The sequence below is a fragment of the Marinobacterium weihaiense genome (assembly GCF_019061305.1).
Classification (GTDB): domain Bacteria; phylum Pseudomonadota; class Gammaproteobacteria; order Pseudomonadales; family Balneatricaceae; genus Marinobacterium; species Marinobacterium weihaiense.
The window spans coordinates 1-57,671 of record NZ_JAHQZT010000003.1 but is presented as its reverse complement, the minus strand read 5'-3'; the positions used below and the strand labels follow the sequence as shown (position 1 = coordinate 57,671).

The following is a 57,671-nucleotide window of genomic DNA, read 5'->3' as shown; positions in this document are numbered from 1 at the left end:
CCAGTTCCTGGGCACGACACCGGCGCCCAAGCACCGGTGTCATCCTCTATTGGCTGTCAAGCCACCAACGACTGCCACAGCGAGGCCAGCAGCCATGCACCGGGCAGTGCGCCTATAATCCCCAGCACATTGGCGGCCATGTCGATCCAGCAAAACCCGCTGCCCCAGAAATGGTCCCAGATTTCTTTCAACAAACCGATCAGCAGCACCAGGGTGACGGCTGCTGCCAACGGCACCCAGGGCGCTGCCAGCAGCAACAATACAAAGCTGTACCCGAAATGCTGACGCTTGTCTTCTTCACGATAATGGCGCCAAAAGCGCCGGGACGCGCGCGTCCACAAAGGCACCATCATACGTCCGACCGTAACAGCTGCTGGTAAAGCTCCAGATAACGCGCCGACATGCGCCCTGTCGTAAAGTGCTCACAGAAACGTTGATAGGCCGCCTGCCCCATGGCGTCTCGTTTCTCGGCGTCATCCCAGAGTACCTGCATGGCACGGCCCAGAGCATGGGCGTCCGCAGGGGGGACCACCAGGCCGGTCACGCCATGCGCGTTGACATAACTGGTACCGGTGCCGATTTCACAGGTAATCAGCGGCAAGTGCATCATTTGCGCTTCCAACAGGCTGATGCCGAACGCTTCAGAGCGCAAATGCGACGGAAACACGAAAGCACCCGCCAGGGACAGTAGTGCCACCTTGTCCACCTCATCGACCACGCCCGCGAAGTGGATATGCTCGGCGCCGGCCGCCTGCGCCTTCAATTCGGCTGCCATCTGGCCATCCCCGGCGATGACCACTGGCAACCCTGTGTGCAGTGCCGCCTGCACCAGCCAGGTCAACCCCTTGTAATAACGCAAGGCCCCCAGGAACAAAAAGAACCCTTCGCCATACCGCTCCCGATAATGGGCCTGGCGGGGCAACGACAGTGCCGGATAATGCGACTCGCAAATCCCCAGTGGGATCACGGCAGGGGGATCAAGCTGCTGCAGTATCGGGCTGCTGTCCACATAGTTGGGAGACGTGGCGACGACACGGTCAACCCGGCGCAGAAAGCACTGCGCCAAGGGGCGATACAACCGTCCGAACAACTTCTGGCGTACAACGTCACTGTGGTAGGTCACCAGTGCCGGCGGCATACGACGCCCGATCCCGCCCAACAGGTACAACAGATCCTGTAGCGGAAAAGGAAAATGCAGGTGCAGCAGGTCGGCCCAGTCAAGCAACTGAAAGAACCGTTTCAGATAGGCAGGCCCCACCGGCATGGAGGCCAGCTGGAACCACATGGGACAGAAGAAAACTTCCGCGCCGCAGTCCCAACGCTCAATGCGAACGTGGTGCTCCCGCGTGAACACCAGTATTCGGTGCTGCACGCCCTGTGCGGCCGTACCTCGGGATAGGTTGGCAATAAAAACGCCGACCCCGCCGATATCTTCCGGCGGGGCTGACTTGTACAGATGCAATATGTTCAAAGGGACTAACCGGCAGCCTCAACGGCTGCATACTTGACTTCGTGCATGTCCAGCAGCGTATTGATCTGCTGCACGTCGTCCTCTGACAGATTGCCGCTCCAGCGCTTGAGAACCACGTAACTCAACAGGAAGCTGTACTGTGCTTCCAGCAGGTCGCGTTCGGCACTGTACTGCTCACGAGCCCGGTCCAGCACATCAACGGCGTTATTGATACCATAGGAGAAACTCTTCTCCGCCGCCTCGCGTGCCTTGGTGGCAGACTGCAGCGCCACCTTACCGGCCTGTACCTTGGCCAGAGCCGACTCGGCATTCATGTAGGCCGTGCGCACTTCCTTGAGCACCTGACGGCGCACGGTTTCCAGCTCCTGCCGCGCAATCAGCATGCTTTCATAAGCCGCATCCGAGCGCGCGCTGGTTGAGCCGCCCGAGAAAATCGGGATTTGAATCTGCAGCGCCGCCACATTCGATTCTGTTCGCGGTGACGGCGAGTTTTCGTTGCCGATGTTGCTCTTCTGGCTGGATAGCTGCATGCTGATTTTCGGCATGTGTCCGCCCTGGGCTTCCTTGCGTGCCGCGCGCTGTGCATCCACGGATGCCAGCTTGGACTGGATCAGCGGACTGTTCGCCAGCGCCAGGTCACGCCAGTGTTCAAAGCTTTCCAGTTCAAAGGCTTGCGCAAGCTTGGGCTGCGCCACCAGACGCTCCAGCTGCTCGTAGACCGGACGACCGATGACCTCCGCCAGGGCTTCGCGCGTTACCCAGATGTTGTTGCGTGCCTCGATCTCGTCCGAACGCAGGCGGTCCAGACGTGCTTCGACTTCCAGCTTGTCAGTAATGGGCGCCAGCTGCCGTTCAAACAGCGAACGTACCCGCTCAAGGTTGCGCTCAACAGAGCGCTTTTCGGCTTGAATCAGCTCCAGGCTATCCTGCGCCGCCAGTACGTCGAAGTAACGCTGCACCAGGTCGGCCGTCGCGCCCTGAATATCGTGCTCCCCCTGCTCGGCATACTGCTGGCTCAACGCCCGCGAGCGCTGGTAACTTTGCCACACCGGCGAATCGTACAGCACCTGGGACATGGAGACGGAGTAACGCTCGCCGCCATAGTAGGTTTCATAGGCACCGGAAATATAGTTGGTGCGGGTCAGTCGACTGTCGGCATTCACCTGAGGCAACAGCCGGCCCAGGGCTTCGCGCTCCTGATACTCGGCACGGCGCGCGGCCGCTTCAGCCGTCAGTATGCGGGGGTCCTGCTCCTGGGCCTGCTGATACAGCAACCATAGATCGGATGGCGCCGGCTCAACATCGGCCGCTTCGTCAGCTACAGCCGGCCCGGCCGCCAGCAGCGCCAGCGAGCAATAGCCGATCAGGCGGGTAATCCTGCGCATGTCATCAGTCCTCTATCAGTGAGCGGGCAAAGGCATTCGTGGCTGGCTGTACCAGATACTCCAGCAGGGTACGCTCACCGGTATTCACCAACACTTCAGCCGGCATACCGGGCACCAGTACCAGATCACCCAGGTCCTTGCGTCCGGTTTCGGTCAGTTCGACCCGCGCCAGGTAATACGGCGCGCCGGTTTCTTCGTTGGTCAGACGGTCAGCCGAAATATGCTCGACGCGACCTTCGATCACCGGCGTGGTGGCTGACTTGAAGGCGCTGAAACGTATGTCGGCCAGCTTGCCGGCGCTGACACGGTCAATATCAATCGGTGACACCTGCGCTTCCACCACCAGATCGGAGGCAGCCGGCACAATATCCAGAATCGGCGCGCCGGACTGTACCACCCCGCCCACGGTATGCACCTTCATGCCCAGCACCATGCCGGCTTCCGGCGCACGAATCACCGTGCGCTCCACCCGGTCGATCAACGCACGTTCACGCTCGCGCAGGTCAAACAGAGTGGACTGTACTTCGGACAGCTGGTTCACCACTTCGGTATGAAAATCCTTTTTAAGCTGCAGAGCACTCAAGCGGGTTTCACCTTGCTTCATCTTCGCCTGAGCGATGGACGAACGATGGTCCGCCATATCGCCTTCCAGCTCGGAAACGCGACGTTCGAAGTCACGCAGACGCTGCTTGTCGACGAAACCATCACTCAGCAGTTCGGTCAGCTCGGTGATCTCTTCCTCGTAGGACGTCATCAACTCGCCCTTACTGCGAATGACCGCTTCCAGACCACGAATCTGCTCGCCAATCTGAGTCATGCGCTGCTCCAGTACCTCGATCTCGCCCAGGTGAGAGTTCATGCGCGCCTCGAAGACCTGCTTCTCACTCTGCACGGACTCCGCCACGCGCTCGTCGGTCACATTGAAGCTGTCGGGAAAGCGGATCTGTTCAAGCTGATCACGCTCGGCCTTCAACCGCGATTCCAGCGCCTGTGCCGCGATCAGCTGGCCACGGACAATGCCCAGTTCAGCCTGTGCCTGGGTATCATCCAGCACCAGGAGCACATCACCGGTCTCGACTTGGTCACCATCGCGCACATGGATTTCTTCCACGATGCCGCCTTCAAGGTGCTGAATGGTCTTGCGATAGGTTTTGACCGTCACCACACCCGGCGCCAGCGCAGCGCTGTCCAGCGGCGCGACAGCGGCCCAGGTGCCGAACATGCCAAAGGTGACAAACAGGATCAGCAGCCCGATCAACCGGGGTTTCTTGTCCGATACATCCAGCTCGAACTGGCCTTCTCGAATGGCTTTCAGTGTTTCTGCACTCATTTTTCAACCTATCCTCAAGCCGGTTTCGCTGCAGGCGCAGCGCGGGATGCCTTGTTCAACTCTGCCAGCACCTGGTCACGCGGCCCGAACATGGCCAGTGCCCCATCTCGCATCACCATCAGCTTTTCCACCTGGGACAGGACACTGGCCCGGTGCGTGATAATGAACACCGTGGCGCCCGTTTCCTTCAAATTCTTCAACGCCACCGCCAGCGCCGCTTCGCCCTGATCATCCAGGTTGGAGTTGGGTTCATCCAGCACGATCAGCTTGGGCTTGCCGTAAATGGCACGTGCCAGACCGATCCGCTGACGCTGTCCGCCCGACAACGCACCGCCGGTCGCGCCAATCACCGTATCGTAGCCTTCCGGCAAACGCAGGATCATTTCGTGGACACCGGCCATCTGTGCGGCACGCACCACTTCCTGAGCATCGACCTCGCCAAAGCGCGCAATGTTCTCGCTGATGGTGCCTTCAAAGAGTTCAATATCCTGCGGCAGGTAGCCGATATGCGGCCCGAGTTCATCCCGCTTCCAGGTGAAGATATCGGCGCCATCCAGGCGCATTTTGCCCCCCAGTGTGGGCCAGATCCCCAAAATGGCGCGTGCCAGGGTCGACTTGCCGGCAGCACTGGGGCCGATCACGCCGACCATGTCGCCCGGATCGACCTGAAAGCTGACCCCCTTGACCACCGGCGTTTTCGTGCCCGGCGGCGCCACCATCACGTTCTCGGCGCTCAGTGCGCCCTTGGGCGCCGGCAGGGACATGCGGTCGGGCTCTTCACCCACCTGGGCCAGAATTTCATTCAAGCGCTGGTATTGTGAACGGGCACTGACAAACTGTTTCCAGACCCCGATCATTTGGTCGATGGGCGCCAGTGCGCGACCCAGCAGGATTGAACCGGCGATCATCAGACCCGGCGAGATCTCCTGCTGAATGGCCAGGTAGGCACCCAGGCCCAGTACCAGTGACTGCACGATCAAGCGCGTGGTCTTGGAGACGGAGGTCAGGATACCGGCACGGTCACTGGCAATGCCCTGTAGCGCCAACACCTTGCGATTCTTTTCCTGCCAGCGGTCACGGATGCGCCCCAGCATCCCCATGGACTCAACCACCTCGGCATTGCGCAGGTTCTTGTTGGTGAACTGGGTCGCACCCATGTTTTCCTTGTTGGCCTCGGCCAGCATCTTGCCGGTCACCTTCTCGTTGATGACCGCCAGCGTTGCCAGGATGATGACGCTGATAATCGCCACGATACCGAACCAGGGGTGGAACATGAACATGATACCGATGTAGATCGGCACCCAGGGCGCATCGAAGAAAGCGAACAAACCGTTACCGGTCAAGAATTGGCGCAAGCCCGTCAGATCATTCAGTGGCTGGGCGTTGGCCTGCATCCCGCCGGAATACAGCGCCTGCTTGAAGCTGGCATCATACAGGCGGCTGCCCAGCAGGGTGTCGATGCGAGTACTGGCACGCACCATGATGCGCGAGCGTACCCACTCCAAGGCCCCCATGGTCCCCATCATCAGCAGCATGACCAGCGTCAGCATCACCAGGGTGGGCACGCTGCCGCTGGTCACGACGCGGTCATAGACCTGCAACATGTAAAATGCCGGTACCAGCATCAACAAATTGATAAACATGCTGAACAGGCCAACACTGAAGAAGCTGGAACGGCAGGCATGCAACACCGCTTCCAGATCAGTGCGTTTCTTTTCCATGGGGCACTCCAAATTTCATAGGCAGGAAAGCGAACATTATAGGACCGTATATGGGGCTGGCCCCAACCGTTTTCAACGCTCAGACCCCGCTCGTACCAACGACCACATATTTGGCGCGCATACTAACACACCACCGACCTGCCCCAATACCCCAGCACATTATCCGACCAAGGTAGACTAAAACCCGGCCATAACCGATAATACAGGGTTGGCACATCCCTTGATTTCAGGAATATCATTTTATGTTCACACCGGTCATCATGGCTGGCGGCAGCGGCAGTCGTCTCTGGCCGCTGTCACGTCAAAGCTCACCCAAGCAATTTCTTGACCTGGACGGGTCGGGTTCCAGCTTATTGCAGCAGACGCTGACACGCCTCAATGGATTGGACCATGCAGCACCGGTGATTGTCAGTAACGACAGTTACCGTTTTCTGGTGGCTGAACAGTTGCGTCAGGCGGATGTTACATCGCTGGCGACAGTATTGGAGCCTTGCTCACGCAATACGGCACCGGCCATTGCGCTGGCGGCACTGTCCCTGCTGCAACAGGGCGGCGATACAGTCATGCTGGTACTGGCCTCCGACCACCAGTTCACGCGCCCGCACGAGCTACATCAGGCCATCATGCAGGGCCTGCCTCTGGCTGAACAGGGCAAACTGGTCACCTTCGGCATTACGCCCACACGTGCCGAGACCGGCTATGGCTACATCAAAACGGGCGCTTCTCTGAGCGACAGTGCCTTCCGTATCGCCGAGTTTGCCGAAAAACCGGACGCCGCAACCGCCCAGGCGTTTCTGGAAGGCGGCCAGCACCTGTGGAACAGCGGCATGTTCATGTTCCGCGCCTCGATTTACCTGCAGGAACTGGAGCAGCACGACCCGGAAATGCTCAATCACTGCAAGGCCGCCCTGGCATCCGGCACTCAGGACCCAGACTTCATCCGTCCGGATACCGAGCTGTTCAGCCTGTGCCCGGACAACTCCATCGACTATGCCGTGATGGAAAAAACCGATAACGCCTGCGTAGTGGCCATGGATGCCGGCTGGAGCGATATCGGCAGCTGGCAGTCACTCTGGGATGTCAGCGAACGCGACCAGGACAACAATGTCACCCTGGGCGATACCTACCTGCACGAAACACGCAACTCGCTGGTACAGGCGCACCATCGTCATGTCGCCACCATTGGCCTGGACAATCATATCGTGGTCGAAACCAAGGACGCCGTGCTGGTCGCCCAAAAGGACGACTCGCAAAAGGTCAAGGAAGTGGTGCAGTACCTCAAGGCGAACCAGCGCTCCGAGTACTCCAACCATAGCCACACCGTCCGCCCCTGGGGCGATTTTGATACCATTGACGAAGGCCATCGCTACCAGGTCAAGCGCATCACCGTACAACCAGGACAGCAGCTGTCGCTGCAGCTGCATTACCACCGCGCCGAACACTGGATTGTGGTGTCGGGCACCGCACTGGTGGTCTGTGGCGACGAGGAAAAAATCCTCACCGAAAACCAGTCCACCTATATTCCCGTGGGCGAAAAGCATCGTCTCAGCAACCCCGGCAAGGTGCCGCTGGAAGTAATCGAAGTCCAGTCCGGCAACTATCTGGGCGAGGACGACATTGTTCGTTTCACAGACGTTTACGGTCGCTGCCCGGGCAAGGCATGAAGGTCGTCGTCAACATCAGCGCCCTTACACCACCGCTTACCGGTATAGGGCGCTACACCTACCACATGCTTAAAGGACTGCTGAACCACCCGGGAGTGTCCGATATCCAAGGCATATCCCCAAGCGGCCTTCATGACAGAGCCACAATAGAGACGCGACTGCAACAGCTGGACAGTATTTCTTCATCAGCCCCGAGCAAAGGCTTACGTCAACTCTTTGCCAAAGTTCCAGGCGCACGGCTTGGATGGCGCCTGCTTGGCTATATTCAAGCACTCAGGTACCGACGCCAATTGACTGGCTGGGTCTACTGGGAGCCGGGATTCTCGCTGCTGCCGCTACAGTGCCCCAGCGTCGCCACACTCTACGACCTGTCCCACATGAGACACCCTGATTACCACCCCGGACACAGGGTGAAGCTTTTGAGCCGGACCATTCCCCACACACTGGCCCGTGCAAGCCGCATCCTGACCATATCGGAGTTTACCCGATCAGAGCTGCATGCATTGTTGAGCCCCAAGCAGCCTGTCGATATAGCTCACCCGGGTATTGATAGCGTTTTCTTTGATGTGACTCAGGCGGATATTGAACGCTGCCGGGGCCGGCACTGCTTGCCTGAACAGTTCATTCTGTCTTTGGGAACACTTGAACCCAGAAAGAACCTTACAGGCCTGATACAAGCCTTTCGCGACTTGCCCGAAACACTGCGCTCGCAATACCCACTGGTAATTGCTGGCGCAAAAGGCTGGCGTGACAGTTCAATCAATAGCGCCATTGCGGAGCTGACCGAACAAGGAGAGGCATTGGTACTGGGCTATGTAGATCAACACGATATCCCGGCACTGTATGCAGCCGCAAGCTTGACCGCATACGTCTCACATTACGAAGGGTTTGGCATGCCTGTTGCTGAATCAATGGCCGCTGGCACAGCCGTACTGACTTCGAACGTCACCTCCATGCCTGAAGTTGCAGCCGGTAACGCAATTACGGCAAACCCAGGCGATACGCGAGACATTACCGCAAAATTGAAAATGCTGCTGAGCACTCCTGAACTGCGAGAGCAACTCGCCGCTGCAGGCCGCATTCGCGCACGCGATTTCACCTGGGTACAGGCCACCGATACCTTGGCCGGTAGCCTGGGGGCATGCAAGTCCCATCATCGGTAAAGCTTGCGTCGCCAATCATCCAGAACATCCCGCAACGCATCACGCAGGCTTGTTGCTGGCCGCCATCCGGTGCGATCCGAGAGATAACTGTAACTGCCACAGACCCTGGCAATATCACTTTTTCGCATCCGCCCCGGATCCTGCTGCACGTTGATTTCAGCGACAGAAAGGCCGACTAACTCATCCAGCATGTCCGAAATTCTGACCGATCCTCCAGAGCAGATATTGACTGCCGCTCCATTATCGATAGCGGATTGCTGTTTAATCAGTGCGATGTATGCATCCACCACGTCAGACACATGCAGAAAATCACGCTCTGCCGTCAAGTCACCCACCTGCAGGGTTTGCTTGCCCCCCATTTCAATCTCTACAATTTGACGCGCAAAAGATGACACAACAAAGCCATCGGCTTGCCCGGCACCAATATGATTGAAGGGGCGCGCCCTGATTACCTTGACACTTGATGTGCAGGACAGCTGATAAGCCGCGAGATCAGCAGCCGCTTTACTGGCCGCATAAGGATTCAAAGGCAATAATGGCGTGCTTTCATCAACAGGATCAGGGGAATGAAAGCTCCCCCCGTACATATCGGCAGACCCGATTTGCAGTAACAACACCGGTTGTACAAGCCTGTCCAGTGCCTGAAAAAGATTACGCGCGCCGCCAAGATTGATATCCCAGGTTAGATCAGGCTGCTCAAAACTGAACGGCACATTAGACTGTGCGGCCAAATGCACCACTACTCCAGGTGCAACCTGCCGGATCAAGTTATCGACTGCGGCATGGTCACATATATCAAGCTCATGCCATACGCACCCGGCATTATCATCCGGGCGCGGCCGGGTTCGGGCCGTTGCGTGAATGCTTCTCTCAGGAAAGGCACGCTCCAGGGCGGCAAGCAAGTGGGCACCAACAAAGCCGGTACCACCTGTCACCAGTACAGGCATCTGCGTCATTCTGGTACCCATCATTTCTCAGTGTATTAGCGCTGCAGACGAGCCAAATCAGCCTGTAGCATCTCTTGGATCATCTCTTCGAGCGTCACTTCGGGCGTCCAGCCAAGCTTCTCTTCCGCCTTGGCCGGGTTACCCAACAGCACGTCGACCTCTGCCGGACGGAAAAACGACGGGTCAATGACCAAATGATCATCCATGTTAAGGTCCGCAGCTTCGAATGCAATTCGACACATGTCACGCACAGTGGTTGTCCGTCCGGTTGCAATGACGAAGTCATCTGCCTGATCCTGCTGCAGCATCAGCCACATCGCCTTGACATAATCACGCGCATGCCCCCAGTCGCGCTTGGCGTCAATATTGCCCAAACGCAACTCCTGTTCCAGGCCAAGCTTGATGCGTGCAACACCATCCGTAACTTTGCGGGTGACAAACTCCAAGCCACGCAAAGGCGATTCATGATTGAACAAAATTCCGCTGCATGCGTACATGTCAAAGCTTTCACGGTAATTGACCGTCATCCAGTGCGCATACAATTTGGCAGCCGCATAAGGCGAGCGCGGATAAAATGGCGTCGTCTCACTCTGCTTTGGCTCTTGAATCAGTCCATACATTTCAGACGTGGATGCCTGGTAAAAGCGCGCTTCCGGCTTGATCAAGCGAATGGCTTCCAACATGTTGGCCGCCCCCATCCCCGTCACCTGGCCGGTCAACAGCGGCTGATCCCAGGACGTTTTCACAAAAGACTGCGCGCCCAGGTTATATACTTCGTCCGGCTTTTTGTCCTGCATGATGCGAATCAGGCTGGACAGGTCCTGCAAATCACCATCAATCAACTCAACATCGCCTGCAATCCCCAGCCACTCAAGCCGCGACAGGTTGACATCCGAGGTGCTGCGGCGCGGCAGAAGGCCACACACATGGTACCCCTTGCCCAGCAGCAGCTGCGCTAGATAAGCGCCATCCTGACCTGTAATACCTGTAATCAAAGCCGTTTTAATGGTCATATCATATCCACTTAAATCAAACTCGCGTTACTTGATAACGCGTTTATAAAAGCCGTTTCCCGGGTCGGTTACATACCGCCCCAGGTGAACGTTCATCCTGCACGAGACCCCTGACTGCTCAGTCACGCACAACCTTATCAAACAGCATCTGGCTACTTTGCAGCCACGTCATGCCATAAAAGCCTGGCTCAACCTGCAACGCTTCGGGTATCCCTTCTGCCTCGAAGGTTTCTATCCAGCGCAGCAGGGACTTATGATCATCCAAACTGAAATACCCCACCTGTTCACCGCCGACTTCACGGTGAACGGGCGTATCGCTGGCCAACACTGGAAGCCCACGGTTCAGGCTTTCCAGAATCGGCAACCCGAACCCTTCAACGATAGACGGGAAGACCAACGCTTTGGCATTGTCATAGCTATACCCCACTTCCCGGTCATCCAGATCCGAGAAGTAATACAACCGCCGCCCCAGTTCAGGGTGGCATCGAATACGCTCCAGCAGCGCATCTACTTTCCAGCCGGGCCGACCGACAATGATCAGTCGTACATCTTGTGCCGAATCACGCCAAAGGTTTTCAAACGTATCCAGCAGGAATACATGATTCTTGCGTGGCTCCACCGTCGACACAATCAGATAGCAGCTTCCGCCATCAAAGGCCCGCTGTAGCTCTGGCCGCATATCAACAGTCGCTGTAACTGTACGTTCCGCAATATCCCCACCCAGCAGAAAGTAATCAAATTGCTTGTCCCGGAGGGCCTGCGTACCCAGCTCGCGATTCATAAAAGACTCGAGATCCCGCTGTACCGTCTGTGATATACCGATATAGCGGTCGACATATGCTACAGAGTCATGGAACCAGCCCTTGAACACCTTCGCCAAAAAATCATCACAGAACTGACTATGCGTGATTGGAATAAGATCATAAATGACGGCTGTCACAGACGCGCCCTGTGCCTTTGCAGCTTCAACACTGGGCCATATGTTGGAATACCAGGTTGAATCGAGCAGCAGCAGCACATCACCGCGCTGCACTCGATCAATATCCGAACTGGATGGCTGAGCAGCCGGCCTGCGGACAAGCCTGACAGCGGCACGAGCAGGCTTCAGCAGTAGCCAGTGCACGAACATGCCAAGCCCGAGCTGATTTTTTGGCGCATACAGAAAGTGCCGCACACCCTTGTGGTGTCCACACACGGCGGATACAAACTCGCGCCCTGCCTGGTACACACCACGCAAGTAATTGGACAACCTCACCTTAAAAGGTAAAGACTGGCCTGCCTGCGCCGCAGGGAGCTCAGCCTTGGGGTACAAATCTGATTCCTGCAAAAGGCTGAACTGGCCATTACTGATTTTGACCAGCTGTATATCCCACTCACCCGGGGCAAGCGTTTTGAAATTGGCAACGGTCTTTCGCACCACCCGCTGAATACCCGTATTCAATTCCGGGTGGTCTGCAAGATAACTGCAATCGATGAAAATCGTCTTCACGCCTGAGGCTGCTCCTTAAACGGCAAGATGCCAAACCCTGCTGCTAGATTTCTGAATTCTTGTGAATAAATAAAACCGTCCAGAACGGCTGCACGACTTGTTCCTGCATCAAGCTGCCCAAGCCACTGATTAAATCCTGCACTATCAGGCTCTCGGCCAAAAAAAGACCGATAGAGCGTGTTGAGGTAGTCAATATCGCTGACAGCCTTATTTGTGAACTCTGCGCTGAAAACAAAACCCACTGCCACATCAGCACCCGTTTTGACACCGGTATAAAGGCTATCGACCCAATCATTGAGGCCATGCGGGTCAGCACTCCGGTTTAGAACCGTGTCATAGAAACGTTCGACGAAATTAATGATATTACCCTGTGATTGGCTGAATTGATAACGCGCACCAGACAATTCGGAACTGGACGCATCATCATTGAAAGGATTAACCCAATTAAAGACGATCGCCTGATCATGCCCTGCTGTGTTACCGCCACTGATGATATTCAATTTCCCGTCACCATCAATATCCTTCACGGCCACGGCACCCTTGAAGGATTCAAAGACCAGCTCTCGGCTGCCCGCATCGCTCAATTGCCGCCCCTCTGCATCAACCGCTACAACCTGAGCGCCTTGAGCAATCAGCACTTCCAGCTTACCATCACCGGTCAGATCAGCGGCAACAGGAGCACTGAAGATAGGGTTCCCCTTGGTATTCAAGAAACTGCTGGTCTCAGTTCTGAACAGCTCTTCGCCCGCCGCATCCCAGCCGTGTAGCACACCGTCGAGAGTTGCTGCCACAATTTCCATGCGCCCATCATTATTCAGGTCAGCCACCAAAGGTGTCGCGAATGTACGTCCTTGCGTCTGCAGCAGCATCCGCTCACTTCCATCAGCATCCCAGACGCGAATATAGCTGCCGCGCTCATCATGGAAGAAATTGCCTGTACCATAGAGAATTTCTAGACGCCCATCGCCATCCAGATCAGCCGTAATTGGGCTACTCCAAAGCGCCTGCTCTTCATACTTACCACGCAGCTCGATATAATCCGGATTTCCAACCGGCTGATCAAACCCCGGGAAAACCTGCTCCGCATCAGCATTTAAAACATGAAAAATACCGCCGGTCTTAGTGCCCGCATTTGAATTTTCTGTTATGTCGGCAGAAACCAGGATTTCGAATCGATTATCACCATTCAAATCCGCCACATGAGGTGTTGACCAGATAGTATCGGCCAGGTGCGCCTCTGCTTTCGCAACGCCCGTAGCCCCTTCAAGAATCCAGGTACTTTGATCCCAGCTATTAACAATGACTTCTTTGCTGCCATCTCCATCAATATCGAAGACAACAGGTGCCCCATATACACCGTCGGGTCGCCCATCACCGGTGTTGCTGCTGCCACCGATCGTATCGCGGGACTGATGGAACCACAGAATATTTCCATCTGCCGTCAAGGCATATACCCCTCCCTTGTCACCCGGCTGGCCGACCACATCAGGCCCGGCCTCCCCAAAAGTGTCAGCGCCAACGCCGATGACAATCTCGCTACGCCCGTCACCTGTCAGGTCAGCAAATGCAGGGGCCGAGGATACCGACGTAGTATGATAGATCTTGCCCGTTTGAGGATCTGTATTTCCAATTGCCGGGAAACTGACACTCCACTTGATGGAACCGTCATCTTCCAGTACCACCAGACCCGCTGGACGCACTTCATTAAGTTCACTATCCAGCGCTTTGCTGGTCGCCACAAAGATTTCATCGCGACCATCCTTATCAATGTCATACAAGGTCACTGGAACATCACGAATTGGTCCGAAACCCAATTCGGTCGACCACCCACCAGATGAAAGTTCAACGTCCAGGAAGGCTGTTGCATAGGGCTTAGCCGTGGGGTAGAGCTCTACAAAAAAAGTTTCACTTGAAGAGGAGTGATAGCTGATGAACTCCTCTTTCGGTCCAAAGCTGGAGGCCACAACCTGCATGGCACCGTTATAGAGCACCATATTAACGTCATCACCCGAGTCAGGCGTCATCCGCAGGCTGAAATCCCCAGGGGGCACATCCAACCGATAGAACTCGTGCCCTCTGACACCCAACACCTGATTACCACTTTCCAGCATGCCGCTTGTACTGTATGCATGCGCTACAACGTCTGATTCCGGCTCGAACATTTCGGCTTCACTCTTCCTTGCTAATGACGGACACTCTCAGCCCGGGACATCATTCCCTGGAACCAGGAAAACACCAGCTGGAAACGCCTACTATGGTACCACTGGCACATGTTACAATTGAAACTTTTACTACGCACCAACCCCCTACCGGACGACTACTTGCATGAACCTAGCCCTGTTGCTGAAGTTTACCCGCCAGGACCTTATCGACCGACATGCTTCTTCAACGCTTGGGGCAGCCTGGACATTGATTTTACCGCTGGTAAACATCCTGATTTTCACCCTTATTTTTTCCAACATCATGGGTGCCAAGCTGCAGCTTGCGGGTATGGAACACCTGGAAAAATACAGTTACAGCATTTATTTGATCACAGGCCTTCTGATTTGGAACTGTTTTGCCGGTATTGTCGCACGCACCACGCAGGTGTTTCATGACAAAGCAAACCTGATCACCAAGGTACAGCTGACACTGTTTTCCCTGCCGTTGTACATCGTATTGAGTGAGACTGTTGTGTACGTGATCTCAATGATATTTTTTGCAGCGTTCCTGGCCCTGATCGGGTTTGAATGGAGCTGGTACTGGTTATTCCTGCCTGTTTTGCTCCTGCTGACACAGCTGATGGCATACGCAATCGGCATGACATGCGCCATTCTCAGCGTATTTTTGCGAGACATAAAAGAAGTCGTCGGAATTGCCATGCAGCTTGGCTTCTGGATGACCCCCATCGTCTACACGCTCTCCATTCTGCCTGCTCACTGGCACCTGATGTTCGAACTGAACCCCATGTATCACATCATCAGTGCGCTCAGGGATGCCCTGATCTACAGACACATGCCGGACCTGGTGCCGCTGGCCATCATCGCGCTTGCATCCGCAGCACTGATGCTATTTGCTCTTTACGCGGGCCGCCGCCTGGAAAAAGATATCCGAGACTTCATATGATCACGGTCACCAATCTCAGCAAATCCTTCAAACTGTATGGCCACCCTGCAGACCGCCTGAAAGAAATCATTTTTCGGCGCTGCTATCACCACACCCACCATGCCCTGCAGGATATTTCATTCTCTGTAGAGAGCGGTGAGACGTTGGGCATTCTGGGGCGCAATGGCGCGGGCAAATCAACCCTGCTAAAGATTCTCAACGGCGTTCTGATGCCGGATGCTGGTCATGTCAGCCTTTCAGGCCGCATTACCGGCTTGCTGGAATTGGGCACAGGATTCGATACCGCCCTTAGCGGTCGTCACAACATCTATACCAATGGTCTGCTGCTGGGTATGACAACAGCGGAAATACAGGCCCGTGAACAGCACATCATTGAATTTTCCGAACTGGGGACATTCATTGATGAACCGTTGCGCACCTATTCATCCGGCATGGTAATGCGCCTTGCATTCTCGATTGCCATTCACGCTGACCCTACTTGCTTTCTGATTGACGAAGCGCTCTCGGTCGGCGACGGCCACTTCCAGCAGAAGTGCATGAAGCGTATCCGTGAATTTCGCAGCAACGGCGGCTCAATCATCTTTGTATCTCATGATTTAAACGCCGTAAAAATGATTTGTGACCGTGCCATTGTTCTGGACAACGGCCATGTCGCCTACTCCGGACCACCGGAGGCAGCTGTCAACGCATACAACAAAATCATGGCCAGAATGGAAGAAGACCCGGTCATGCGCAGCGAGAGCACTGTCAAGGCAGACTACGGTACGGGCGAAGTGCGCATCGAATCGGCTCGCATTATGGGTCACGGTTCCGATAGCCACATTATATCCACCGGGGAAACGGCACGACTGGAGGTACTGATCAAAGCCCGAGAGTCTGTAGAAAAACTGTCAGCCGGATTCATGATCCGAGACCGTTTTGGCCAGGATATTTTCGGCACCAATACCCATTTGCTGGGCCAGTCACACAGTATTACAGCAGGTGAGACGCACACCCTAGTCTTCGACTTCCCCATGCACCTCAGTGCCGGCAAATACACCCTGACACTGGCGCTGCATCAGGATGTCGACCATCTTGAGCACTGTTATCATTGGTGCGACAGCTACCTCAGCTTTGAGGTGGCCGGCTCACAGGTGCCACTTTTCTCTGGCGTCACTTACCTGCCTGTAAACCTGAGCCTCAACCCTTGAACGCGGACACCGGGTCAAACTCATGAGTCAACCAAATCACAGCCTTGAGCACCTGCTGGAGGCAATCCGGCGGGAGTCAAGCAGCCAGACGGCAGAACTGCTGCTGGACCCCCTTTCCACCCTGCCGGAAAAACCGTTACCAAGCACGCCCATAACAGCGATCACAACCGGCGGCCTGCCGGTTCTGTTGGCCATTCAGGATGAAGGCTTGTTCATCGAGAGCGCCTATCAGCAACTTTTGGCGCGTCCGGCAGACAGCGAAGGCAAAGCACACCACTTGCAGCTGCTGCAGCAAGGAGTACCACGCTCCCGACTGCTGTTTGATTTGCAGTTTTCAGCAGAGGCTGTGGCAAAAGGCAAGATGCTGCCCGGGCTGGAACGGTTTACTCGCCTGTATACCCACCGCTGGCTCAAACGGTTTCCACGCCTGCAAACACGTCTATGCCGTACATTGGAGCGTCACATGCGCGCCAGCGCGCCAACCTTGGCAGCGAGCGAAGCTAACCGTGCCTTGCAGCAACAGCTTTCGGATACCCGAGCCCTGATACAGTACCTGCACGATAGCGAACAGAGTGCTCGCGACATGATAAGACCGGTAACAGGAAAGCTGCATATGCTGGAGCTGGAAATGGAACGGCTGCGCCTGCGGTCCACCAACGCCGACATCACACAGCCCACCAGCCTGGCTCAAGCTGACGAAAGTGATGCTGAAGCCTTTTACCTGGCATTCGAAAACGCATGTCGAGGCTCGGAAGATGCCATACGCGAGCAGTTCAACACCTGGCTGGACCACCTGCCACCATCCAATAATAACGGCAGCCTGCGCATACTTGATATCGGCTGTGGCCGCGGCGAATGGCTGCAATTGTTGAGCCAGCATGGCTATCAACCATATGGCGTCGACACCAACGCCATCATGATCCAGCACTGTCGTCAAAAGGGTCTGGACGTGAAGGCGACCGATGCCCTGCAGTGGCTGAAACAACAGCCGGATAACAGCTTATGTGCCGTCACGGCATTCCACGTGGTTGAACACATTCCGTTTGAACTGCTGTTGCAGTGGACCCGGGAAGCCTATCGTGCCCTGCAGCCCGGAGGAGTACTGATTTACGAGACGCCGAACCCAGAAAACATTCTGGTTGCCAGCCACACGTTCTATCACGACCCCACGCACCGTAATCCGTTGACACCAACATTGCTGGAATTTCTGGCCGGTTACTGCGGCTTCGATAACGCTGAATTGGTGCGCCTGCACCCATATCCCGAAGAGGCTCGCCTGCCAGGTGATGACCCGTTGACGGCACGGTTTAATGGGCACTTCTGTGGCCCTCAAGATATTGGGCTCGTGGCCACCAAGGCCAGGGAGGTGACATGCGTCTGATTGTTACGGCCAGCCAGACGCCTTTCATGAGCGGCGGCGCCACGTATCACGTCAACGGCGTTGTTGAAGCCTTGCGGCAGGCAGGGCATGAAGTGGAACTGGTTCGCTTTCCGTTCCATTTTGCACCCGAGAGTCGCATCGAGCATTTGATGCATTTCTGTGACGCTCTAGACTTCAATCATTTCAACGGTATCAAAATAGATCGCGTTATCAGCCTGCAATTCCCCGGTTATGGCGTGCTGCATGATGACCACCGTGTATGGGTCATGCACCAGCACCGATCCGTCTACGAACTGTATGATGCCCAGCAGGCATCGCCTGATCTTGCAGCACTGCGAGACAAGGTTATTGCGTATGACAACAAGCACCTAAGCAAGGCCGAGAAACTGTTTGCCAACTCGACCAATGTTGCCGGCCGCCTAAAGCGATTCAACCAACTGGATGCCGAAACGCTTTATCACCCGCCCTATGCTGCTGACCGGTTTTACAGTGCACCCGCCTGGGACTATGTGCTGTTCCCAAGCCGCCTGGAAACACTTAAGCGCCAATCACTGCTGATCGAGGCCGCACAGCATTTGCAAACCCCGGTCAAAATACTGCTGGTTGGCACCGGCGGCCAGCAGGCGAACTGCGAGTCTCAGATTGAACAACTGGGACTTGAGGATCGCGTTGCACTGATGGGGCATGTCAGCGAGGCTGAAAAGCTAACACTCTACGCTCGAGCACTTGGCGTCTTCTTTGGCCCGTATGACGAGGATTATGGATACGTCACACTGGAGGCCATGCTGGCCGGCAAGCCGGTTATCAGCTGTACAGATTCCGGCGGTCCTCTCGAATTTATTCGCGATGGTGAGACCGGCATGGTGTGTGACCCGGACCCTCTCAGTCTGGCGTCAGCAATAGATGATCTATATCGCAACCGAAAAACGGCCGAGCGCATGGGGATCAATGGTCGCCAGGCGTACGAGGCGCTGGGGATCTCCTGGCAGAATGTTATCAGCCGACTGATGGCGGATACCTGAGAGTACACCTATGAAGATTGCCATTGTTGCGCCCAGCCCCGTCCCATTCATGATCGGCGGAGCCGAAAAACTGTGGTGGGGCATTCTGGATTACATCAACCATGAGACGCCACATGATGCAGAACTGATCAAGCTGCCTTCGCCCGAGCGCAGCTTCCCCGACCTTATTGCCAGTTACCGATATTTCAGCGAATTGGACCTAAGCCATTTTGATCGTGTGATCAGCACCAAGTACCCTGCCTGGATGGTGGCGCACCACGATCATGTCTGCTATTTGCAGCACAAGCTGCGCGGGCTGTATGACACCTACCATTTTTGCGGCCATAGCACGGAGTTGCCCGAACTTCCCTCCGCTTTTGCCCCACTTCTGCAGTTGCTCGACAGCCCTCCAGATAGAGCTCTGCTGACGGCGCTTTTCAACCAGACACAGAAGCTGTTGCAGGAATACCCGGAACATTTCGACTTTCCCGGCCCTCTGACCCGCGCCATTATCCATCAGCTGGATGGCATCGCCTTGCAGCCAGGGTCCATTCACCTGTTCGGCGCCATTTCGGACAATGTGCGCAAGCGCAGCGACTACTTCCCGGAGGGCTGCCCGGTGTATGTACGCCACCACCCCTCTGATCTCGAAGGTATTTACACGGGCGAATATCGTTTCATTTTTACCGCCAGCCGACTGGACGAACCCAAACGGCTGGACATGCTGATTCGCGCATTTCGCAATACCGACGTCGATGTATCGCTGCTGATTGCCGGGACCGGCCCTCAGGAGCAGGCCCTCAAGTCACTGGCTGACGATGATCCCAGAATTCGCTTTATTGGCTATGTCAACGACAGTGAACTGGTCAACTATTATGCCAACGCCCTGTTTGTTCCTTTCATCCCCTACGATGAAGACTATGGCTTGATCACGATTGAAGCCATGCAGGCAGGCAAAGCCGTATTGACCACCACCGACTCGGGCGGTGTCCATGAAATGGTACAGCATGGTGTTACGGGGCTCAGCGTCGCGCCAGAGGAGAGCGCCCTTGCAGACGCCATCACCACACTGGTCAACGACTATGAAAACACTCTGCGCATGGGGCAGTGTGCGCAGCAGCACATACAGCATGTCAGCTGGGAAGACACGCTGACCCCCATACTGGCTCCCCCCGCACGGCCCATGCCTGGCGGTCGAAGACTGAACTTGGTTGTCGTTTCAACCTTTCCGGCCTGGCCCCCCACCGGAGGCGGTCAAGCCCGCCTATTCAGCCTGTACCGGCAGGTTGCACGCCACCATGACGTAACACTGCTATGCCTGGGCAGCGAGCAGGGCCAACGCCAGTTGGAGCCGGGGCTGGTTGAAATATGCGTGCCCTACACGGCTCAGCAGCATCGCTATAGCGGGCGCCTTCATCAGATATATAACCTTGATTTCACTGACATCTTGACCGCAGACAGCAACCTGCTCAACACGGACTTTCTGAATCAGCTGGAACGGCTCGCCCACGACGCCGATTTAATGATCTGCTCGCATCCTTTTTTGCACAGCAGCATTCGTGCCGTCTGGTCCGGTCCCATGGCCTACGATGCACAAGACGTCGAATTGGATGTCAAAGCAGCCATTTGTGCGGGCGCGCCTGGCACCGAGCACTGGCTTGATAAGGTAAGGCATATTGAACAACGCTGTCTGCAGGACAGTCGCTGGGTCGTTGCCTGTAGTCATCACGATATCCTTCGGCTGCAAGCACTCTACACACCTATACCTGCTGCTCACGCGGTCGCCCCCAACGGCGTCGATATCCTCGGTACCTCCTTCCATGACTGCAGGCAGCGCAGCCATCATCGTGCCCAGCTTGGACTGGATCCACAGCAAGAGGTGGTACTGTTCATGGGGAGTTGGCACGGCCCCAACATTGAAGCCGCGCACTTACTGGTAGAGTTGGCGCGACAGCGACCTCGGTTGCAGTTCTGGCTGATGGGCAGCCTCTGTAGCCACCCAGAGCTTCAGGCGCTGCCGGACAATGTAAAGCCGCTGGGGTTACTGCCTGCCGCTGCAAAGGATACCGTCATGTCAGCGGCATCCATTGCCCTGAACCCCATGATCTCAGGCTCGGGAACCAATCTGAAGATGCTTGACTACGCTGCAGCCGGGCTCGATATCATTACCACGCCCTTCGGCAACCGCGGGCTGGACTTTGCCCAGGATACAGAGGTCAGTATCGTCGACATTGAGGATTTTGGCGCTGCCCTTGATCAGCTGAGCCAACTAAGTGTCGAACAGCGCATTGCTCGCCAGCAGCGTGCCCGGCAACGCGCAGCCGAAACATTCGACTGGAGTGTCTGTGCCCGACCATTGCTGGAGCTGATCGAAGCAACGGCCTGACATCAACACCTGAAACCAAGCCTAAAAGGTGGCAATGAACAATGAACGTCACACCCACGGCATACACGGCACAATGGTTTTCCGGTCTGCTCAGCGCCTACCGCTGGACGGGTGATACGCTGACCTACAGCTTCCCGTCAGGTACCGCCCAACATGCCGGCAATTATAGTAACGACGATGAGTGGTCAAGCTGGTATGCCCTCAATCAGACGCACCGGAATGCCTTTCGGCAGCTGGCCGAGCAGGTCAGTCAGCTGACCCGACTCAACCTGATTGAAGTCGTTGACGATGAGGCCTATGGCGATCTGCGCATCGCCTTCACCGATCTCATGTCGCCCGAAACATCCGGCTATGCCTATTACCCTCGCCCCTATTACGTGGACGGCACGGAGGCCAGCGCCGCATCCGGTGATATCTGGCTCAATCAGAGCACCGGGGCCGGTTCTGCGGCCCCCGGCTCCTGGCTCAATCACACCATGATCCACGAGCTGGGCCACGCGCTGGGGCTGGCGCATTCGTTTGAAGCCGATGACGGTTTTCCCGCCGTGCCGGGCGCCCAGGACAACTATCAATACACGGTGATGTCCTACTCTGACCACCCCGACCAGCCCGGTACCCTACCGGTCGGGTTTCAGCTGATGGACATCGCCGCACTACAATACCTGTACGGTGCCAACAGAGCCTTCAACGCTGGCGATACGCACTACCGTTTTGACACCGACATACCGGTGCAAACACTCTGGGACGGCGGCGGTAATGACACTTTGGATTTCAGTGCCCTGACCCGCTCGGTTATCGCCGATCTGAGTGCTGGCGGCTTCATCAGTGCCGGCAGCGTTACTGATGCCTGGGGCGACAAGCAGACGGGACACAACAATCTGGCACTGGCCTTCGGCACCGAGTTCGAGCACCTGATCGCCACGTCCGGTAACGACCGGGTTACGGGTGCCCGGCACGACAACCATGCCGAACTGGGTGAAGGCCACGACCTCTACCATTGGCAAGGCGGACATGACCGCGTTGACGGCGGGGCCGGGCAAGACCTGCTCCTGCTTGACCTGCCGGTCGAACGCTGGGCGCTGGATACCCGTCACGGTCTGACGCTTGACCGACTCTCCCTGAAGCTGGATGGCAGCTGGAACAACGCCGTCACCTTCTCCGGCATGGAACAGATCCGCTTCGGCGCCCTGGATTACACACCGCACGATCTGCTGTTCAATATTGCCGGTGATGCCCACCTGGCGTCACCCGAATCCCCCTGGAACAGCGACGTGCTCGCCAACGGGCAGATCATCGCCGCCGAGGATGCACAGCTGTATCGCGCCTACCTCGGCATCATGGGTCGCACCCCTGACGAGGCCGGCTTTGACTGGTGGGCGGCGCAGCTGCAACAGGGGGCCGCGCTAGAGGACATGACAGCCGGGTTCCTGACATCACCCGAATTTCGAAACCGCGCGGATACCAACCGGGACAGCCAGATCAGCCCTGAAGAACTGCTGGATGAGCTCTATGCCAACACACTTGGCCGCAACCCTGATCTGGGTGGCTATAACTGGTGGCGGGATGCGTTATACTCGGGTGTCCGGACGCCCGACCGGGTGATGCTGGAATTCACCCAGTCCGACGAATACATTGATGCCAGCCTGCAACTTGTCGGCCTGCAGCTCTGGCTTACCTGATCCGAGGTTACTCATGCGCACATGCTTGTCTCACCTGTCCCTGTTGCTGATGACCCTGGCCATCAACCTGGGCATGACCGGTGTGGTCAACGCCGCCACAGCCGCCGGTACCGTGATTCTGGCGGCCGGTGAAAGCTGGCGCCTCGCCGACAGCGGTCGCGAGCCCCTGCGCCGGCAGGCGCAGATCTTTGCCGGCGATCACCTCATCACCGCCGACGGCAGCATGACACTGCGCATGCAGGATGACGCCATCGTCAACCTGCAACCGCACTCGGAAATGATCATTCACGCCTACCGCCCCGCCACGGACGGCCAGGCCGCCGCCATCCGTTTTGAGCTCAAGCAGGGTACCCTGCGCACCCGCACCGGACAGATCGGTGAGAGTGCACACCACCGCTATCGTCTGGATACACCCTTCGCCGCGCTGGGCATCCGGGGCACCGACTACACCGTGAACCTGCGCCAGGATGAGCTGGGCGTCTATGTACATACCGGCGCCATTCGCCTGGCGCCCTTCTCGGACAGCCTGGGCTGTCTGCCGGGTAGCTTGGGCGCCTGCAGCACACCCGAGGCCGCCGATCTCAACGGCAGCGACAACGCCTGGCTGCGGCTGCAGCGCGGGGATGGCATCGAGCGCATCAGCGGCACCCCCGACTTCATCACCGACATGAACACCCCGGCCGTTTTCAGCGCCGGGCTCTATGATGCCCATGGCAAGGCACTGACCCCCACGGCCACCCATGAGCAGGTACTGGAATTTGTCGAGCAGGACGAAGTACTGCCGGACAACGAAAAAGCCACGCTACCTGAAACCGAGCAACCGGACATGGACCTGGACGGGCTGCGTGACGCCCTGCTGCTGGACGCCTCCGGTGATACCGACGGCGATGGCCTGTCGGACGAGTACGAGCTGGCCAACGACCTCAACCCCTGGCTGGCCGACATGGATGGCGACGGCCTCGATGATGCGGTCGATCCCACGCCCAACCAGGCCAATACCCACTTGTACAAGGTCGACAACCGCGCCGAGGCCTTTACCGAAGCCCAGATCCGTCATTATTTGCGCCATACCACCCTGAAAGTGGACGCCTATGACCCGATCGCCAGCCACACGCTGTACAACCTACAGCTCAAGCTGCGCCAGAGTCTGGCCCTCAACGGCTGGTTCGACCTGGACAAGCAACGCCTCTGGGGCGAGACCGGCTCCATCGACACTCTGCTGGCGGCACGCTACTGGCCCGAAGGTCTGGTCTGGAATGCCCTGCCCGAGAGCCTGGGCCAACTCGGGGGCAGCCAAGCGGGCATCGATTGGCTGACAGCCCTGCGTCAGGATCAGGTTGCGCTCTGGCAGCTTGACGGCGGCCGTCACAGCCTCTGGTTTACCCCCGGTGAAGGACCGACCGGCACCGGTACCCAAGTATTCAGTACCCGCTGGAGCCAGCCACTGGGCAACCCGGCCGGCCACGGCGCACCCGCCCGTATCCGCAGCTTCAAGGCCGATGCCGAAGGCCGTTTTCAGCTGGAAATCGGCACCCAGCGCTACAACTACAACCTGCGTGGTGCCGTGGGCGAAGCCGGCATGCTGTTTGCCGAAAACGACCACCTCAGCCTCAAGGGGCACTGGCAGGGCAATACGCTGGTCATCCTGATCACCGAGAAAGACTCGCACCAACAGTGGATGTTCGGCCTGCAACAGACCGGCCTCGATGACAACCCCCTGCTGGCCCAGTGGCAAAGCCGGGAAACCAACGGCGTGAGCTGGGGCCACTGGGCCGATTTCGCCCGCCTGGATGAAGACAAGGTGGCGCAGTTGTCGCGTTACGGCAAAACCTTTGCCTACAACCGTCATTACGCGCTTGAACTGCTGCCCGCTGACAACCTGCCTGCCAGTGGCCGCGTCGATTTCACCCTGAGCGATGCATCGGCCGTCTATGCCGGCAAGGACGGCCTGCGCCCGGCCGAGGTTATCAACCCGATGCTGCAGGTCGATTTTGATCAGAAACGCTTTGTCTCCCGCTTTGATGTCACCGCACCGGGGCTGGATGACAACATCGCCATCCAGGGCGCCGGCAGCATCGATGACAACGGCCTGATGAGCAGCGAGGACGAGCTTTCCAACGCCCAGATGCAGGGCGGCCTGGGAGCGGGCGGCGACAGTGCCGCCCTGATTTTCGAACGCGACCTGGGTGAAGACGGCCACGTCAGCGGCATTACCCACTGGCAGTGATGCGCCGCACCCTAAGTGCCAAGATACTGGCCCTGCTGTGCCTGCACGGCCTGATGCTGCTGGTTCACCTTGTCTGGCCCGAGCGGGTGCGCCAGCTGGAAGCCCCGCTGGACGACATGCGCATTCGCCTGCTGCAGCCCGCGGTCAGTGGCCCCGACCCGCGCCTGGCCCTGATCGATATCGACGATGACAGCCTGGCACAGGAAGGGCGCTGGCCCTGGTCACGCACGCGCATTGCGGCACTGATTCAAGCGCTGCAGGCCCAGTCACCCGCCTTGATCGGCGTGGACATACTCTTCCCTGACCAGGCGGATCAGTCCGATACTCTGGCCCAGGCCCTGCAGGCCGACAACATCACCACCAGCCTGGTCTGGACCACGGCCAACATGCCGACACAGGGGACGCTCCCGGAACAGGCCGAGTGCCGGGGCGATTGCCGTGCCCTGCCGCGCATGCGCAGCTGGATCACCAATATCCCGCTGCTGCAGGGTCGAGAGCAGGCGCACATCAGTCCCATTACCGACCCCGACGGCACCGTCCGTCGCCTGTTTCCGCTGGTGTGTCACCCGCAGACCTGTGTCGAGACCCTGGCCCTGAGTCTGATGCGCCAGCTGCTGGGCAGTCCGACGGCCTATCGCTTCGATGCATCCACCCATACCCTGAGCAGTACCGATACCCTGATCCGGTTGCCGCTGGCCGCCGATGCCAGCCTGCGCATCCCCTGGTACAGCCCGGATGGCCACGCCATTCCCTGGGTCAGCGCCCGAGATGTTCTCAATCGACAACTGCCCGACGATTTTCTGCAGGGGCGCGTCTTGATCCTGGGCTCCAGTGCGGTCGGCCTGCATGACCGTATCAGCACCCCCATCGCGCCCGACTACCCGGCCGTCGAAGCCCATGCCCTACTGTTGCAGGGGTTGCTGAACCAGCAACTGTGGTACACCCCCGCCCATGCCAACACCCTGGCCTGGGGCGCCGGCCTGATCATTGCCCTGGCGCTGGCCATTGCGCTGATCCGCCAGCGCCCGCGGCTGGGCCTGGCCGCCGCACTCACCGGCGTGACCGGCTGGGGCCTGTTCGCGCTGACACAACAACCCGGCGGCGCATTCTGGCCCCTGTTGCCGGTCCTGGCCACCACACTGGGCACCCTGGCACTGCTGGTGCCCTGGACAGCCCTTGACGCTATCCGTGCCCGTGACATACTGCAGCGCCAGTTCAGCCACTACGTGGCACCGCCGGTCCTGCAGCGCATCCGTCGCCACCCGGAGCACGTCATCGGCATGGAGCCGGAACGTCGCATCATGACGGTACTCTTTGCCGACATGCGCAACTTTTCCGCCTATGCCGCTGATATCGATCCCGAGTACCTGGCGCGCGTACTGCAGATCATCATGGACCGGCTCACAGACGTTATTCACCAGCACGGAGGAACGGTGGACAAGTATATCGGAGACGCCGTCATGGCCTTTTGGGGTGCCCCCCTGGCCGATGCCGAACACGCCCGGCATGCCACCGAGGCCGCCCGCGCACTCTGTGCCGAAATGGACCGCGTGGCGGCCGAATATCAACTGCCGCTGCGGCTCAGCGTCGGCGTCAACTCCGGTGAAGTGGTGGTGGGCGAATTCGGTTCCAGCCATCGGCGCAGTTACACTCTGATCGGCGCACCGGTCAACCTGGCCGCGCACCTGGAAGCCGCCACCCGCCAGACCCCGTTCGCCATCCTCCTGGGGCCAGGCACGCGGGCGCTGCTGCCACGCGATACCGACGGCAGCCCGGTCGACCTGCACCTGTCCAGCCAGCCCCTGCCGACCCGCGCCTGGGGCCTGGCACCGGTCGAGACCCGCACCACATGAAACCCGCCCTTGCCCTGCTGCTGGGCCTGCTATTCAGCCAGTCGGCCTGGGCCCTGGACTGCGACCCCCGCCGGCTCGACACCTGGCAGCAGCAGATCAATCACTTCAGTGCCCAACAGCAATGGTCACAGGCTTATGCGGCCGCGCTGCGGCTGAGCCGCTGCCAGCCGCAGCGCGGCGACCTGCAGATTGAACTGCTGCGGCTGGCCCTGCGCAACGGCGATACCGCCGCGGCCCTGCGTCATCGCCAATGGCTGGTGGCGCACCGAGTGCCCCCCGCCCTGCTGCAACTGGTGGATACCTGGTTTGCCAACGGCCTGGCCAATGCGCAGGCCGATGCCCAAGCCGCTGCACCCACCCCCCGGCGCCGCACCGGCATGATCACTTCGCGCCTGGGCCTGCGCCTGACGCGCGGCTACGACAGCAACGCCAACGACGGCAGCCGGCACGACAGCATAGCCATCAACCTCAATGGCTTGCCCCTGACCTGGGATCTGGGGGCCAACAGCCAGCAGCGCGCCAGCACCTTCAGCGCCTTCAGTCTGAACTGGCAACACCAGGCCCGCCGCACCTGGAACCTGGGCGGCAGCGCGCGCCACTACGACACGCTGGGCAATTCCGAGTTTCGTCTCTATGCGCTGCTCAATCAGCCCATTCCCTGCCCGGCCGGACTCAACTGTACCCTGGACGCCTCACTCAACGGCCTGCGTCAGGCACAGCAGGAGCGGCTGCAGACCCAGCTCGGCATCAGCCTGCTGGGGCGTGATCAACGTACCTCGCTCTATGCCCGCCACACCCGCGACAGCGCGGCGCCCGACAGCCAGAGCCTGGGGCTCCAGTGGTTGGGCCGCGTGCATCCACGCGCCCTGCTGATGGCCGGCGCGGAATATGACCGCCCGGAACAGCCCCGTGCCGGCGGTGCCAAGGCCAGCCTGCACCTGGGAACACGCCTGACCCCGCTGCCCGGCCAGCCGCTGGAGCTGAACCTGATCCACCTGCGCGAATACGAACGCGAGGCCTACTCCACCGGATTCTGGGGCGAAGACCGTCGCGACCGTCGCCTCAGCCGCATCGGTGCCCGCTATCAGTGGCCGCTCACCCGACACCTCAGCCTGCACACCCGGCTGCAGTGGCGTCACACCGACAGCCCCCTTGCGCTGTATCAACAGCACGGCTGGCTGGCCGAGCTGACCCTGGGCGGTTCCTTCTAGGCCTTGTACCCGGGCCAGTGTTTTATAGTAAGATTGCCCATCCGGTGCAGAGGATCAGCACGTTCAGCCTCTGGTGTCATTCAATTTGGCAAGGTGTGACAGCGGTCACATTCAATGGCCAGCCGGTCTGCTTCAATGCAACGCTGTTGCACCGGGGCAGACAACCGCTGTTACCCGACTGTAACTTTTTGCAGGCATAGTGCCGGCAAAACGGCAGTGTGTATTGGCCACGCACTGTTGCACCAAACAAAGCAGAGACGCTTTGTCATATATATGACCAAGTGGTTAACATCACTAACGGAGTAATACTACATGGCTACACAAGCAAGCCTGGATCAGATTCAGAATCTGTACATCGCCTTCTACGGTCGTCCGGCTGACGTTGCCGGTCAGACCTTCTGGGCTGACGAACTGGAAGCCGCTAACGGCGACCTGTCTGCCATCATCAACGCTTTCGCGTCTTCTGACGAATACCAGCGCAACTACGGCGACCTGGAACCGGAAGCGCTGGTTAACGCGCTGTACCAGCAGATCCTGGGCCGTGACGCCGAGCAGGAAGGTCTGGATTTCTACGTGGGTGAACTGGCTGAAGGCAACATCACCGAAGGTGAAATCGCACTGGCTATCCTGAACGGTGTTCAGGGTGACGACGCGGCTGTTCTGGAAAACCGTAAAGCCGTTGCAGATGCGTTCACCGCAACTGTAGAAGCTGAAGGCAAAGCGTACGAAGGCCAGGCAGCTGAAGACGCTGCACGCGCACTGCTGGAAGGCGTTGGCGCATCTACCAACCCGGCTGACGTTGACATCGCCGGCACTGTAGCAGGCTTCGAAAACGAAGGCTCCGAGCCGGGCCAGGGCACTGAAGGTGAAACCTTCACCCTGACCGATGGCCGTGACATGGTTACCGGTACAGACGGCGATGATACTTTCATCGGTCTGGCAGGCCAGAACCAGAACGGTGCAATTGCCAACGCTTTTGCAACTGGCGACTACATCGACGGTGGCGAAGGTCGTGATGCTGTAGAAGCATCACTGCTGAACGATTACTCTCTGGGTAATACCAGCAACGATGATGTTTTGGGTAACCTGACTAACGCCGAAGCCGTTGCTCCGCGCACTGAGAACGTTGAGGAAGTATACCTCGAAGTTCTGGATGAAACCGTCCTGGTTGATGCTGGCCGCATGAACAGCGTCGAGCAGTACTGGTCTGACAACAGCGACAACAACCTGATCATCGAAGATGTGCGCCTGGGCGACAAGCTGTCTGCCACCAAGGACATCACTTTCGGTCTGCGTGACGTCGACACTGACGCTGGTTTGTTTGCGTCTTTCGATACCAACTCCCTGGTGAACGAAGGCACGTCCAACGTCAACTCCCAGCTGCTGGTTCGCATCGCCGATGTGACCACTGCTACTCCGGCTGCGCCGCTGAGCAACGTTGAAGTGACCGTTGGCTTCACTTTCAACGGTGAGAACGTTCTGCTGGAAAACATCCAGTCTACCGACGGCACCTACACCGGTCTGCGTCAGGCGATCGACGCGGCGCTGGATGCCAAGGGCCTGACCGGTCTGGTTGTCACTCTGGACAACCCGTACAACCAGGTGACCATCGCTAACAACACCGTTGACCTGCCGTTCACCGCTCAGGAAGTTCTGATCACTGATCCGGCTGGCAAGGCGTTCACCGACGTCACCTTCGAATACAACAGCGTTGAGTCTGTTAACGAAGAATTCCTGGTAGCCGGTAACGCAGCTCCGGTTGAGCCGGGCACGCGTGACTCCCTGATCGAAACCAACGTAGTACTGGACAACGCTGGCCGCGGTTCTACTGCAGGTGACGTTGTGATCGGCGGCATGTCCAACTCCGACGAAGCGATCGAGAAGCTGAACCTGATCGTTGACCGCAACAGCAAGGTTGATGACGTTACTTCTATCGTTGATACCGAAGGACAGGGCTGGGGCGAAGCGAACCGTGTTGCCTTCGACCAGATCGAAGTGACGTCTGGCGCAGCACAGGGTGACCTGGAAATCGGCAGCATTGGCGATGCCAAGCAGTTCGACTCAACTGCCTTCCAGGGTGAAAACCTGGCAGTAGCTGGCGAAGCAACTTCAATCGATGCTTACGCATACAGCACTTCTGGCAGCAACGACACCATCACCATCGATTACAATGGTGACCTGGCGTCTGAGTACGCTGGTTTCTCTCTGGGTGTTAGCACCTCTGGTGGCGACGATGTCGTAACGCTGGTTTCTGACTTCGGTACTGAGAACGATCTGTCCAACCAGCAGGATCTGGACAACATCACTGTTAACACTGGTTCAGGTGACGACGTTGTCTCTACCTTCGGTGCTGGCCGTGTATCCATCTCTACAGAAGGTGGTAACGATACTGTTTACAGCGACAACAGCGGCTCTACTTTCGAGGCAGCTGTTTATGACCTTGGCTTGAACGAAGAGCAGTTTAATGCGCTGGCCAACGATAACGGTCAGGTTCACGCTCACTGGACTCTGTTTGGTCAGGACAACAACATCCTGGACATGCGCGGCTATGACGTAGCCGGTTCTGGCAACGCCCAGAACGCTGTCCTGCCGGGCGCAATCGCTCCGATGCTGCTGGAAGGCGCTCAGGTCAAGATCACCCTGTCTGACGCTTTCGGCGTTATGCAGACAGCTTCTACCGACGCTGCCGCTGAACTGAATGGTCTTGAAGCTGTTGCGGAAATTCAGACCGAGAACGGTTTCGCAACTCACGCTGATATCAACGCGGCAATCATTGAAGCAATCAATGCCAGCCCTGTCCTGAGCAAGCTGCTGGAAGCAGAAGCGGGCCCGGACAACACATTGGTCATCCGCTCCCTGATCGACGGTGAGTTCAGCTCTGAAGACATTCAGCTGGATATCCTGGCGGGTAACGCGACTGACGCCACGGCTGACAACTTCATCGGCAACGCTGCTCTGTCCGATCTGGCTTCCGATCTGAAAGCGGACTCCGATGCTAATGATCTGACCGCTGCTCAGCTGCAGGCCCTGCTGGATGCAGGCGAAGCGACTGCACAGGGCTGGATTGACGGTGCCAATGGTACCTTCGGCCTGGCAACTGCGGGTGTTGCAACCGGCACAGCGGCTGTTAACGAAGAGCAGACCCTGACCATCACGGCGGATGATACTGATGATGGTAACGAAACTCTGACCGTGACCTTCGGTACAGATGCGGCTGCCGCTACTGCAGACGTTATCGTTAACCTGGGAGCTATCGATGTAACTGACGCTACTGCCGTCGCCACTGCTGTTTCCGACGCCCTGAATGCTGATGGCACTTTCAGCGGCCTGGCCACAGCCACTGCTGATGCAGATGTTGTCACCATCACCTACAACGACACGACCAACATTGACACGGACGTCAGTGCAGTAGCAGGTGGTACCACTAACGGCCTGGCAGGTGCAGGTGCAAACGTTGCGAATGGTGCGCCAGCTGTTGCTGATAACGAGATCACCGGTACTGCCAGCGGCGCTGAAAGCGACAACGTGATCAACCTGGGCGGCGACAACGACGTTCTGGTTCTGAGCACCGGCGCAAACAGCAACGAAACCATCGTGCTGGAAGACTCTTTCGGCCACAACACCATCGTTAACTTCGACGATGCGACTTACGGCACCGGCTCTGGCGACCAGCTGGATCTGTCGGCTTACCTGACAGCGCGCACGTCTACCAGCGGTTCTGAAGAAAGCTCCGTGGTTGACGCAACTGTCGTTGCTGACGTTGCCGAAGGCGATCTGGAAACTGCTCTGGAAAACAACGTCAACACCGTGGTCAACTTCACTGGCGTTGCATTCACTGCAGAAGACACCTGGGCTGACCTGACAGGTGACGTACTGGAAGCGGCCCTGAGCGGTGGTGCTGATTACGCAGGTATCAACACTGACATCCTGACTAACTTTGCCCAGGATGCAAACCTGTACAGCGCGGCTCACCAGTCTGTTGTATTCATCGAGAACGCTGCGAACCAGGGCGAATACAAGGTATTCGATCTGGCGATCGCGGAAGGCTCCCTGGAGATCTCTCTGGTGGGTACCGTTGACTTCGGCGAAAGCATTACTTTCAATGCTGGCAACTTCGCCTAAAATTGGCTGAGTAAGTGAACGGCCTCGCCTAGTAACTTATATCTCCGATAAAACCCCTGGCCTTCGGGCCGGGGGTTTTTGTTTAATGGGCCCTCACACGTTCAACGGAGGATACACATGCCCCGCTATATTCCCCTCAGTGCCAATACCCATGGCGCCCAGGGCTGGCATAAGGCTGCCACCCTCGCGCCCCTGGCCAATCAGGGCGTACTGCCCGTGCTGCTGGATGAACTGACCCAGGCACTGCCCATCTTTCCGCTGGCCTTTGTGCCGCGTCAGCCCAACGACCCGAGCCGGGGCTTTGAGCTGGTGGCGCTGATGTCATTCCGCCCAGACCAAAACCTGTTCATTACCCCCGACGGCCATTGGCTCGGCGGCTACCGACCGGCGGCCCTGCGGGCTTACCCCTTCCGTCTGCTCAAGGATGCCCAGGCGGACCGTCTGGTGTTGTGTATCGATGCCGACAGCGGCCTGATCACCGAGCAACCGGACAGCGATGCTCAGCGCTTTTTTGATGATCAGGGCCAACCCGGTGAGACCCTGCAGCGCGTGCTGCAGTTTCTGCAGCAATGCGAACGTAGCCGTCAGGCCACCCAGACGGCCGTTGACGCCCTGGCGGCTCAAGACCTGATCGAGCCCTGGCCGGTACAGGTCAAGAGCGCCGAAACCGAAGCCCAGGCCCTGCAGGGGTTGTACCGCATCAATGAACAGGCACTGAATGCGCTGCCGGCGGCCACGCTGAAAACGCTGCAGGACAGCCACGCACTGCCGCTGGCGTACGCACAGCTGTATTCACAGCCGCGCCTGAGCGGGCTGTCGCGCCTGGTCGAGCTGCGCGACAAATTCAATGCCGCGCGTGAACCCCTGTCCGAAAGCGAGGTCGAGTCCTTCTTCGAAGGCAAGGACGATACCCTGAGCTTCAACTTCTGAGGACGGCCCATGCGCTACCTGTCGATCATCACCGCCTGTCTGCTGCTGGCCGGCTGCGGCGGTGTGCCCTTTGTGCCCTGTATCTAGGGCGGCCCACGCAGGGCGGCCCGCGTAGGGCGACCTGCGCCGCGCCAGCGGCGCCCACACCCGCCTTATCGAAACACCCATAACCGCGAACCGGCATATATCAGCACGGGCACCGTAAAGGTGGACAGCACAATCGCCACAAACCCATCCACCGCCAGGGTGGTTATCAGCACCGCCAATACGCCGTTGTTCAAACAAAATCCGCCAGCCGCCAGCATCAGGAAGCGCCCCGCGCCCCCTTCCGTGCGAAAGGTGAGATACCGATGGCCAAAAAAGGACACCGGAAAAGCGGCTATAAACGCGACCAGGTTGGCCACCAGGGGCGACCACTGTGGATACAGTGCCAGTGCCACCCAGGCCACGGCCAGATGCACCAGCGTGGCAACGCCACCGACCCCGCCAAAGCGCAATACAATGCCCAGTTCATGCTTGATCATCGCTGTGCTCCGCAATGATATACAGGGGCCGTTGCTTGCTCTCAATGAACAGCCGGGCAATGTATTCACCCAGCACGCCGATAGACAGCAGCTGTACGCCGCCGAAAAACAGAATGGCCGACATGACCGATGCATAACCGGGGGTCTCAATACCGAAGAGCAGGGTGCGGGTAATGATCCATAGCATAAACAACAAGGAACAGAATGCCAGACCGCCGCCCAGATAGCTCCAGACGCGCAGTGGCAGGCTGGAAAAGCCCACCAGCCCGTCCAGGGCAAAGTTCCACAGCTTCCAGTAGTTGAAGCGGCTGTTGCCGTGCAAGCGCGCGGGCTGATGGTAAGGCACGCCGATCGACCGAAAACCGACCCAGGCATACAGCCCTTTCATGAAGCGGTTCCGTTCAGGCAGTTGGCCTAGCACATCCACGACGCGGCGACTAAGCAGCCTGAAGTCACCGGCCGACGGCGGTATATCCGTGTGCGAAACACGGTTGAAGATACGATAGAACAGGCTGGAGGTCGCTTTTTTACCGGTTGTCTCGGCATTGGCATCCATCCGTACGCCGTACACCATGTCCCAGCCACCGTCACGCCAATGACGAATGAACTCCAGTACCGCTTCAGGTGGGTGCTGCAGATCCACATCCATCGGCACCACCGCATCCCCGCGTGAGGCCTCCAGTCCGGCGGTCATGGCGGCTTCCTTGCCGAAATTGCGCGAAAACGACAGGTAGCGAATGCGTTGATCGGCGGTTCCCAGCCGCCGTAGCATGGGCAACGTTTGATCCGTGGAGCCATCATCAATGAAGATGATCTCAAGCGCGGGAACCCGAGGGGTCAACGTTTCCAACACGGCATCCAGAAATGGCTGAATGTTGTCTTCTTCATTTTTGACCGGCACCACCAGGCTCAACAGCCAATGCTCACCATCATGCCGGGCGGTACTCGTGCCGGTATTCCATGCTGTATTGCTGTCAGTACTCATTGAGGTCTACTCGATGTTTGCGGGTCCAGGCCAATGTGGTTTGACCATGCCGGCGACACAACCACCCCGGTCGATCACACACTGAAGGTACCAAAGACGGTTCTGTGATCAGGTATATATACTCAGGTGCTAGCGTGCCCTGCTGCGCTTGCTCGACATACCGGCGTGTTACCACACGCCCCCGGTTGGGAGCTTGACCAGCCAGGTAGGCCACATTGATTGATACGTGCTGATGCGCCGCCAGCCAGACATAGGGCTTGAGCTGTTCCAGTTGACCGGCCGGAAAGGCAATCATGCCAGAGTGCTGCTCCAGCTGTGTCGACAGCTGCGGATCATGAAGCGCTGTAAACAAGGACGCTTGTGCCGCCGCTGCACGCTGCTGTACTTCGCTGCGTATGCGCTCATGCCAGGGCTGAAGGTCAAACAATTGCAAGACCAGCAGCACGGTTCCCAATGCCCCCAGCCCCGTTTTATGTGGTAGGCGTTGTGCCAGTGTAACCGCCGCCCACAACGTCAGAGCATAGGCCAGCGGCCACACCATGCGCCCGCTGGATCGCAGGTAGTCGCGTATGGGGCCAAAAGGAAGATCGAACGCCAGGTAAAGGCTGCCGTCGGGCATGCTGATTCTGCCTGCCATGGCGTACATGAATAACACCATCACCGCCAAAGCGACTGCAGCAAAACCGGCACTGATGCGCCGTTCCAGACCGCGCATACCAGGCCTTAACACGCTTGCCAGCGCAAGTGCCCACAGCAGCAACACACCCACCCCCATGTACGCCATACCTTCATATTGCCCGGCAATGGGGGGTGTCCAGCCCGGCAGCCATTGTGACAGGCTGGTAAAGCCATGATTGAAGAACCAGGCCGTGGAAGCCGGGTTGAAAAACGTCAGCAGCTCGGCCGAGAAATGTCCAAACCCGCCAGCCGTTGCGGCGCCCCGCCCCGGCATGAAATAGCCTGCGCCCTGCATAATGATCAGAACAATAACCGGAGGCACGCACAGGTGTAACAGCAGAGTAGAAGGGCGGATTAGATGTTTACCCTGTGGACGCACCTCCTGGAGCGCATGAACCAGCCACCAGGCAAACCAGAGCACGCCCACCATGAAAAACAGGTAAAAATGAATCAGCACAGTAATGCTCAGCAGTATCAGCCAGCGGCGTAAATGATGCCTATCGAAGGCATCCAATAACAGCGCATATTCCAGTGCCAGAAATATCACCCAATGCGCCGTGAGTGCCTCGTGCCCGTGCATTCCCAATCCTCGGGCCGTCACCAGGGTTGATGTACTCATCAAAAGCGCAACAGGCATGGCCAAGCTGGCTGCACACCCGGCTTTTAACAATAAACGGGCAGCGAAGAAGCCATTAAGGAAGAACGTCACCAGCATCCAGATCCCCTGATACTGAAAGGGGTCGGGTAGTACTGTACTGAAAGGTTTCAGCAGCAGGGCAACGAGAGGGATGGAGTCGGTGTAGACAATACTGGCATGCATGTCCGTCGCCAGCCGATTGATAGCCCCCAATGGCCACTGCCAGGGTTCATGTCGGAAGAACTGCCAGCCGATATAATGCTGAAAGACATCTCCTTCATTGAGCAGCCAACCAACGTCGAGCGGGTTCAGGAAGGGCGTATACAACCATACGGCGAACAACAGTGCGACTAGGCCAACGCCAAAAGAGAAAAAGACCGGCTTAATGTCAATTTTATACAGCGGGGGGTGTTTGAACATACATCCTTTTATGTCTAAACCGGGAAGCCGCCATCAGGGTGTTATGACACGCCCGCCTTGATGGCGACAAAAGTTCCGGTGAACAGTATCACATCAATGTGGCCGCGTAGAGACAATCGCTGCCCTTTTGATCACCCGATCAACCAATCCCCCGTGCGGTCCTGATGCAGCTGCACCAGCCAGTCCTCGGCCTGCTGCCGGTTTTCAGATGAGTCGGCAAAGCGCAGCAGCACCTCCGCTTCCGCCATGCCGGCATCCAGACGCGACTCCCAGTACCGTTGCCCGGAGGCCTCCGGGGCCCGGTTCAGCACATTGAAGTACAAGCGGCTGACGTAGTCGGCATGCTGCTCGGGATAGCCACCGAATTCACGCGAATACAGAAAACTGTCCGCAATCACGTCCATGGGCGTGCCCGCATCCATGCGGTCAATCCAGTAGTTGAGTCCGGCCTCATCCGGCCGACGGTTCAGGCCCGCTTCATACAGCAGTGCCAGATCAATCACCTCCTCCCGGACGGGGCCACCGCCCTGCCACCCCATCGGCTCGATACCGGGCACGTGGCTGGCAATCCAGTCGTGGTAATACTCGATGCTCTGGGCAAAGCCGACCTCACCATAACCGCCGTCCACGGCTGTGCCGTTGTATTCCACCATGTGGCTCAGGACGCCGGCCAGCTGACCGCTGACAAACAGTCCACCGCCACTGTCACCCTGGCCCATGAAGCCCTCGCGCGACCCCAGGCCGGTGTGGTCCAGCCCAAACTGCTGGCCCAGGGTGTCACCATAGGGGCTGCCGGTGTCATAGTCGAACGCCAGCCCCGACGCATCGTCGAAAACGCCCAGGTCGGCCGTGGTGCCATCCACGGTGTTGTAGCTCACCTGCAGCAACGGCACACCGGTCCAGAAACCATAGGAGTCCGAGGCCTTGCGCTCGCCATAGCCTTCCAGGCTGACCATCGTGCCGGGGCGCATCTCATCGGTGAACAGGGAGTACACCCGGGTATTCGAGGGTGCCGAACCACTGAGTTCAACCAGTGCGAGGTCAGCCCGGCCACTGTCTCGATCATAGGCGTCATGGGTGATGATGCGTTTGACGTCACGGGATGAGTCGAACATGCCGCGTTCAAAAATGACTTCCCACTCCCAGGGCGCAATGCCTTCCACCACATGCGCTGCCGTCAACAGCCAGCGATCATCGATCATCACGGCCGAGCCTCGGTAGTGATCGCTTTCTATCCGTGTAACACCACTATAAGCCATGGTGAATATCTCCTTGTTCAGAACAGATCAAAACTGATGATGCCGCCAGTGATTTCCAGCATGTTGTCCAGGTTCTCCGGCGACTCGGAAAAATCGGCCAGCACCCGGTCCCAGGTTTTTTCGGGGTTGGTATTCAGCTGCTCCAACCACCAATCGTAACCGGCCGCATCGGGTTCACGGTCCAGAATATTGGTGTAGAGCCGGTGCAAGAAGTCGTCGTTGCTCGGCGCAAAGCCGTACAGTTCCTTGAACTCGATCGAATCGATGAAGCGCGCTGCGGCCTCCTGCAGATTCATGCCATGGTCCATCTGCCGAACCCAATAGCCCAAACCCGCCTCATCCGGTGTACGGTCGAAGGCGGCCTGATACAGACGATAGGCCTGCCCGGCGACGCCGTCGCTGCCGCTGTCCCAGGCCAGGATGCCGTCATCAAAGGCCAGTCGCTGAATATGCACCAGGGTATCCTGACCGTCACGACCGGCCTGGCTGTCCGTGACCCGCAACGGCGCCCCCCCCTGTGACTGGATCTGATATTCATCACGGCTGCCCTGAAATAGCGCCGTATTGGTACCATCGCCGCCTTCCAGCCGGTCGTTGCCGGCAAAGCCCTGCAGGTAATCATTGCCCTGGCTGCCCTGCAAGACATCGTCACCACCGAGCAGCTCCGGCCAGCTGTCGACAGTTTCGTACGCCCAGCGCCCTTCTATTGTCAGTTGGTGCCCGTCCACCTGTGCCTGGTGACGCACATAGTCGCCACTGCCGTCGGTCTGACTTACCAGTGAATCGCCCGTCGCCAGCCCTAGCGTTTCTGTCAGGTTGATCGGCTGCATGCTGCCGTCACGCCCATAGTTAATGATGCCGCGCGCGCTGATGCTACCGGCCACGGAGCTGAAATCCACCTGACTGAGCGTGCCATATACCCCCAGCTCGCCGCCCATGCGCAGGTCACCCGCAGCCGTGAACTCGCGCCCCGTCCCCTGGGTCACCACCCGGTTGACCACTATGTCGCCATAATTGCTGGCGTAGAAGTTGCTGCCGCTGACGCTGGCCGTACCGCCCCCCCAGATATCCACGGTGAGTGAGGTATTGCTGGCACCGCGCACAGTGCCGAACATGACATCATCGGCCGCCTCCCAAAACTGGTCATACACCCGGTCCAGACCTTCATGCAGTGTCTCGAGTTTACCTTCCCAGAAGTTCAGCCCCCAATGGGTTGCCGTTACCTGTGCCATCCTGGCCTCCTGTAATTGATGAACAATGGTTATACACGTGATGATTAAAACCTTATGCAGGGATATGCACGCGTGGTGCGCCCTGCAGCCGCAGCCGCTGCGCCAGTGCCTGCTTGGCACGGCTGTCGCCATGTACCAGCCGAATCTCGGCCGGCGGGACGGGAAGGGCCCGCACGAATTCGAGCAGGTCATCCTGACCGGCATGGGCCGAATAGCCGCCGATCTGGTGCACCTGCGCGTGGATGTCGTAGCGCTTGCCGTCCAGTTCGACCCAGCCATTACGCGGGCCGTATTGCAGAATATCCCGTCCCGGCGTGCCGGCCGCCTGATAACCGACAAAGAGCACGTCGTTGCGTGGCTCGTGTAGCAGGGCCTTGAGGTAGTTGACGACGCGTCCGCCGGCGCACATGCCGGAGCCGGCCAGTACCACGCAGGGGCGGTGCGAGCGGGCCAGATAATCGACCGTGCGCAGGTGGTCGGCATGGCTATCGATCACCGTCAGCTGCTCAAACGCCAGCGGGTGCCGTCCGGCCGCCAGCCGCGCCCGGGCCTCGCGATCCCAGAACGGCTGCAGCTGTCGATAGAGCGCGGTAAAGTTGGCCGCCAGCGGCGAGTCCACCACCACCTCCAGTTCCTGCTGTCCGGCCTGAATGATCGCTTCCAGTTCGTACAGCAGATCTTGGGTGCGGCCAATGCTGAAGGCCGGAATCAGCAGCGTGCCGCCGTCCTCAAGGGCATGGTTCAGGATGGCCTGCAGGCGTTGTTGCCGCTGGGCGCGGTGCTCGTGGTTGCGATCGCCATAGGTGCTTTCCAGCACCAGCCGGTCGGCCCGTTCGGGCGGCTCGGGGGGCGGCAGCAGTGGCGCATCCGGCGCGCCGAGGTCGCCGCTGAACAGGATACGCTCGTCGGTATCCGGTGTGCGGGCCTGACACTCCACGTAGGCTGACCCCAGGATATGGCCTGCTCGCTGCAGGCGAATGTCCAGCGCATGACCGGGCGTCTCCAGCGCCAGCGTATGCCACTGGTTGTAGGGCAGCGGCTGCAGGCGGCTGCGAATCAGATCCAGGACCCGTTCGATCAGGCGGCGGTTGCGGGTAAAGCCGATTTTCAGCGCATCCTCCAGCACGGCCGGCAACAGCAGCGCCGAGGGCTGCGAACAGAGGATCGGGCCCTTGAACCCCGCCGCCAGCAGGTAGGGAATGCGCCCGACATGGTCAATGTGCACATGGGTCACCACCAGGGCACGAATATGCCCAATGTCGAAGTCGATGTGCCCCTCGGGGTCGGAGCCCCGGATATCCGCGCCCTGCAGCAGGCCGCAGTCGATCAGGAGTCCGTCTTCCCCCAGCCGTAGCTCGTGGCAAGAGCCGGTGACGCCCTTCGTGGCGCCGTGATGAAGCAGTTCGATCATGCCAACCTCCTTGTATGGCAACACTCATTCCACCAGCCGTACGCGGCTCCAGTCATGCCCCAGCCGTGTCAGCAGGCGCTGCAGCGCCGGGCTGCGGTATGTCACGCCCTCGTCGTCCCAACGCTGCTTGACGCTGGCATGCAGCACCGGCTCGACATCGCGGATCAGGCGCCGCCGCATGACGCGGTAAAAGCCCTTGTATTCGTTGTGCTGACGACCGGCGTGGTTCGGGGCCAACCGCTGCAGAAAGTGCGGTGCCAGGGCCAGGCCGCAACGCTGTGCCTCGCGCGCCAGCCACTGGGCGGCATGATCCCCCAAGGCATGATCGGCGTAGCCGCCCCCCACGTCACTGTGTACACCGGCAAACCAGACCTGCTGCAGATCGATGCCGTCGCTCGCGTGCCACAGGGCAGGCTCGAAGTCCTGACGGTTTTCGTCGATGGCCACCGCATGGCGGGCATGATTGATGATGGCGCTGGGCCGGGTGTCATGAAACAGGTAGCGATCCGTTCCCAGGGTGCCCAGAAACGGCGCCGGAATGCCTAGCGCGCCCACGGTGTCGAGCACGCCGACAAAGTGCACGCGGCTGCTATCGGCCACGGCATATTGACGACGGAAGGCCCGCGCCGGCTCATGATGAGGCGCCGAGCGACGGCTGCGACGCCGATACAGACAGTAGGCGGCTTCGATCTGCTGGGCATGTTCGCGCCGCAGAATACCGCTATTGTGGATAAGTCCGGCCAGCGAGCGCACCGTATAGGCCCCGCGGCTGAAGCCGAACAGGTATAGACGATCACCGATATCGTAGTTGTGGACAATGAAGCGGTAGCAATCGAGGATATTCTTGTCGATGCCCTGACCGGTCAGGCCGGCACTGAGCGCATGGCCATCCGCGCCCAGCCCCCAGTCATAGAACACGACCTGCTGGTGACCGGCCGCGTCCTGCGCAGCCAGGCCACGGGCAATGCGCAGGACATGCGTGGCGGTCTCGGACTCGGGCGACTGCCAGGTGCCATCCGAGCAAATGATGATGTGTTTCATGGCGATCCAATCCCTGGATACAGGCGGCCATCAGGCCGCGTTGGCTAGTTGACGTAGCGTTTCCTCAACGCTAGGAAGGGCTCTTCCAGCGTGTGATACGACAGTTTGGCAAAGGCCAGACTCAAGGTACCGACCACGATCAGATTGAGCAGCAGGTTCATCATGAAACCGCCGCCGATGTCCAGTGGCCCTATCAGCTGACCCCATAGCCATAGTATCAATGCATGCATCAAATACCAGGAGTAGCTTACCTGCCCCATCAACTCGAAACAGCGGGCCAGTACCCGTGGCAAGGCGGCACGTGTACACAGGTAGGTCAGTACCATGAACGCCCACAGCAGGGCTTCCAGTGTGGGCCAGACAATCCACCAGGGATCCTGCTGTTGCGTGGATTGGTAACTGAAGTGAGCGGCCATCAGGCCAACACCGGCCCAGACCAGCAGCGCCGCCAGCAGCGGCCAGAGCACACCGGTCAGCCAGTCACGCTGACGGCAGTACTGGTAAGCCATGGCCGCCAGCATGCCGATCAGGAACTGATCCAGGCGACCCAGTAGCGTTGAATAGTACATGTGCTTGGGACTGGCGCTGATGAAGTAGGCCCCCAGCTTGAACAACAGGATGATCAGGATCAGCCGTGGCAGGTACGATAGCCCCTTGTTGACGGCCGCCAGCGCAATGAACGGGAAGATCGCATAAAAGGTGAACTCGACCGAGATGGTCCAGGCCGCCCCGGTAATGAAACTGTTCGAGGTTGGCGCCTGGCCCAGATTGGAAAAGAACAGGTACAGCACATCCGCAGCACGAAAGTCGTTGCGGCTGATGGAGATGGCCACAAAAAACACGAACAGAAACAGCGGGAAGATGCGCAGAAAACGGTTGCGCATGAAATCAACGTAACGGATTTCGCCGGCCTGCAGCCGAATTAACATGAAGATGAAGCCCGACAGCACGAAAAAAAGGCCCACGCCGGTATGCCCCTCCACCATCAAGCCCAGGTACCAGGCCTCCGGGTTGGATTGCCACTGGTGATAGAAGTGATGGTACAGGTGGTACACAAAGACCAGCAGGGCCGCAGCCCCGCGTAGATGATCCAGGCGTGGCAGATAGGCAATGTTGGATGATTGCATGTCAGGCAGTTCCGAGCGGGTATAAGGCGTGTTGGTAAACGGTATCAGCGAACGAAAGCATCCGGTCAGTCCCGACCTTCCAGTACGCGTTTTTCCAGTTTGGGCAGGTCCAGAATCCAGACACTGCGCCCTTTCTTGCTGATGACACCGGACTCCTGCAGTTGTCCAAGCACACGGGAAACGGTCTCCCGACTGGTATTGGTCAGGCTGGCCACTTCGCGCTGTGATGGAAAGTCCAGCACCTTGAGGCCGTCCGGCGTTTCCTCGTGGCGCGAGCGCAGTAACAGCGCACAGACACGGCTGTGGGCCTGCTGATAGCCCAGCAACATGATCTGCTGGTTACAGCGGCGCACCAGCTGCGTCAAGGCGACCATCATCCGTGCCGACACGCTGGGCTCGTTGATCATCAACTCCAGCGCCGGTTTGCGGGGCAAAAAGGCAACCAGTGAAGGCTCCACGGCCAGTACAGCTGCCGAGCGAGGCTGGCCATCAATCAGGGACAACTCGCCAAAATGACTGACGGCACGTATCAGAGAAAACCCAATCTCCTTGCCGCTGCTGGAATAGGCAACAGCCTTGAGCTGGCCCTTGAGCAGAAATCCCATCGCATCGGACGGATCTCCCATGCCCAGCACCGTTTCTTCGCGCTGAACCTGTCTGAATTTGAGTAACGGCAGAATGCGTTGCAGGCGCTCTTCACTCAGCTCCTGAAACAGTGAACATTGAGCCAGTAGGCCCAGTACAAGGCGCTGTTCTTTTTCGGTCATGATCGTGACACTCTCAGTGCACCAGGGATACGGGAGACTTGGGCCGTATCCGATGCGCCTGCTTGATCCAGTCCGGCCAGATATCGGGCCATTGTGCCTGTTGCCAATGCTTATGCAGCACGCCCAGCCAAATACGCGCCTGCTCTTCCTTCAACTGCAGCACGGCCACATCGTCCGGCAGCTCGAATATCAGTTGCAGAACATCACCACGTGGTTGGAACTTGAGCGAATGGACCAGGGTCGTGAGTACAGCCTGATCCGGTCCCACGTCCGCCACAGGCTTGCGATGCTGGGCGACCAGCTGGCGGTTGGCCTGTCGGGTCTGGGTAGACTCCGCCGGGGCGGCCGGAGACACGGTGCCCTCGGGCCGGCTCTCTGCCCGGGAGACCGAAGTCGGCTCCCCTTCCTGCTGCCCGACCCACGTGAGCAGGTGCGGCAACAAGCGCTTTAACAGTCGCTGGGTCAGCCACAGGTTCACGACACCGGCACGGGAGTCGGCGCTGACCAGAAAACGGTCTTCCTGTTCGACGAAGCGTGTCGTCACGCGGGTCAATTGCATCATGGCGTTTCACCCGACCGGGATGGCCCTTGAATCAGTTCCACTTTTTCACGGTCTCCACTGAACGCTGCAGCTGCTCGGCCAGCGCCTCCAGCTGATCGGTGTCACGCGCCCGGGCCGCCAGTGCCGCACGGGCCTGCTTGATGGTGTCGCTGCGCTTGCGGCTGCGCACATCCTCCACGGACACCCCCAGGCGCTCACAGGTGGCCTGGATCAGGGTTTCGATATCGGGCCTGGCGGAGGTGTCGACCGGCGCTTCCTGCCTGTCGGCAGCCGCCGGGGCAGCACTCTGAAACAGACGCCGGCATGACTGCTGGTGGACATACAACAAGGTTCTGGCCGCCGCGGACAAACCGGGCGTTTTGATGACCGAAGCATCCGGGGACGCCAGCAGCGTGATGCGTGCACGCTGGCCGTTGCGGCGCGCCAGGGTAAAGGTGATCGGTTGCAACACCTTCAATGCCAGCAACTCCTGCATGACGGGCCGCGTCCGGTCAAAGGCCTGCTGTACCGGCGCCAGCTGTTTGATGATGCCCCGCAAGCGTTGCGTCGGCTTGCCACGGGAGGTGATGACCTTCTCGCCCCTGCCCGCGAAGTGCGGCGCTTCGGGATACACCGACAGGTGGGTACGGCCCTGCTGCTGACTGAAGCCAAAGGGGTACAGACGCAATACATCCGGCAGGGGGCCGCCCTGCCAGTGCATTTGCGCACTCAATGCCGACTTGTCTTTTGATTTCAGCAACATGCAAGGCATCGCCTGCCCATTGGGCAACGGGTAGAACAGAACCGGAAAACGTGCACCCAGACGGCTGGCTTCTTTGTAGTGTACGGGCACGTACAGCCAATCCGCCGCGAAGGCGAAGTTGTTGGCGACATGAAACTTCAACTGCCCGTGTCGCGCCAGTGACAGCACTTCTGCGCGCCCAGTGTTGGGCGTGTTGTTATCCGGCCTGCTCAATCTGTTTTCTCCACAACCTGATGTCCTGATGGCGCCATGAGGATAACGACTGTGCAAATACTAGTCCAGCGGGCAAGGGACGCGAAACCAGAGGTTACAGGCCCACTTTTCCCCCTTCAGGACCGGCAGGCCGCCATGCAGGCTGTCGGGGTGCCGCTGCAGGCTGTTGTCGATCACGTTGGCAAACAGCACCAGCCGCCCCGGCTGCGCCTCGACCTCCAGCCCAAGCTTCGGGAAAACCGTGCCGCCGCCGGCCTCGACCCTATTGAGATAGCACAGCGCCGTCAGTACCCGCTGCCCCTTCTGCAGGCAGCGCCGCCCCCGTTCGGTAGTAGCATCCCAGCCATCGTAGTGGGGTGCATATTCCTGACCCTCGTCATAGTGAATGACCTGCAGAGACTCCGCCGCACTCAGGGGCAAGCCGGCCCAGCCACTGATACGCTGACACACCGCCTCAACAACGGCATCGGTATTGTGCTTCAGCCAGCAGTTACTGCCGGAGCGGCCCTGGCTGATGATACCGGCCTTGTCTGCACTGACGCGCGCCTGCTCCATCCTTGGCTGTGCCAGCGCGATGATGTGCCGGCACTCGTCCACTGTCAGGGCATGGTCACGTGTGATGATGTGAGGCGCATCATGCAGGCGTTGAAAGGGCTGTTCCTCTATGGACATGGCGGCATCCTTGTACGGCATTCATGGGACTGTATCGACAAAAAGCCCGGCTTGAGCGGCCGGGCTTGGTCAGGCAGGCAGTATACGCCAGATCAGAAATCGGAGGTATCCGGCGGAGTGGCGATCAGGTTGTCCAGGGTAGCACCCGGCAGGTCGGGGAATTGATTATCGCCCGAGGTGTCCACCGCCACCTGGAAACTGCCACTGCTAACATCACCATCGGCATCCTGGGCCTGGACACCGAAGTCGAGCACCACATCCGTGGTACTGGCACTGATAACATCGGCACTCACCGAGATCACCTTGTAGCTTGAGCCGGAGATTTCAAGCCGATCATACCCTTCACCCGGAATGCTCACACTATACTCGCCGCTCTCGTTATCCAGCACCGCATTGATAGCCTGGGGCTCTGTATCCAACGCCACACCATCGTTGTAACGTTGATAATAGAAAGTATCTCCCTGACCGGTTGTGGAAAAGTTACCCAACGTAAAACTAACGTTATCGAATGTTTCACCTGTACCCAGCCGGTAAGTAATGGTTTCTGCCGCCTTGTCCACCAAGTTATTACCAACACCGTAGCCATCTTGAGAAGGGTTCGTTGCGATGGAACCGCCATTGCTGCTCAGGTACACGGTAACATCTCCCTGGGTTACGGCAATTTCACCGTCAATGGGGCTGCCAGCTTGCAGAATAGCCGTTTTATCCACCGTCACACCGGTTTCCACCACCGGCGCCTGCAGCACTTGATCAAGGGTCAGGGTATAACCACTGCCATCGCTGTCGGCCATCAGACGGAAAACCGAGTCACCGCTTGCATCGACCGCCTGCAACCCGCCGCCCGATAGCGTCTTATAGCTCACCGCTTCACCATCGGCCGTCTTCAGGCCTGGCATGTCGCCCTCTGTAAACAGCAGGCTGACCGGCACGTCCACACCCGTGTCCACATCCAGAATGCCTGAGGTACTGGCCCCTTCTGCGTTGCTCAGGTTGGCGTTACCCAGGCGGGTAATGGTGACAATATCATCTACCAGCGTGATGCCCACCATGCCGCTGGCCGGTGTATTGAGGCCGTCACTGGCCAACACGTCGATACGGCCAAGATCCAGTGTATCCGTGCCCTGTATCGCGCCCGGGTGCAGCACATTGGCATCCGGCTCCAGAGTGGCGCTGACGGCGACATCCGCCGTAGCACCCGCTGCAATGGTGCCGGCACTCAGGGTGAGCGTGACGATCCGCACCCCGTTGATGGATCCGACAACCTCCGCTGGCCCTGCCAGGCTCCAGCCCAGGCCGCCTGCTGTCGTCAACCCGGTCAGATCGTTACTGAAGCTGAAATCGGTCAGATCCCGGTTGCCGGCCGAGAACGTCAGCGTTGCATCGGTATCACTGTCATTGGCGATCGCCTCATCCACCTGCAACTGGATGGAGTCGCCGCCCAGCGGGTTGACCAGATCTTCAATGGTGGTGGTGACGCCTTCGGTGCTGTAATTGACGGTTTCGTACAGCGGCGTGTTATCACTCGCGATGCTGGCCGCATCCTCGCTGTAACTGCCTGCCACCAGGCTGACGTTGAAGGTTTCCTCGCCTTCGGTTTCGTTGTCCTTGTTCGCTGTCGCCGCAAACACCTCACCGATGCCGATGCGGCTCGTATCCTGATCATAATCGTTGTCGCTGGCAGTGCCGTTGACGAACTGCACGCCAACATCGCCCCCCGGCTGAGCGGTCAACGGATCGCCATTGTCATCCACGGCCAGCACCACATAATGGGCACCGGTTTCGCCCACTTCACTGATCGCGTTGGCCCGCACGTAGTTGCCACCGGCATCCGTCAGCGGTGTGCCATCCGCATCCGATGCAAAAATTGTCAGTGTCAGCGCCGGGTCGTTATCGTCTGTTCCAGACGGGGGTTCACCGGGCTGATCATTGGCGGTTTCATCAATCAGCGTGCTGACCACATCGATATTACTGTAACCCACACCATCTACCTGGCCCGCCAGGCTCCAGTCAGTGCCCAGTGACAGAATGAAGGTTTCACCGCTGTCGGCCAGAGCATCGTCGGCGGCATTAATGAAGAAGGGGGTTCCCACCGTGGCACTAATGGCAGCCGGGGCAATGTAGTCGACCCCATCACTCGCGCTGTCTCCCCGGGTGGCATCGCCGCCGCCCACGTTAACCGTCAGGGTTCCGCCCGGCTGATCCTCCAGCGGAAGTGGCGTGCCGCTACCATCCACGGCCAGGACCACATACTCGCCCGTATTGGGGTATTCGGCTGCAGCCGCCCCGCCATATCCCGGTTCATACAGGGTATTGGCACTGACATAGGTCGGCAGCCCTTCGGCATCCGGTACCACGGCAAACAGCTGCAGGCTGACCTCAACCGGCTCGATGAGGGTGGTTTCAATGACCGTATCGCTGTAATTGACCGTTTCATACAGTGCCGTATCACTGTCGGAATGGGCGGCATCTTCGCTGTAGCTGCCAGGCACCAGGGCCACATTGAAGGTCTCTCCGCCATCCTCGGCCGCATCCGCAACCGCCGTGGACGAGAACCGCTGACCGATGGCGACCACCGGCGATTCCGGGCGTGTATAGTCGCCATCACTGGTGCTGCCCTGATTGATGAAGGCAACCTGCACCTCACCGCCTGGCTGCTCACTCAATGGCGCGCCGGAATCATCCACCGCCAGGACCACGTAATGGGCACTGGTCGGCCCGTCTTCGTTGATACTGTTGGCCAGTACATAATTGCCCTGTCCGTCAGTCAGGGGTGTGCCCTCGCTGTCCGCCGCGAAAATCTGCAGGGTAAAGGCCGCATCGTTATCGTCGGTGCTGCCGGGGGCCTGCGGGTCGTCATTGGCGGTTTCATCCAGGATGCGAGTCACGACCGGCGTGTCGATATACGTGACCGTGTCCGTACCCACCGGGTTGGACCAATCGTTCCCCAACAGGAGCGAGAAGGATTCGCCGCTGTCGGCCAGGGCATCATCCACCGCAGTGATCGTAAACTCGGTCCCCACTTCAACACTCTGGTTGCCCGCGGGCGTGTAGTCGAGGGTTGCCGTCGCACTGTCGTTGGCAGTGCCGATGGCAACACTGACCACACCCCCCGGCTGATCCAACGGCGGCAACGCCGTTCCGTTCTCATCTACGGCCAACACCACATAGGTACCTGTAGACGGGTCGTCTGCTGGCGGGGACGCGTCACCCGTCTGATACCCAGGTTCATACAGGGTACTGGCCAACACATATTCGCCACCCACTACGGCAAACAGCTGCAGGGTGACAGGCTCGGGCTCGGGCTCGGGCTCGGGCTCGGGTTCAGGTTCAGGTTCAGGTTCAGGCTCTGGTTCAGGTTCAGGCTCTGGTTCAGGTTCCGGTTCCGGTTCAGGTTCGGGCTCGGGCTCGGGTTCCGGCTCTGGTTCAGGCTCTGGTTCAGGCTCTGGTTCAGGCTCTGGTTCAGGTTCAGGCTCAGGCTCAGGTTCAGGCTCTGGTTCAGGTTCAGGCTCAGGCTCAGGTTCGGGCTCGGGCTCAGGTTCAGGCTCTGGTTCAGGCTCTGGTTCAGGCTCTGGTTCAGGTTCGGGCTCGGGTTCCGGCTCAGGCTCAGGCTGAGGCTGAGGTTCGGGCTGAGGTTCGGGCTCAGGTTCAGGTTCCGGCACGGGTGGAGATTCTGGGGCGGCATCCTCTACCGGCACTACGCCCGGCTCGAAGAGCGGCTGCTCGACGGTTGGGGTCAAGCCGATGGTTTCATAGCCTGCCTCCGGTGTTGTTTCACCGGCAGTCCTGTTCAGCTGAACAAAGTCGGCGCCCTCGTTACCCTGGGGCGCACCACCGGCGGCCGGCGCACCGGCGGCCGTCGGTTCCAGCAGCTCGGTCGGGTCCTGCCCGGCCAGAATCGCGGCCTGAATGGCATCGATGCCGGCCACGGCCTCGTCACTGGGGAACTGCTCCACCGGCATGAAGGTATCCGCCGTCACCAGCCAGCTGTCCCCGCCCTGCAGCGTCACCACGTTATCCACCCCGTTCAGGGTGATTTCGACCTGTGCATCCATGCCGGTGCGGACCAATTCCTGCTCCAGTATGACATCGCCCAACGCCAGCGTGCGCTCGTTGCCGGCGGCATCAATGGCGACGACCAGGCCGCGGATAGCGGTCACCGAACCAATTGCAGTGCTCATTGCCTGTTCTCCCGATGGTTATTCTGTATTCAAACTAGCCTCGGGAACGCGGTCAGGCTACTGTACTCAGGTACAGGGCCACACTTGCACGCAGCCGTTGCGGCTGTGCCGGCTCAACCGGGGCTTGTATGCACCGGCCAACAGGGCCGGTAATGTTGTCACTGGCCACAGGGAATCCACACCATGCACGTGAAACAACTTGTCATTCCGATCGTCTGCACACTGCTGCCCGGCAGTGTGTTGGCTCAACGCGACCAAACCCCGGACAGTGACCTGCCCGAGTGGGCCGCCAGCAGCATCGATAGTGCACATGACAGCGTCGGCAGCTGGGTCGACTACTCCGCCCGCAGCCTGGATGGGCTGATCGGCACTGAAGACAGCCTGACTGTTGAAAACGACTCCTACCTGCGCCTCACCCAGGAAACACTCTGGGAAGAATCAGCGGGGTTCTCGAATGATGTCAGCGTCCGCTTCAAGCTTGATCTGCCCACCAGCCAGGAGCGGTTGCGCCTGTTGATCGAAAGTGATCCCGAGGAATCTTTGGGGACGCTGGCGGAACAGGGCAGCAACAGCCAATTGAATGAGCAACTCAGCAGCAACAACGCTATCATCGGCCTGGATCAGCTGACGCCCGGTGACAAGTATCAGCAATGGAGCTATCGATTGGGGGCCGGCATCAAGTTCAGAACGCCGATCGACCCGTATGTGCGCGCCACCGGCGAGCGAGTCTGGCGTCAGGACAATGGCCCCTGGGAACTGGGCAGCTACAACCGCCTGTCCTGGTTCGACAGTGACGGCTATTCTGCACGCAGCCACTGGGATCTGAATCGACCGTTGGACGGCAACCGCCGCCTGCGCTCTTACACTCAATTCCAGTGGCAGGAAACCGAGGATACACTGGAGTTTTCGCAACGGTTTGAACTGGCCAAACGCTTGGACAGCCGCAGCCACTGGCGCAATGGTCTGATCGTGGTCGGGGAAAGCCTGTCGAGCCCGCGCATCAACGATTATTACCTGCAAAGCTGGTATCGACGCGACATCCACAAGGGGCGGCTGTTTCTTGATCTGATTCCCGAGCTCCACTTTGATCGGGACTCGGACTTCGAGCCGCGCTGGGCCATGACGCTGAGACTGGAGTTTTACCTGCGCAAAGCGATTAATCGCGAACCGCGCTAATCCAGCGCCGCGCCAGCCGGGTGCCGCACCAGCCGGGTGCCGCACCATTTGCGGACATAAAAAAACCGGATGCCCTGACGGCATCCGGTTTTGATCGTGGCGTCTCAGTCACGCACGGGAATATCAGACTTCGAGGAAGTCCAGAATGCCCTCGGCGGCCTTGCGGCCTTCATCGATGGCGGTGACCACCAGGTCGGAACCGCGCACCATGTCACCCCCGGCAAACACCTTGGCGTTGCTGGTCTGGAAGGCAAAACGGCCCATGGTCTGCGGCTGGGCGTCGGTCTTGATGCGACCGTCGTCGTGCAGGTCGATGCCGAAATCGGCGAACCAGGGCGCCGGGCTCGGGCGGAAACCGAAGGCCACCAGTACCGCATCGGCATCCAGCACCTCTTCGGAGCCCGGTACCACTTCAGCACGGCGACGGCCATTCTCGTCCGGCTCACCCATGCGCGTCGCAACAACCTTCACGCCGGTGACCTTGCCGTTCTCGCCCACCACCTCAACCGGCTGGCGGTTGAACAGGAACTGGACACCCTCTTCACGCGCGTTTTCCACTTCGCGCTTGGAGCCCGGCATGTTCTCTTCGTCACGACGGTAGGCACAGACCACCGACTCGGCACCCTGACGGATGGAGGTTCGGTTACAGTCCATGGCCGTATCACCGCCGCCCAACACCACGACCTTCTGACCCTTGACGCTGATGTATTCGGCCGGGTCTTTCTCGAAGCCCAGGCAGTGGTTGACGTTGGAGATCAGGAACGGCAGCGCGTCGTAAACGCCGTCCAGGTCTTCGCCCGGGAAGCCGCCCTTCATGTAGGTGTAGGTACCCATGCCCAGGAAGACGGCGTCGTACTCGTCCATCAGCTGCTGCATGGTCACGTCCTTGCCCACTTCAGTGTTCAGACGGAACTCGACGCCCATTTCGGTGAACACGTCTCGGCGACGGCTCATCACGCTCTTTTCGAGCTTGAATTCCGGGATACCGAAGGTCAGCAGGCCGCCGATTTCCGGGTTACGATCAAACACCACCGGCTTGACGCCGTTGCGCACCAGAATATCGGCACAGCCCAGACCCGCCGGGCCGGCACCGATGATGGCAACTTTGCGGTCGGTCCACTCGACCTTGGACATGTCCGGCTTCCAGCCCATGGCGAAGGCGGTATCGGTGATGTACTTTTCCACCGAGCCGATGGTCACGGCCCCGAATTCGTCATTCAGGGTACAGGCCCCTTCACACAGGCGGTCCTGCGGGCAGACACGGCCGCAGACTTCCGGCAGGGAGTTGGTCTGATGACTCAGCTCCACCGCTTCCATGATGTTACCTTCGGTGACCAGCTTCAGCCAGTTGGGGATGAAGTTGTGTACCGGGCACTTCCACTCACAGTACGGATTGCCGCACTCCAGGCAGCGGTGCGCCTGATTGGAGGCATCCTTGTTCTGGAACGGCTCGTAGATCTCGGCAAACTGCTGCTTGCGCACGCCCGCCGGGATTTTTTCCGGCCCCTGACGGCCGACTTCGATAAACTGAAAATCGTTGTTCAGACGCTCAGTCATAGTACCACCTCGTCCGGCACCTGCCCCCTGGGCAGGTGCTGCAGTTAGTCATTGGCTGTGCTTATTCGGGACGTACACGCACAGTGTTGAGAAGATCATTCAGGCTGGCGGCCTTCGGCTTCACCAGCCAGAACTTGCCGCTGAAGTCGTAGAAGTTGTCCAGGATCTCCTGACCCCAGGCGCTTCCGGTCTCCGCCGTATACTCTTCAATCACCGAGCGCAGGTGGTTCTTGTACGCTTCCATCTGCTCGGTCGCGATGCGGTGGATATCCACCAGCTCGTGGTTATAGCGGTCCACGAAGCGGTTATCCAGGTCCAGCACATAGGCAAAACCCCCGGTCATGCCGGCACCGAAGTTATAGCCGGTCTCGCCCAGTACGGTCACCAGGCCACCGGTCATGTATTCACAGCAGTGATCGCCGGCCCCTTCGATGACCGCGTGACAACCGGAATTGCGCACGCCGAAACGTTCACCCGCGTGGCCCGCCGCGAACAGCTTGCCGCCGGTGGCGCCGTACAGGCAGGTATTGCCCAGGATGGCGGTTTCATTGGACTTGAAGGTCACTTCCTTGAACGGGCGCACCACGATCTTGCCGCCGGCCATGCCCTTGCCGACATAATCGTTGGCATCACCTTCCAGCAGCAGGTTCTGACCACCGGCGTTCCAGACACCGAAGGACTGACCGGCGTGACCCTGGAAGCGGAAGGTGATTGGCGCATCGTTCATGCCCTGGTTGCTGTGCAGACGGGCAATTTCACCGGAAGTTCGGGCCCCGACGGAACGGTCGCAGTTGGTGATCTGCAGTGTCCATTCACCGCCCTGCTTGCTGGCGATGGCATCACGCGCCAGCGCCAGCATGTCGCTGTTCAGGCTGCCGGCATCATAGGGTTCATTGCGGTCCTGCTGCACGGTGTGCGGATATTCGGCCGGAACACCGGCATCACCGATGATCGGTTCCAGATCCAGGCTGCCGTGCTTCTCGGTCACGCCTTCCAGCACTTCAAGCAAGTCCACGCGTCCAACCAGCTCGTCGAAAGTACGCACACCCAGCTGCGCCATCAACTGGCGCACTTCTTCAGCGACGAAGCGGAAGAAGTTTTTCACCATTTCCACGGTACCGCGGAAGTGGTCATTGCGCAGGTCTTCACGCTGGGTCGCCACACCGGTAGCACAGTTGTTCAGGTGACAGATGCGCAGATACTTGCAGCCCAGCGCCACCATCGGCATGGTGCCAAAGCCGAAGCTTTCCGCCCCCAGCATAGCCGCCTTGACCACGTCCAGACCGGTTTTCAAACCGCCGTCCGTCTGCAGACGGATCTTGCCCCTCAAATGGTTGGCACGCAGTGCCTGATGCGCATCGGCCAGACCCAATTCCCAGGGCGAACCGGCATAGTGAATGGAGGTCAGCGGGGATGCCGCGGTACCGCCGTCATAGCCGGAGATGGTGATCAGATCGGCATAGGCCTTGGCCACACCGCAAGCAATAGTGCCCACGCCCGGGCGCGATACCAGCTTCACCGACACCTGGCCGTTGGGGTTAATCTGCTTGAGGTCGAAGATCAGCTGCGCCAGATCTTCGATGGAGTAGATATCATGGTGCGGCGGCGGTGAAATCAGCGTCACGCCCGGCACCGAGTACCGCAGACGCGCGATCAGCGCGTTGACCTTGCCGCCCGGCAGCTGGCCGCCTTCGCCGGGCTTGGCGCCTTGGGCCACCTTGATCTGCATGACATCGGCGCTCATCAGGTATTCCGGGGTGACACCGAAGCGGCCGGAAGCTACCTGCTTGATCTTGGAACGCTTGATGGTGCCGTGACGCGCCGGATCTTCACCCCCCTCACCGGAGTTGGAGCGGCCACCCAGTTCGTTCATCGCCACAGCCAGCGCTTCGTGCGCCTCCGGCGACAGGGCACCCAGTGACATGGCGGCACTGTCGAAGCGCGGGAAGATCTTCTCAGCCGGCTCTACCTGATCCAGCGGGATCGGCTTGAGACTTTTTTTCAGGCCCAGCAGGTCACGCAGGGTGGCCACGCCACGGTTGTTGACCAGTTCGGCATAACGGTTGTAGGCACGCTGATCGCCAGTCTTGACCGCTTCATGGATCGACTGCACCACGTCCGGGTTGTAGGCGTGATACTCGCCGCCGTGAACATACTTGAGCAGACCGCCCTGCTGGATCGGCTTGCGCGCGCTCCAGGCCAGTTCGGCCAGCTGTGCCTGCTCCTGCTGGAAGTCGCTGAAACGGGCACCTTCGATGCGGCTGCACACACCACGGAAGCACAGGTCGACCAGTTCACTGGACAGGCCAACGGCCTCGAACAGCTGCGCACCGCGATAGGACGCGATGGTGGAGATACCCATTTTGGACAGGATCTTCAGCAGCCCCTTGTTGATGCCCTTGCGGTAGTTTTCGTGCGCTTGCAGCGGCTCGACACCCAGTTCGCCGGTGCGGCACAGATCATTCAGCACGCGATAAGACAGGTACGGGTACACCGCCGTGGCACCAAAGCCGAACAGCACCGCAAAGTGGTGCGGGTCACGGGCGGTCGCGGTTTCCACGATCAGGTTGGTTTCACAGCGCAGGCCTTTCTCGACCAAGTGATGGTGCACGGCGCCGGTGGCCATGGAGGCATGGATCGGCAACTTGCCGCGCTGCAGGTAGGCGTCGGTCAGCACCAGCAGTACCTTGCCGTTGCGCGCGGCCTCTTCGGCGTCGGCGCACAGATTGCGAATCGCCTGTTCCAGGCCCGTTTCCGGGTCATACTGCAGGTCCAGCTTCTGTGACTCGAAACCTTCATGCGGGCAGTCACACAGATAACGGAACTTGTTGGCCGACAGCACCGGTGTGCTCAGGATGATGCGGCGCGCGTGCTCCGGGGTTTCCTCAAACACGTTCTGCTCGGCACCGATGCAGGTTTCCAGCGACATGACGATCGCTTCACGCAGCGGATCGATCGGCGGGTTGGTGACCTGGGCAAACTGCTGACGGAAATAGTCATAGGGCGAGCGGATTTTGATCGACAGCACCGCCATCGGCTTGTCATCGCCCATGGAGCCGACCGCCTCCATGCCGGATTCACCCAGCGGACGCAGCACCTGGTCGCGCTCCTCGAAGCTGACCTGAAACATTTTCATGTACTGCTTGGTTTCGTCCGGCGACATCTCGCGGAACGACTGTGACTCCTTCTCGAAGCTCATGGTCTGTTCAAGGCGGATCGCCTTGTCCTTCAGCCACTGCTTGTAAGGCTGACCGGACTTGAGCTTATTGTCCACGTCTTCGGTATGCAGTACTTCACCGGTCTGCGTATCGATGGACAGCATCTGGCCCGGTCCCACGCGCCCCTGGGCCACGATATCTTCCGGCTTGTAGTCGAACACGCCAATCTCGGAGGCGGTGCAGATATAGCCGTCCCGGGTCATCACCCAGCGCGACGGGCGCAGACCGTTACGGTCCAGCATGCACACCGCGAAACGGCCATCGGTCATCACCATGCCGGCCGGGCCGTCCCAGGGCTCCATGTGCATGGAGTGGTAGTCGTAAAAGGCACGCAGATCGGAGTCCATGGTCTCCACGTTCTGCCAGGCCGGCGGCACGATCATGCGCACGGCCTTGTAGATGTCCATGCCCCCTACCAGCAGGAACTCCAGCATGTTGTCCATGCTGGACGAGTCGGAACCGGTGGTGTTAACGATCGGCTGCAGCTCATCCAGGTTCGGCAGCAGTTCGGTGACGAACTTGGTGCGCCGCGCGCGCGCCCAGTTGCGGTTGCCATCGACGGTGTTGATTTCGCCATTGTGTGCCAGGAAGCGGAACGGCTGGGCCAGCGGCCAGCGCGGTGCGGTATTGGTGGAGAAGCGTTGATGGTAAGTACAGATGGCGGTTTCGAGACGCGGATCGTTGAGATCCTGGTAGAACACCGGAAGATCGACCGGCATCATCAGGCCCTTGTAGGAGAGGACCTTATCGGAAAGGCTGCAGATGTAAAAATCGGGATCTTGTGAGAGGGCGTTTTCGGTGAGGCGGCGGGCGGTAAAGAGGCTAACGGCAAATTGACGATCATTCTTGCCGTTTGGGTTGATAAATACCTGCTCGATACGAGGTAAGGTATCTTTTGCGATCGGTCCCAAACAGCTTTGATCAGTTGGAACTTCTCGCCAGCCTGCAACCCCCAGGCCTTGTGCCTCCAGCGCGCTGTTCAATTCGATGCGCGCCTGTTCGGCCTGTTCGGCCTCCTGTGAAAGAAAGACCATGCCGACGGCATATTGCTCGCCGAGCTCAACGCCCTGCTCCTCTTTCATGACTGCGCGCAAAAAGCTGTCCGGCTTCTGCATCAACAGACCACAACCATCCCCTGTTTTGCCGTCCGCAGCTATCCCCCCGCGGTGAGTCATGCAAGCCAGAGCTTCGATCGCCTTGTCCAACAAGTCGTGACTGGCCTGACCCTGCATGTGGGCCATTAGACCAAAGCCACAGTTATCCTTGAATTCTCCGAGGCGATAGAGACCTTTGTTCATAAGCCGACCTCACTAAAAACTCGTTTAAAATCAAATAGTTATATTATTTCTTTTCCCCCGGGGCATACTGGACGGGCAAAAAGGGGAAGCAATTTTACACGTGCAATACAAAAAGAACAAATTTTATCCAAAATTTGGTAAAAAAATTTCCGCAAAAAAAATGGCGCCTGAAGCGCCATTTCCATCTAACCTACTGATTTTTCTTCCGAATATCTGCCTTGACCCCGGCGATAGAGCGGGGCCAAGGGCGTAGCTTCTGCAGCGCTACCGGCAGCCCTTCGATGGCACTGAGCGCTGCCGAACGACTGGCATACTGGCCATACACCACCACATGCCAGGGCTTGCCCTTGAACCGGGTACGGAAGTAGTAGAACCGGGCCGGCTGCGCCTGGGCACCGATAAAGTTCTTCACGCTGGAAGCCTCGCGAGCCCCCAGCAGCTGAAGGGTGTAGCCCTGTTCCGGCCAGCCCAGCAACTCCTGCTCGCGCAACAGGGCATCCACACCGTCGACTGCTGCCACCCGAGTGCTCGACTCCGGTTTGGGTTCCGGTTTGGGCTCTGGCTTGGGCTCCGGTTTGGGCTCCGGTTTGGGCTCCGGTTTGGGCTCTGGCTTGGGCTCTGGTTTGGGCTCTGGTTTGGGCTCTGGTTTGGGCTCTGGTTTGGGCTCTGGTTTGGGCTCTGGTTTGGGCTCTGGTTTGGGCTCTGG

At 58.9% G+C, this 57,671-nt stretch carries 39 protein-coding genes; 14 read left to right on the top strand and 25 right to left on the bottom strand.

Going from position 1 to position 57,671, the window contains the following annotated elements:
- Positions 1–56: 56 nt before the first annotated feature.
- The 5 genes from KTN04_RS03050 to KTN04_RS03030 are packed head-to-tail and all read right to left on the bottom strand — an operon-like array spanning position 57 to position 5,907.
- Positions 57–353: a hypothetical protein gene (locus KTN04_RS03050; protein WP_217333743.1), complete on the bottom strand. Its 297-nt coding sequence runs from the start codon at positions 351–353 to the stop codon at positions 57–59.
- A complete protein-coding gene (locus KTN04_RS03045; RefSeq protein ID WP_217333742.1) occupies positions 350–1,471 on the bottom strand; it encodes a glycosyltransferase in 1,122 nt (373 codons plus the stop codon). Before KTN04_RS03045 ends, KTN04_RS03050 begins: the two co-directional genes overlap by 4 nt.
- 5 nt (positions 1,472–1,476) lie before the next feature.
- Positions 1,477–2,856, bottom strand: a complete 1,380-nt coding sequence (locus KTN04_RS03040) for a TolC family outer membrane protein (RefSeq protein ID WP_217333741.1) — start codon at positions 2,854–2,856, stop codon at positions 1,477–1,479.
- 4 nt (positions 2,857–2,860) lie between these two features.
- Positions 2,861–4,186, bottom strand: coding sequence for an HlyD family type I secretion periplasmic adaptor subunit (locus tag KTN04_RS03035; RefSeq protein ID WP_217333740.1), 1,326 nt, complete (start codon positions 4,184–4,186; stop codon positions 2,861–2,863).
- 14 nt (positions 4,187–4,200) lie between these two features.
- On the bottom strand, positions 4,201–5,907 hold the full coding sequence (locus tag KTN04_RS03030) for a type I secretion system permease/ATPase (protein ID WP_217333739.1): 1,707 nt from the start codon (positions 5,905–5,907) through the stop codon (positions 4,201–4,203).
- Between the two features lie 242 nt (positions 5,908–6,149).
- On the opposite strand from KTN04_RS03030, the gene KTN04_RS03025 reads away from it, so the two are divergent.
- The gene (locus KTN04_RS03025; RefSeq protein ID WP_217333738.1) at positions 6,150–7,571 is read left to right on the top strand and encodes a mannose-1-phosphate guanylyltransferase/mannose-6-phosphate isomerase; all 1,422 of its coding nucleotides are present in this window, start codon (positions 6,150–6,152) and stop codon (positions 7,569–7,571) included.
- Positions 7,568–8,734: a glycosyltransferase family 4 protein gene (locus KTN04_RS03020; RefSeq protein WP_217333737.1), complete on the top strand. Its 1,167-nt coding sequence runs from the start codon at positions 7,568–7,570 to the stop codon at positions 8,732–8,734. Before KTN04_RS03025 ends, KTN04_RS03020 begins: the two co-directional genes overlap by 4 nt.
- On the opposite strand, the gene KTN04_RS03015 is transcribed toward KTN04_RS03020, so the two are convergent.
- From KTN04_RS03015 to KTN04_RS03000, 4 genes are all read right to left on the bottom strand, one after another.
- Entirely contained in the window at positions 8,725–9,702 is a 978-nt protein-coding gene (locus KTN04_RS03015; protein ID WP_217333736.1) for a GDP-mannose 4,6-dehydratase, read from the bottom strand. The two genes, KTN04_RS03020 and KTN04_RS03015, sit on opposite strands and share 10 nt — an antisense overlap.
- A 14-nt stretch (positions 9,703–9,716) precedes the next feature.
- Complete coding sequence (gmd, locus tag KTN04_RS03010) at positions 9,717–10,688, bottom strand: GDP-mannose 4,6-dehydratase (RefSeq protein ID WP_217333900.1); 972 nt, start codon at positions 10,686–10,688, stop codon at positions 9,717–9,719.
- A gap of 124 nt (positions 10,689–10,812) precedes the next feature.
- On the bottom strand, positions 10,813–12,183 hold the full coding sequence (locus tag KTN04_RS17255) for a glycosyltransferase family 4 protein (protein ID WP_217333735.1): 1,371 nt from the start codon (positions 12,181–12,183) through the stop codon (positions 10,813–10,815).
- Positions 12,180–14,345 carry a DUF4214 domain-containing protein gene (locus KTN04_RS03000; protein WP_217333734.1) on the bottom strand — a complete coding sequence of 722 codons (2,166 nt, stop codon included), beginning with the start codon at positions 14,343–14,345 and terminating at the stop codon, positions 12,180–12,182. Before KTN04_RS03000 ends, KTN04_RS17255 begins: the two co-directional genes overlap by 4 nt.
- 163 nt (positions 14,346–14,508) lie before the next feature.
- Between KTN04_RS03000 and KTN04_RS02995 the strand changes: the two genes are divergently transcribed.
- The 11 genes from KTN04_RS02995 to KTN04_RS02945 all read left to right on the top strand — a co-directional run bounded on the left by KTN04_RS02995 (position 14,509) and on the right by KTN04_RS02945 (position 33,268).
- The gene (locus tag KTN04_RS02995; RefSeq protein ID WP_217333733.1) at positions 14,509–15,288 is read left to right on the top strand and encodes an ABC transporter permease; all 780 of its coding nucleotides are present in this window, start codon (positions 14,509–14,511) and stop codon (positions 15,286–15,288) included.
- Complete coding sequence (locus KTN04_RS02990; protein WP_217333732.1) at positions 15,285–16,478, top strand: ABC transporter ATP-binding protein; 1,194 nt, start codon at positions 15,285–15,287, stop codon at positions 16,476–16,478. Before KTN04_RS02995 ends, KTN04_RS02990 begins: the two co-directional genes overlap by 4 nt.
- 22 nt (positions 16,479–16,500) lie before the next feature.
- A complete protein-coding gene (locus tag KTN04_RS02985) occupies positions 16,501–17,859 on the top strand; it encodes a class I SAM-dependent methyltransferase (protein ID WP_217333731.1) in 1,359 nt (452 codons plus the stop codon).
- On the top strand, positions 17,850–18,881 hold the full coding sequence (locus tag KTN04_RS02980; RefSeq protein ID WP_217333730.1) for a glycosyltransferase family 4 protein: 1,032 nt from the start codon (positions 17,850–17,852) through the stop codon (positions 18,879–18,881). Before KTN04_RS02985 ends, KTN04_RS02980 begins: the two co-directional genes overlap by 10 nt.
- Positions 18,882–18,891: 10 nt before the next feature.
- Positions 18,892–21,246: a glycosyltransferase family 4 protein gene (locus tag KTN04_RS02975; RefSeq protein ID WP_217333729.1), complete on the top strand. Its 2,355-nt coding sequence runs from the start codon at positions 18,892–18,894 to the stop codon at positions 21,244–21,246.
- Between the two features lie 41 nt (positions 21,247–21,287).
- Positions 21,288–22,925, top strand: coding sequence for a DUF4214 domain-containing protein (locus KTN04_RS02970; RefSeq protein ID WP_217333728.1), 1,638 nt, complete (start codon positions 21,288–21,290; stop codon positions 22,923–22,925).
- 13 nt (positions 22,926–22,938) lie between these two features.
- On the top strand, positions 22,939–25,152 hold the full coding sequence (locus KTN04_RS02965) for a FecR family protein (RefSeq protein ID WP_217333727.1): 2,214 nt from the start codon (positions 22,939–22,941) through the stop codon (positions 25,150–25,152).
- Entirely contained in the window at positions 25,152–27,005 is a 1,854-nt protein-coding gene (locus tag KTN04_RS02960; protein WP_217333726.1) for a CHASE2 domain-containing protein, read from the top strand. Before KTN04_RS02965 ends, KTN04_RS02960 begins: the two co-directional genes overlap by 1 nt.
- Positions 27,002–28,216, top strand: a complete 1,215-nt coding sequence (locus KTN04_RS02955) for a tetratricopeptide repeat protein (protein WP_217333725.1) — start codon at positions 27,002–27,004, stop codon at positions 28,214–28,216. Before KTN04_RS02960 ends, KTN04_RS02955 begins: the two co-directional genes overlap by 4 nt.
- Positions 28,217–28,528: 312 nt before the next feature.
- Positions 28,529–32,338, top strand: coding sequence for a DUF4214 domain-containing protein (locus tag KTN04_RS02950; RefSeq protein ID WP_217333724.1), 3,810 nt, complete (start codon positions 28,529–28,531; stop codon positions 32,336–32,338).
- 117 nt (positions 32,339–32,455) lie between these two features.
- Positions 32,456–33,268, top strand: a complete 813-nt coding sequence (locus KTN04_RS02945; RefSeq protein ID WP_217333723.1) for a SapC family protein — start codon at positions 32,456–32,458, stop codon at positions 33,266–33,268.
- A gap of 152 nt (positions 33,269–33,420) precedes the next feature.
- Here the strand turns inward: KTN04_RS02945 and KTN04_RS02940 are convergent, their stop codons facing one another.
- The 13 genes from KTN04_RS02940 to KTN04_RS02880 all read right to left on the bottom strand — a co-directional run bounded on the left by KTN04_RS02940 (position 33,421) and on the right by KTN04_RS02880 (position 49,716).
- Positions 33,421–33,792: a GtrA family protein gene (locus KTN04_RS02940; protein WP_217333722.1), complete on the bottom strand. Its 372-nt coding sequence runs from the start codon at positions 33,790–33,792 to the stop codon at positions 33,421–33,423.
- Positions 33,779–34,777 (bottom strand): glycosyltransferase family 2 protein, encoded by a 999-nt coding sequence (locus KTN04_RS02935; protein ID WP_217333721.1) that lies wholly within the window; start codon positions 34,775–34,777, stop codon positions 33,779–33,781. The genes KTN04_RS02940 and KTN04_RS02935 overlap by 14 nt, the downstream gene beginning before the upstream one ends.
- Positions 34,767–36,512 (bottom strand): DUF6311 domain-containing protein, encoded by a 1,746-nt coding sequence (locus KTN04_RS02930; RefSeq protein WP_217333720.1) that lies wholly within the window; start codon positions 36,510–36,512, stop codon positions 34,767–34,769. Before KTN04_RS02930 ends, KTN04_RS02935 begins: the two co-directional genes overlap by 11 nt.
- A gap of 131 nt (positions 36,513–36,643) precedes the next feature.
- On the bottom strand, positions 36,644–37,771 hold the full coding sequence (locus KTN04_RS02925) for a DUF4214 domain-containing protein (RefSeq protein ID WP_217333719.1): 1,128 nt from the start codon (positions 37,769–37,771) through the stop codon (positions 36,644–36,646).
- A 17-nt stretch (positions 37,772–37,788) separates the two neighbouring features.
- Positions 37,789–39,003, bottom strand: a complete 1,215-nt coding sequence (locus KTN04_RS02920; protein ID WP_217333718.1) for a DUF4214 domain-containing protein — start codon at positions 39,001–39,003, stop codon at positions 37,789–37,791.
- 52 nt (positions 39,004–39,055) lie between these two features.
- Positions 39,056–40,414, bottom strand: a complete 1,359-nt coding sequence (locus KTN04_RS02915; protein WP_217333717.1) for an MBL fold metallo-hydrolase RNA specificity domain-containing protein — start codon at positions 40,412–40,414, stop codon at positions 39,056–39,058.
- A 24-nt stretch (positions 40,415–40,438) separates the two neighbouring features.
- Entirely contained in the window at positions 40,439–41,455 is a 1,017-nt protein-coding gene (locus tag KTN04_RS02910; protein ID WP_217333716.1) for a DUF2235 domain-containing protein, read from the bottom strand.
- Between the two features lie 44 nt (positions 41,456–41,499).
- A complete protein-coding gene (locus tag KTN04_RS02905; protein WP_217333715.1) occupies positions 41,500–42,582 on the bottom strand; it encodes an acyltransferase family protein in 1,083 nt (360 codons plus the stop codon).
- A 65-nt stretch (positions 42,583–42,647) separates the two neighbouring features.
- Positions 42,648–43,349 carry a Crp/Fnr family transcriptional regulator gene (locus KTN04_RS02900; protein WP_217333714.1) on the bottom strand — a complete coding sequence of 234 codons (702 nt, stop codon included), beginning with the start codon at positions 43,347–43,349 and terminating at the stop codon, positions 42,648–42,650.
- 13 nt (positions 43,350–43,362) lie between these two features.
- Positions 43,363–43,911: a hypothetical protein gene (locus KTN04_RS02895; RefSeq protein ID WP_217333713.1), complete on the bottom strand. Its 549-nt coding sequence runs from the start codon at positions 43,909–43,911 to the stop codon at positions 43,363–43,365.
- Between the two features lie 31 nt (positions 43,912–43,942).
- A complete protein-coding gene (locus KTN04_RS02890; RefSeq protein ID WP_217333712.1) occupies positions 43,943–44,866 on the bottom strand; it encodes a SapC family protein in 924 nt (307 codons plus the stop codon).
- 60 nt (positions 44,867–44,926) lie between these two features.
- Entirely contained in the window at positions 44,927–45,538 is a 612-nt protein-coding gene (locus KTN04_RS02885; RefSeq protein ID WP_217333711.1) for a 2OG-Fe(II) oxygenase, read from the bottom strand.
- A 92-nt stretch (positions 45,539–45,630) separates the two neighbouring features.
- Positions 45,631–49,716, bottom strand: a complete 4,086-nt coding sequence (locus KTN04_RS02880; RefSeq protein ID WP_217333710.1) for a retention module-containing protein — start codon at positions 49,714–49,716, stop codon at positions 45,631–45,633.
- A 183-nt stretch (positions 49,717–49,899) separates the two neighbouring features.
- Between KTN04_RS02880 and KTN04_RS02875 the strand changes: the two genes are divergently transcribed.
- A complete protein-coding gene (locus tag KTN04_RS02875; protein WP_217333709.1) occupies positions 49,900–50,892 on the top strand; it encodes a hypothetical protein in 993 nt (330 codons plus the stop codon).
- Between the two features lie 123 nt (positions 50,893–51,015).
- On the opposite strand, the gene KTN04_RS02870 is transcribed toward KTN04_RS02875, so the two are convergent.
- The 3 genes from KTN04_RS02870 to KTN04_RS02860 form a co-directional block, all read right to left on the bottom strand.
- Positions 51,016–52,449 carry an FAD-dependent oxidoreductase gene (locus tag KTN04_RS02870; RefSeq protein ID WP_217333708.1) on the bottom strand — a complete coding sequence of 478 codons (1,434 nt, stop codon included), beginning with the start codon at positions 52,447–52,449 and terminating at the stop codon, positions 51,016–51,018.
- Between the two features lie 61 nt (positions 52,450–52,510).
- Positions 52,511–56,965, bottom strand: a complete 4,455-nt coding sequence (gene gltB / locus KTN04_RS02865) for a glutamate synthase large subunit (protein WP_217333707.1) — start codon at positions 56,963–56,965, stop codon at positions 52,511–52,513.
- Between the two features lie 190 nt (positions 56,966–57,155).
- On the bottom strand, positions 57,156–57,671 hold a 516-nt coding region (locus KTN04_RS02860), incomplete at its 5' end, for an SPOR domain-containing protein (protein WP_217333706.1).

Coding starts and splice junctions, on each gene's coding strand:
- KTN04_RS03050 (WP_217333743.1), bottom strand. CDS start 353: ATGATGGTGCCTTTGTGGACGCGCGCGTCCCGGCGCTTTTGGCGCCAT.
- KTN04_RS03040 (WP_217333741.1), bottom strand. CDS start 2,856: ATGCGCAGGATTACCCGCCTGATCGGCTATTGCTCGCTGGCGCTGCTG.
- KTN04_RS03035 (WP_217333740.1), bottom strand. CDS start 4,186: ATGAGTGCAGAAACACTGAAAGCCATTCGAGAAGGCCAGTTCGAGCTG.
- KTN04_RS03030 (WP_217333739.1), bottom strand. CDS start 5,907: ATGGAAAAGAAACGCACTGATCTGGAAGCGGTGTTGCATGCCTGCCGT.
- KTN04_RS03025 (WP_217333738.1), top strand. CDS start 6,150: ATGTTCACACCGGTCATCATGGCTGGCGGCAGCGGCAGTCGTCTCTGG.
- KTN04_RS03020 (WP_217333737.1), top strand. CDS start 7,568: ATGAAGGTCGTCGTCAACATCAGCGCCCTTACACCACCGCTTACCGGT.
- KTN04_RS03015 (WP_217333736.1), bottom strand. CDS start 9,702: ATGGGTACCAGAATGACGCAGATGCCTGTACTGGTGACAGGTGGTACC.
- KTN04_RS03000 (WP_217333734.1), bottom strand. CDS start 14,345: ATGTTCGAGCCGGAATCAGACGTTGTAGCGCATGCATACAGTACAAGC.
- KTN04_RS02995 (WP_217333733.1), top strand. CDS start 14,509: ATGAACCTAGCCCTGTTGCTGAAGTTTACCCGCCAGGACCTTATCGAC.
- KTN04_RS02990 (WP_217333732.1), top strand. CDS start 15,285: ATGATCACGGTCACCAATCTCAGCAAATCCTTCAAACTGTATGGCCAC.
- KTN04_RS02985 (WP_217333731.1), top strand. CDS start 16,501: ATGAGTCAACCAAATCACAGCCTTGAGCACCTGCTGGAGGCAATCCGG.
- KTN04_RS02980 (WP_217333730.1), top strand. CDS start 17,850: ATGCGTCTGATTGTTACGGCCAGCCAGACGCCTTTCATGAGCGGCGGC.
- KTN04_RS02975 (WP_217333729.1), top strand. CDS start 18,892: ATGAAGATTGCCATTGTTGCGCCCAGCCCCGTCCCATTCATGATCGGC.
- KTN04_RS02970 (WP_217333728.1), top strand. CDS start 21,288: ATGAACGTCACACCCACGGCATACACGGCACAATGGTTTTCCGGTCTG.
- KTN04_RS02965 (WP_217333727.1), top strand. CDS start 22,939: ATGCGCACATGCTTGTCTCACCTGTCCCTGTTGCTGATGACCCTGGCC.
- KTN04_RS02960 (WP_217333726.1), top strand. CDS start 25,152: ATGCGCCGCACCCTAAGTGCCAAGATACTGGCCCTGCTGTGCCTGCAC.
- KTN04_RS02955 (WP_217333725.1), top strand. CDS start 27,002: ATGAAACCCGCCCTTGCCCTGCTGCTGGGCCTGCTATTCAGCCAGTCG.
- KTN04_RS02950 (WP_217333724.1), top strand. CDS start 28,529: ATGGCTACACAAGCAAGCCTGGATCAGATTCAGAATCTGTACATCGCC.
- KTN04_RS02945 (WP_217333723.1), top strand. CDS start 32,456: ATGCCCCGCTATATTCCCCTCAGTGCCAATACCCATGGCGCCCAGGGC.
- KTN04_RS02940 (WP_217333722.1), bottom strand. CDS start 33,792: ATGATCAAGCATGAACTGGGCATTGTATTGCGCTTTGGCGGGGTCGGT.
- KTN04_RS02935 (WP_217333721.1), bottom strand. CDS start 34,777: ATGAGTACTGACAGCAATACAGCATGGAATACCGGCACGAGTACCGCC.
- KTN04_RS02930 (WP_217333720.1), bottom strand. CDS start 36,512: ATGTTCAAACACCCCCCGCTGTATAAAATTGACATTAAGCCGGTCTTT.
- KTN04_RS02925 (WP_217333719.1), bottom strand. CDS start 37,771: ATGGCTTATAGTGGTGTTACACGGATAGAAAGCGATCACTACCGAGGC.
- KTN04_RS02920 (WP_217333718.1), bottom strand. CDS start 39,003: ATGGCACAGGTAACGGCAACCCATTGGGGGCTGAACTTCTGGGAAGGT.
- KTN04_RS02915 (WP_217333717.1), bottom strand. CDS start 40,414: ATGATCGAACTGCTTCATCACGGCGCCACGAAGGGCGTCACCGGCTCT.
- KTN04_RS02910 (WP_217333716.1), bottom strand. CDS start 41,455: ATGAAACACATCATCATTTGCTCGGATGGCACCTGGCAGTCGCCCGAG.
- KTN04_RS02905 (WP_217333715.1), bottom strand. CDS start 42,582: ATGCAATCATCCAACATTGCCTATCTGCCACGCCTGGATCATCTACGC.
- KTN04_RS02900 (WP_217333714.1), bottom strand. CDS start 43,349: ATGACCGAAAAAGAACAGCGCCTTGTACTGGGCCTACTGGCTCAATGT.
- KTN04_RS02895 (WP_217333713.1), bottom strand. CDS start 43,911: ATGATGCAATTGACCCGCGTGACGACACGCTTCGTCGAACAGGAAGAC.
- KTN04_RS02885 (WP_217333711.1), bottom strand. CDS start 45,538: ATGTCCATAGAGGAACAGCCCTTTCAACGCCTGCATGATGCGCCTCAC.
- KTN04_RS02880 (WP_217333710.1), bottom strand. CDS start 49,716: ATGAGCACTGCAATTGGTTCGGTGACCGCTATCCGCGGCCTGGTCGTC.
- KTN04_RS02875 (WP_217333709.1), top strand. CDS start 49,900: ATGCACGTGAAACAACTTGTCATTCCGATCGTCTGCACACTGCTGCCC.
- KTN04_RS02870 (WP_217333708.1), bottom strand. CDS start 52,449: ATGACTGAGCGTCTGAACAACGATTTTCAGTTTATCGAAGTCGGCCGT.
- gltB (WP_217333707.1), bottom strand. CDS start 56,965: ATGAACAAAGGTCTCTATCGCCTCGGAGAATTCAAGGATAACTGTGGC.